This is a genomic window from Prevotella sp. 20925_1_30, from assembly GCF_041433025.1.
GTDB lineage: Bacteria > Bacteroidota > Bacteroidia > Bacteroidales > Bacteroidaceae > Prevotella > Prevotella vespertina.
This window is the reverse complement of the sequence record NZ_JAPWAR010000004.1, coordinates 57,672-115,342: the sequence shown is the minus strand read 5'-3', so window position 1 is coordinate 115,342 and position 57,671 is coordinate 57,672. Positions and strand designations below refer to the sequence as shown.

At 41.4% G+C, this 57,671-nt stretch carries 49 protein-coding genes (2 of these 49 cut by a window edge); 22 read left to right on the top strand and 27 right to left on the bottom strand.

From position 1 onward, the window contains the following. Both O3603_RS03160 and nspC read right to left on the bottom strand, forming a co-directional pair. Positions 1 to 16, bottom strand: the 5' end (the start) of a protein-coding gene (locus O3603_RS03160; RefSeq protein WP_155715744.1) for a DnaJ domain-containing protein. Its footprint begins 680 nt before the window's first position; only the first 16 of its 696 coding nucleotides appear in the window; the start codon lies at positions 14 to 16; its stop codon lies beyond the left edge, outside the window. Between the two features lie 60 nt (positions 17 to 76). After that, positions 77 to 1,243 (bottom strand): carboxynorspermidine decarboxylase, encoded by a 1,167-nt coding sequence (nspC, locus tag O3603_RS03155; protein ID WP_371520480.1) that lies wholly within the window; start codon positions 1,241 to 1,243, stop codon positions 77 to 79. A gap of 73 nt (positions 1,244 to 1,316) precedes the next feature. Here nspC and O3603_RS03150 point away from each other — a divergent pair, with 73 nt between their 5' ends. Together O3603_RS03150 and O3603_RS03145 are read left to right on the top strand one after the other, a co-directional pair. Continuing rightward, on the top strand, positions 1,317 to 1,925 hold the full coding sequence (locus tag O3603_RS03150) for a thiamine phosphate synthase (protein WP_371520529.1): 609 nt from the start codon (positions 1,317 to 1,319) through the stop codon (positions 1,923 to 1,925). Between the two features lie 57 nt (positions 1,926 to 1,982). Beyond that, entirely contained in the window at positions 1,983 to 2,921 is a 939-nt protein-coding gene (locus O3603_RS03145) for a ribose-phosphate pyrophosphokinase (RefSeq protein ID WP_009435968.1), read from the top strand. A 456-nt stretch (positions 2,922 to 3,377) separates the two neighbouring features. Here O3603_RS03145 and O3603_RS03140 read toward each other — a convergent pair whose 3' ends face one another. Further along, entirely contained in the window at positions 3,378 to 3,557 is a 180-nt protein-coding gene (locus O3603_RS03140; protein WP_314517530.1) for a hypothetical protein, read from the bottom strand. Positions 3,558 to 3,852: 295 nt separating this feature from the next. Here O3603_RS03140 and O3603_RS03135 point away from each other — a divergent pair, with 295 nt between their 5' ends. The 3 genes from O3603_RS03135 to O3603_RS03125 all read left to right on the top strand — a co-directional run bounded on the left by O3603_RS03135 (position 3,853) and on the right by O3603_RS03125 (position 6,050). Further along, a complete protein-coding gene (locus O3603_RS03135; protein WP_155715740.1) occupies positions 3,853 to 4,446 on the top strand; it encodes a TetR/AcrR family transcriptional regulator in 594 nt (197 codons plus the stop codon). A gap of 26 nt (positions 4,447 to 4,472) precedes the next feature. Beyond that, positions 4,473 to 5,219 carry a 3-oxoacyl-[acyl-carrier-protein] reductase gene (gene fabG / locus O3603_RS03130; RefSeq protein ID WP_155715739.1) on the top strand — a complete coding sequence of 249 codons (747 nt, stop codon included), beginning with the start codon at positions 4,473 to 4,475 and terminating at the stop codon, positions 5,217 to 5,219. Between the two features lie 159 nt (positions 5,220 to 5,378). Beyond that, positions 5,379 to 6,050, top strand: a complete 672-nt coding sequence (locus O3603_RS03125; RefSeq protein ID WP_009435993.1) for an RluA family pseudouridine synthase — start codon at positions 5,379 to 5,381, stop codon at positions 6,048 to 6,050. 33 nt (positions 6,051 to 6,083) lie between these two features. On the opposite strand, the gene O3603_RS03120 is transcribed toward O3603_RS03125, so the two are convergent. Then, a complete protein-coding gene (locus O3603_RS03120) occupies positions 6,084 to 6,791 on the bottom strand; it encodes an SDR family NAD(P)-dependent oxidoreductase (RefSeq protein WP_371520476.1) in 708 nt (235 codons plus the stop codon). A gap of 151 nt (positions 6,792 to 6,942) precedes the next feature. On the opposite strand from O3603_RS03120, the gene O3603_RS03115 reads away from it, so the two are divergent. Together O3603_RS03115 and O3603_RS03110 are read left to right on the top strand one after the other, a co-directional pair. Continuing rightward, the gene (locus tag O3603_RS03115) at positions 6,943 to 8,028 is read left to right on the top strand and encodes a PCMD domain-containing protein (RefSeq protein ID WP_371520473.1); all 1,086 of its coding nucleotides are present in this window, start codon (positions 6,943 to 6,945) and stop codon (positions 8,026 to 8,028) included. A gap of 63 nt (positions 8,029 to 8,091) precedes the next feature. Beyond that, positions 8,092 to 8,871 carry a porin family protein gene (locus O3603_RS03110; RefSeq protein ID WP_155715736.1) on the top strand — a complete coding sequence of 260 codons (780 nt, stop codon included), beginning with the start codon at positions 8,092 to 8,094 and terminating at the stop codon, positions 8,869 to 8,871. Between the two features lie 256 nt (positions 8,872 to 9,127). Here the strand turns inward: O3603_RS03110 and O3603_RS03105 are convergent, their stop codons facing one another. Both O3603_RS03105 and O3603_RS03100 read right to left on the bottom strand, forming a co-directional pair. Beyond that, positions 9,128 to 11,308, bottom strand: coding sequence for a tetratricopeptide repeat protein (locus O3603_RS03105; RefSeq protein ID WP_371520470.1), 2,181 nt, complete (start codon positions 11,306 to 11,308; stop codon positions 9,128 to 9,130). Between the two features lie 37 nt (positions 11,309 to 11,345). Beyond that, on the bottom strand, positions 11,346 to 12,257 hold the full coding sequence (locus tag O3603_RS03100; protein ID WP_371520467.1) for an ABC transporter substrate-binding protein: 912 nt from the start codon (positions 12,255 to 12,257) through the stop codon (positions 11,346 to 11,348). Between the two features lie 61 nt (positions 12,258 to 12,318). Here O3603_RS03100 and radA point away from each other — a divergent pair, with 61 nt between their 5' ends. Then, positions 12,319 to 13,719 (top strand): DNA repair protein RadA, encoded by a 1,401-nt coding sequence (radA, locus tag O3603_RS03095; RefSeq protein WP_371520464.1) that lies wholly within the window; start codon positions 12,319 to 12,321, stop codon positions 13,717 to 13,719. A gap of 147 nt (positions 13,720 to 13,866) precedes the next feature. Here radA and O3603_RS03090 read toward each other — a convergent pair whose 3' ends face one another. Next, complete coding sequence (locus O3603_RS03090) at positions 13,867 to 14,574, bottom strand: GDSL-type esterase/lipase family protein (RefSeq protein WP_371520461.1); 708 nt, start codon at positions 14,572 to 14,574, stop codon at positions 13,867 to 13,869. Positions 14,575 to 14,708: 134 nt separating this feature from the next. Continuing rightward, complete coding sequence (locus tag O3603_RS03085) at positions 14,709 to 15,128, bottom strand: hypothetical protein (RefSeq protein WP_036895674.1); 420 nt, start codon at positions 15,126 to 15,128, stop codon at positions 14,709 to 14,711. Between the two features lie 627 nt (positions 15,129 to 15,755). On the opposite strand from O3603_RS03085, the gene O3603_RS03080 reads away from it, so the two are divergent. Further along, positions 15,756 to 16,547, top strand: a complete 792-nt coding sequence (locus O3603_RS03080) for a glycoside hydrolase family 25 protein (RefSeq protein ID WP_371520458.1) — start codon at positions 15,756 to 15,758, stop codon at positions 16,545 to 16,547. A 17-nt stretch (positions 16,548 to 16,564) separates the two neighbouring features. On the opposite strand, the gene O3603_RS03075 is transcribed toward O3603_RS03080, so the two are convergent. The 8 genes from O3603_RS03075 to O3603_RS03040 form a co-directional block, all read right to left on the bottom strand. Then, entirely contained in the window at positions 16,565 to 17,002 is a 438-nt protein-coding gene (locus tag O3603_RS03075; RefSeq protein ID WP_009435813.1) for a hypothetical protein, read from the bottom strand. Positions 17,003 to 17,155: 153 nt separating this feature from the next. After that, positions 17,156 to 18,823 carry a formate--tetrahydrofolate ligase gene (locus tag O3603_RS03070; RefSeq protein ID WP_371520455.1) on the bottom strand — a complete coding sequence of 556 codons (1,668 nt, stop codon included), beginning with the start codon at positions 18,821 to 18,823 and terminating at the stop codon, positions 17,156 to 17,158. 442 nt (positions 18,824 to 19,265) lie between these two features. Further along, positions 19,266 to 19,718, bottom strand: a complete 453-nt coding sequence (locus tag O3603_RS03065; protein ID WP_009435804.1) for a YqaA family protein — start codon at positions 19,716 to 19,718, stop codon at positions 19,266 to 19,268. Continuing rightward, the gene (locus tag O3603_RS03060; protein ID WP_371520452.1) at positions 19,694 to 20,635 is read right to left on the bottom strand and encodes a hypothetical protein; all 942 of its coding nucleotides are present in this window, start codon (positions 20,633 to 20,635) and stop codon (positions 19,694 to 19,696) included. Before O3603_RS03060 ends, O3603_RS03065 begins: the two co-directional genes overlap by 25 nt. Before the next feature lie 3 nt (positions 20,636 to 20,638). After that, positions 20,639 to 21,907, bottom strand: a complete 1,269-nt coding sequence (purD, locus tag O3603_RS03055) for a phosphoribosylamine--glycine ligase (RefSeq protein WP_371520449.1) — start codon at positions 21,905 to 21,907, stop codon at positions 20,639 to 20,641. A 9-nt stretch (positions 21,908 to 21,916) separates the two neighbouring features. After that, positions 21,917 to 24,121: a DPP IV N-terminal domain-containing protein gene (locus O3603_RS03050; protein WP_371520447.1), complete on the bottom strand. Its 2,205-nt coding sequence runs from the start codon at positions 24,119 to 24,121 to the stop codon at positions 21,917 to 21,919. Next, positions 24,111 to 25,598 carry a class I SAM-dependent RNA methyltransferase gene (locus O3603_RS03045; RefSeq protein WP_371520444.1) on the bottom strand — a complete coding sequence of 496 codons (1,488 nt, stop codon included), beginning with the start codon at positions 25,596 to 25,598 and terminating at the stop codon, positions 24,111 to 24,113. Before O3603_RS03045 ends, O3603_RS03050 begins: the two co-directional genes overlap by 11 nt. 50 nt (positions 25,599 to 25,648) lie before the next feature. Then, positions 25,649 to 26,593, bottom strand: a complete 945-nt coding sequence (locus O3603_RS03040; protein ID WP_371520441.1) for a serine O-acetyltransferase — start codon at positions 26,591 to 26,593, stop codon at positions 25,649 to 25,651. Between the two features lie 170 nt (positions 26,594 to 26,763). Between O3603_RS03040 and O3603_RS03035 the strand changes: the two genes are divergently transcribed. Both O3603_RS03035 and O3603_RS03030 read left to right on the top strand, forming a co-directional pair. Beyond that, complete coding sequence (locus O3603_RS03035; RefSeq protein WP_371520438.1) at positions 26,764 to 27,474, top strand: glycoside hydrolase family 25 protein; 711 nt, start codon at positions 26,764 to 26,766, stop codon at positions 27,472 to 27,474. Between the two features lie 145 nt (positions 27,475 to 27,619). After that, complete coding sequence (locus O3603_RS03030) at positions 27,620 to 28,783, top strand: penicillin-binding transpeptidase domain-containing protein (protein ID WP_371520435.1); 1,164 nt, start codon at positions 27,620 to 27,622, stop codon at positions 28,781 to 28,783. Between the two features lie 130 nt (positions 28,784 to 28,913). On the opposite strand, the gene O3603_RS03025 is transcribed toward O3603_RS03030, so the two are convergent. From O3603_RS03025 to O3603_RS03010, 4 genes are all read right to left on the bottom strand, one after another. Further along, the gene (locus O3603_RS03025; protein WP_314517545.1) at positions 28,914 to 29,762 is read right to left on the bottom strand and encodes a patatin family protein; all 849 of its coding nucleotides are present in this window, start codon (positions 29,760 to 29,762) and stop codon (positions 28,914 to 28,916) included. 236 nt (positions 29,763 to 29,998) lie between these two features. Beyond that, positions 29,999 to 31,141, bottom strand: coding sequence for a cytochrome d ubiquinol oxidase subunit II (locus O3603_RS03020; protein WP_371520431.1), 1,143 nt, complete (start codon positions 31,139 to 31,141; stop codon positions 29,999 to 30,001). Beyond that, on the bottom strand, positions 31,138 to 32,673 hold the full coding sequence (locus tag O3603_RS03015; protein WP_009435917.1) for a cytochrome ubiquinol oxidase subunit I: 1,536 nt from the start codon (positions 32,671 to 32,673) through the stop codon (positions 31,138 to 31,140). Before O3603_RS03015 ends, O3603_RS03020 begins: the two co-directional genes overlap by 4 nt. Before the next feature lie 84 nt (positions 32,674 to 32,757). After that, positions 32,758 to 32,973 (bottom strand): DUF4492 domain-containing protein, encoded by a 216-nt coding sequence (locus tag O3603_RS03010; protein ID WP_009435948.1) that lies wholly within the window; start codon positions 32,971 to 32,973, stop codon positions 32,758 to 32,760. Positions 32,974 to 33,169: 196 nt separating this feature from the next. Between O3603_RS03010 and O3603_RS03005 the strand changes: the two genes are divergently transcribed. Genes O3603_RS03005 through O3603_RS02990 form a run of 4 tightly spaced genes read left to right on the top strand, consistent with a single transcriptional unit; the run spans position 33,170 to position 38,281 of the window. Beyond that, entirely contained in the window at positions 33,170 to 34,675 is a 1,506-nt protein-coding gene (locus O3603_RS03005; RefSeq protein ID WP_371520427.1) for a TolC family protein, read from the top strand. A 47-nt stretch (positions 34,676 to 34,722) separates the two neighbouring features. Then, positions 34,723 to 35,706 (top strand): HlyD family secretion protein, encoded by a 984-nt coding sequence (locus tag O3603_RS03000; protein WP_371520425.1) that lies wholly within the window; start codon positions 34,723 to 34,725, stop codon positions 35,704 to 35,706. 23 nt (positions 35,707 to 35,729) lie between these two features. Then, positions 35,730 to 36,941, top strand: a complete 1,212-nt coding sequence (locus O3603_RS02995; RefSeq protein WP_371520422.1) for an ABC transporter permease — start codon at positions 35,730 to 35,732, stop codon at positions 36,939 to 36,941. Between the two features lie 50 nt (positions 36,942 to 36,991). Continuing rightward, positions 36,992 to 38,281, top strand: coding sequence for an ABC transporter permease (locus tag O3603_RS02990; protein ID WP_371520420.1), 1,290 nt, complete (start codon positions 36,992 to 36,994; stop codon positions 38,279 to 38,281). A gap of 215 nt (positions 38,282 to 38,496) precedes the next feature. Here the strand turns inward: O3603_RS02990 and O3603_RS02985 are convergent, their stop codons facing one another. The 3 genes from O3603_RS02985 to O3603_RS02975 form a co-directional block, all read right to left on the bottom strand. Then, a complete protein-coding gene (locus tag O3603_RS02985) occupies positions 38,497 to 39,042 on the bottom strand; it encodes a hypothetical protein (protein WP_155715718.1) in 546 nt (181 codons plus the stop codon). Positions 39,043 to 39,106: 64 nt separating this feature from the next. Beyond that, positions 39,107 to 41,716 carry a thiol protease/hemagglutinin PrtT gene (locus O3603_RS02980; RefSeq protein WP_371520417.1) on the bottom strand — a complete coding sequence of 870 codons (2,610 nt, stop codon included), beginning with the start codon at positions 41,714 to 41,716 and terminating at the stop codon, positions 39,107 to 39,109. Positions 41,717 to 42,189: 473 nt separating this feature from the next. Continuing rightward, positions 42,190 to 43,083, bottom strand: a complete 894-nt coding sequence (locus O3603_RS02975) for a helix-turn-helix domain-containing protein (RefSeq protein WP_371520414.1) — start codon at positions 43,081 to 43,083, stop codon at positions 42,190 to 42,192. Between the two features lie 858 nt (positions 43,084 to 43,941). Here O3603_RS02975 and O3603_RS02970 point away from each other — a divergent pair. Beyond that, positions 43,942 to 44,754: a hypothetical protein gene (locus tag O3603_RS02970; protein WP_371520412.1), complete on the top strand. Its 813-nt coding sequence runs from the start codon at positions 43,942 to 43,944 to the stop codon at positions 44,752 to 44,754. 781 nt (positions 44,755 to 45,535) lie between these two features. Here O3603_RS02970 and O3603_RS02965 read toward each other — a convergent pair. The 3 genes from O3603_RS02965 to O3603_RS02955 form a co-directional block, all read right to left on the bottom strand. Then, entirely contained in the window at positions 45,536 to 46,150 is a 615-nt protein-coding gene (locus O3603_RS02965; RefSeq protein ID WP_314571842.1) for a DNA alkylation repair protein, read from the bottom strand. An 850-nt stretch (positions 46,151 to 47,000) separates the two neighbouring features. Then, the gene (locus tag O3603_RS02960; protein WP_371520409.1) at positions 47,001 to 47,291 is read right to left on the bottom strand and encodes a DciA family protein; all 291 of its coding nucleotides are present in this window, start codon (positions 47,289 to 47,291) and stop codon (positions 47,001 to 47,003) included. A 4-nt stretch (positions 47,292 to 47,295) separates the two neighbouring features. Continuing rightward, entirely contained in the window at positions 47,296 to 48,402 is a 1,107-nt protein-coding gene (locus O3603_RS02955; protein WP_314517458.1) for a DNA replication and repair protein RecF, read from the bottom strand. 185 nt (positions 48,403 to 48,587) lie between these two features. On the opposite strand from O3603_RS02955, the gene O3603_RS02950 reads away from it, so the two are divergent. The 3 genes from O3603_RS02950 (at position 48,588) to O3603_RS02940 (ending at position 52,214) form a co-directional block, all read left to right on the top strand. Next, on the top strand, positions 48,588 to 49,262 hold the full coding sequence (locus O3603_RS02950; protein WP_009435904.1) for a tol-pal system YbgF family protein: 675 nt from the start codon (positions 48,588 to 48,590) through the stop codon (positions 49,260 to 49,262). Positions 49,263 to 49,271: 9 nt separating this feature from the next. Then, positions 49,272 to 49,748, top strand: coding sequence for a 6,7-dimethyl-8-ribityllumazine synthase (gene ribH / locus O3603_RS02945; RefSeq protein WP_009435971.1), 477 nt, complete (start codon positions 49,272 to 49,274; stop codon positions 49,746 to 49,748). Between the two features lie 234 nt (positions 49,749 to 49,982). Continuing rightward, positions 49,983 to 52,214, top strand: coding sequence for a GH92 family glycosyl hydrolase (locus tag O3603_RS02940; RefSeq protein WP_371520405.1), 2,232 nt, complete (start codon positions 49,983 to 49,985; stop codon positions 52,212 to 52,214). A gap of 365 nt (positions 52,215 to 52,579) precedes the next feature. Here the strand turns inward: O3603_RS02940 and hcp are convergent, their stop codons facing one another. Beyond that, positions 52,580 to 54,232, bottom strand: a complete 1,653-nt coding sequence (hcp, locus tag O3603_RS02935) for a hydroxylamine reductase (protein WP_371520402.1) — start codon at positions 54,230 to 54,232, stop codon at positions 52,580 to 52,582. 377 nt (positions 54,233 to 54,609) lie between these two features. Here hcp and O3603_RS02930 point away from each other — a divergent pair, with 377 nt between their 5' ends. The 3 genes from O3603_RS02930 to gmd all read left to right on the top strand — a co-directional run. After that, a complete protein-coding gene (locus tag O3603_RS02930) occupies positions 54,610 to 55,068 on the top strand; it encodes an AraC family transcriptional regulator (RefSeq protein WP_155715088.1) in 459 nt (152 codons plus the stop codon). 26 nt (positions 55,069 to 55,094) lie between these two features. Next, positions 55,095 to 57,200, top strand: coding sequence for a dihydrofolate reductase (locus O3603_RS02925; RefSeq protein ID WP_371520399.1), 2,106 nt, complete (start codon positions 55,095 to 55,097; stop codon positions 57,198 to 57,200). Positions 57,201 to 57,546: 346 nt separating this feature from the next. Next, positions 57,547 to 57,671, top strand: partial view of a GDP-mannose 4,6-dehydratase gene (gene gmd / locus O3603_RS02920; protein ID WP_009435766.1) — the beginning only. Its footprint extends 967 nt past the window's final position; the window shows 125 of its 1,092 coding nt (coding positions 1–125); it begins with the start codon at positions 57,547 to 57,549; the stop codon falls past the right edge of the window.

Genomic DNA, 57,671 nt, shown 5'->3' with positions numbered 1-57,671 from the left:
AATCTATAAATGCCATATCTTTGCCTCCTTATAATAGTTTATTTCATACTTAAAGATAGTAGCAAAGAGCGTGCCATCAGTCCATTCGATCCCGATAATCTTCATAGGTAAACTCTCGCAAGACCTCTAGTTCGTTGTCAGGATGGAGTAGGGCGATAGCCGGATGACTGATTCCATTGAACATATTAGTCTTCACTGTCGTGTAATGAAGCATATCTTCAAAGATGATATTCTCGCCTATCTGCAACGGATGGTCAAACCTCCATGAGCCCATCCAGTCGCCACTTAAACAGCTGTTAGCACCCAGTCGGTACGTATTCTCACCCTCTGCAGAACCGTCCTCATCAACTAATTCCGCATTGCGAACGGCTGGGTGGTAAGGCATCTCTAGGCAGTCAGGCATGTGACAGGTGAAACTTACGTTCAAGATAGCCGTTTTTATGGCATGATCCTCCACCACATCGAGCACTTGAGCGACTAGTGGTCCCGTTTGCCAAGCGAAGGCACTACCAGGTTCGAGTATCACCTTCAACCAAGGATAGCGTTTCTTAAACTCTTTCAAGGCGTGAATAAGACGTGAAACATCGTAGTCTTTGCGTGTCATTAGGTGTCCGCCGCCGAAGTTAATCCACTTTAGTTGAGGAAACCAGTTGGCGAACTTCGCCTCAATATGCTCCAATGTGCGTTCGAAAACATCGCTGCCACTCTCGCAATGGCAATGAATATGGAAGCCATCAACGCCCTCTGGTAGTGTAGCAGGGAGTTTTGAAGATGCGATACCGAACCTAGTTCCAGGCGCGCAAGGGTTATATATGAGTGTTTCTACCTCTGAATACTCTGGATTCACACGTAGTCCGCAACTCAAGCGAGCGTTTGCTAGCTTTGCCCTAACGTGGTATCGCTCAAATTGAGACAATGAGTTGAACACGAGATGAGACGAGCATCGTGCAATATCATCAATCTCATAATCCGTATAACCAGGTGAGAACGTGTGCGTGGGAGCACCAAATTCCTCAAAGCCTAGGCGTGCCTCATACAAAGAGGACGCTGTTGTGGCATGGATATACTCACGGAAAATGGGGAAGGTACGCCATAAAGCGTATGCTTTAAAGGCTAGAATAATCTCAACATCAGCCTCCTTAGCAACACTAGCGATCAATTGGAGGTTCTTTCGTAAACGCTCTTCTTCCAATATGTACATCGGTCGGGAGAGTTCGTTGTAAGTCTTTGGATTTACTTTCATGGTGCAAATATAAGGAAAAATTTGCGGTTTTCAGAAATAATATCTACCTTTGCAATACAAATAAAGTATGAGCATGAAGCTGGTTATTATGACTAAGTCCACCTTCTTTGTAGAGGAGGATAAGATAATAAGTATGCTCTTCGAGGAAGGACTTGACTGCCTACACATCTCGAAGGTTGACCCGTCTCCACTTTATTTAGAGCGCCTTTTGGCTCTTATCCCATCTCATTATCATAGCAAAATAGTTGTACATCAGCACTTTCAGATGAAGAGTGAGTATGGTCTAGGTGGTATCCACTTGGATAACCCCAGCCTTGCTACACCTCACGGATATAGAGGGCACATCAGTCGGAGCTGTGACGATGTGATGAAACTAAAGGCAATTAAGAAACAATCAGACTATGTCTTTCTGAAAAACATCCATCAGCCTCGTGAGAATACGGCTGCTACTGAACATATCTTGTCGGATATTGAATTGGAAGAAGCATGTAAACAAGGGCTCTTAGGAAAGCATGTTTATGCAATGGGAGGCATTACGATAGATGATTTCCCACGTTTGCACGACCTCGACTTTGGTGGAGTTGTGGTTCGAAACGACCTTTGGGATCAGTTTTGTATCCATAGTGAGCAGAACTTCAACCCTATTATTAAATACTTCCGTAAGCTTCGCACGATTTGTTAGGAGCTTTCGGTAGATAACAGTTGATTTATACCTTATAAATATAAACAATATAAAGAAATGAGTGAAAACAACTCTTTTTTGGTCTTCTCAGGTACTAAGACAAGATATCTTGCTGAGAAAATCTGTGCTAGTTTAGGCTGTCCTCTTGGCAACTTAGTGATGACTCGCTTTTCTGATGGTGAGTTTGTTGTTTCTTATGAGCAGAGTATTCGTGGCAAGGATGTCTATCTTGTACAGAGCACATTCCCAAACTCTGATAACCTCATGGAGCTTCTCTTGATGATTGATGCAGCCAAGCGTGCTTCTGCACGACAGATTATTGCTGTTATGCCTTACTTTGGTTGGGCTCGTCAAGACCGTAAGGATAAACCTCGTGTCAGCATTGGTGCAAAGTTAATAGCCGACTTGTTGAGTGTTGCTGGTATCGATCGTTTGATGACCATGGACCTTCATGCAGATCAGATTCAAGGTTTCTTCAATGTTCCTGTTGACCACCTCTATGCTAGCGGTGTTCTTCTTCCTTATGTGCAGAGCCTTCACTTGAAGGATTTAGTTATTGCTAGTCCTGATGTTGGCGGCTCTAAACGTGCCAACACATACGCTAAGTATTTGGGTTGTCCGCTCGTTCTTTGCAATAAGACACGTGCTCGTGCAAATGTTGTAGATACAATGCAGATTATTGGTGATGTAAAGGATAAGAACGTAATCATCGTTGATGATATGGTTGATACAGCTGGTACCATTACGAAAGCAGCAGACATTATGAAGGAGGCAGGGGCAAAGAGTGTTCGTGCAATTGCTTCTCATTGCGTCATGAGTGGTCCTGCAACCGAACGTGTAGAGGCTTCTGCGTTGGAAGAGATGGTCTTCACAGATTCTATTCCATACACTGCTCGCTGTTCAAAGGTTAAGCAGATCTCTGTTGCCGATATGTTTGCTGAGACGATTAAGCGTGTTTTGAATAATGAAAGTATCTCAAGTCAATACCTTATCTAATTGATTAATTAAATAGGTAAAAACTTGTGATTAAACATATAATGAGGGGTAGAACGAAAAGTTCTGCCCCTTTTTTAGACTTTTATAGTCATTTTCGTTGATATAAGTCAATAAATGATGTGTGATGCAAAAAATAGTCTGCTAAAGTTTTGTTGTGTGCGGAAACAGCCTTACCTTTGCATTGTCAAAAGACAAATAGATTGTTTAGGTTAGTAGTAATAGATTTAGGTTTTTAGTTATTTAGTTTAAGGTAGAACAAAAGAGATTGTTCAGGTTTCAATTAAATAGGTTTAGTTTAGGTAATAAGTAAGATTGATTAAGGGATAACAATGACGCAAGATGATTGGGTGTACGCCGTGAGGCGATAACCCAAAAGTCAAGCTCAATCGTTCACAGAGATGTGAATTGACAAAGGGTACAGCACTTGATGCTGTACCCTTTGTCAATTCTATGGTCTTAATTAATTGTTGTCAGATAGATAGAGTTGAGCTCGAACTCTTCGTGATGATGATGAATATTGGTGGAGTTAATGCTCCGCACCACTGCTAATACATTCTCTGACTGAGGTTGAAAGGCTAAGAGGCTATACAAACGATATATAGAGGTGGATCGGAGGGAGAATAATTTTGCAGTCATTGCTATCATTATTTGGTAGGTTCTAAGTTGTTTTTAATTAGCGAGTTAATCAAATTGTTCAAAATGACAGCAACTTGTTCTTTAAATGAACTATGGTTTAAGAGACTTTTTAGTAAGCCAAAGTAGTGTTTGTTAAGGTAATAAGTAAAAACTTTCCTTATGCGTTTTTTCTATCGAGTTAATCGTCTAATCATGAAGTTTTATAGCTCTAAATTTGCTAATGTGGGATATAATATATACTTTTGCACATAAGATTTGCAACGTGCAAATCAGTGATTAGAGGAATAACGAACGAATGTCAATATCAAAAACTAGGCAGAAGCTTGTTGATGTAGCACGCCAACTCTTTGCAAAGAATGGCATTGCTAATACAACGATGAACGACATTGCGAAATCATCTGGTAAAGGAAGACGGACGCTCTACACCTATTTTAAGAGTAAAGATGATGTATATTATGCAGTGATAGAGTCAGAGTTGGAACGTCTATCGGATAAGTTAGATGAGGTGGCAGCAAAGCGTATTAAACCTCAAGATAAGATTATCGAACTGATTTACACCCACCTAAGTATGATAAAGGAAACGGTTATGCGTAATGGAAACTTGCGTGCAGAGTTCTTTAGAAATATATGGATGGTTGAGAAAGTACGCAAGAACTTTGATGAAGACGAGATTGAACTCTTTCGCAAGGTATACGCTGAAGCGAAAGAAGATGGCGAGTTTGATATTGACAATGTAGAGCTAGTTGCAGACATCACACATTATTGTATTAAAGGGTTAGAGGTACCATTTATCTATGGTCGATTAGGTCATGGATTAACTGAAGAGTCATCTCGTCCGTTAGTAGCAAAGGTGGTTTATGGTGCACTGGGTAAGGGTATTATAAAGTAATAACTAACAATATAAACTAAAACAATATGAAATTATTGGAAGGTAAGACAGCCCTCATCACAGGAGCTGCACGTGGTATTGGTAAAGCTATAGCATTGAAATTTGCAGAGGAAGGCGCTAACATCGCATTCACTGACCTTGTTATTGATGAAAATGGTAAGGCTACTGAGGCAGAGATAGCTGCTAAGGGTGTTAAAGCTAAGGGTTACGCTAGTAACGCAGCAGACTTTGCACAAACTGCAGAGGTCGTTGCTAAGGTTAAAGAAGAGTTTGGTTCTATTGATATCCTAGTTAACAATGCAGGTATAACAAAGGATGGTCTTATGCTCCGAATGACCGAACAGCAGTGGGATGCTGTTATAGCTGTTAACTTGAAGAGTGCCTTCAACTTCATCCATGCGTGCGTACCTGTCATGATGCGTCAGCGTGGTGGTAGCATTATCAACATGGCTAGTGTTGTTGGTGTACATGGTAACGCAGGTCAGTCTAACTATGCTGCTTCAAAGGCAGGACTTATCGCTTTAGCAAAGAGTGTGGCTCAGGAAATGGGGCCAAAGGGTATCCGTGCTAATGCAATTGCACCTGGTTTCATTGATACAGCGATGACTCAAGCCCTTTCACCAGAGATTCGCAAGGAGTGGACAGATAAGATTCCTCTTCGTCGTGGTGGTACTGTTGAGGATATTGCAAACACTGCAGTTTATCTTGGTTCAGACCTTTCTAGCTATGTATCTGGTCAGGTTATCCAGGTAGATGGTGGTATGAATATGTAATTAAAAGCCTCCCTATTCCCCAAAAAGGGATAGGGAGGCATTCTTGCTAAGGCTTCAAACTTGCGTTAGCAATACTCTTGAAAATCATAAATCACTAAAAGGAAATATACACCGAACCACAAGCACTCTTTTAGATGAGGCTTGGAAAAACTATATACTATGCAAGTACTTTACGAAGATAACCATGTCATAATTGTCTATAAAGAGGCTGGTGAGATTGTGCAAGGCGATAAGTCGGGCGATATACCATTGTCAGAGATTGTCAAACAATGGTTGAAAGAAAAATATCAAAAGCCTGGTAATGTCTTTCTAGGGGTTGTTCACAGACTTGACAGACCTGTTTCTGGTTTAGTTATCTTTGCTAAGACGTCCAAAGCACTTACTCGTTTGAATAACATGTTCCGCAATGGTGAGGTGCATAAGACCTATTGGGCAATTGTTACTCGACCTCCTTTTGAATCTGAAGCGACGTTAACTGATTGGCTTGTACGTAATGAGAAGCAGAATAAGAGTTACGCTTATAATCATCAAGTACCTACTTCCAAGAAGTCAATCTTACACTATAAGGTAATCAATCAGACAGACCATTACACGCTTTTAGAGGTTAATTTGATGACAGGAAGGCATCATCAAATACGTTGCCAGTTGTCTAATATGGATTGTCCTATTAAGGGTGACTTAAAGTATGGGGCTCCTCGTTCTAATCCAGATGGCGGTATCTGTTTGTTAAGCCATCGTGTGGAATTTATCCACCCAGTATCTAAGGAACTCATAAAAGTAGAGTCTCCTCTACCTAACGATAACCTTTGGCAAGCGATTGGAAGGTTCTAGTATTGTTTAACCCTCCAATCACCTTATTTATTATTAGCGTCCTTCATCAACAATAGGGTAGAGTTCTATGAACTCACCTTGATGTCTCTTACCATCGTTAATGACTGCTGCTATCTTCTCACTAACAACATCCACAGAGTGAGAACCAGGTCCTGTATAATGGTTATTCAGGTCAGTTGTGGTTGCACCAGGGTGTATGTCGAAGATATCAATAGGTAGATTGTTCTTATCAAACTCCATTGCTATGATACTAGTCATCGCATTTTGAGCTGCTTTACTAGCCACATAAGCCATCGGATGCCAGTAGGGACTCACCTCAGAAGGCACAGTTATATTGACAATTCGCCCCTTATTCACTTCCAACAAAGGGATAAGTGCCTTCGTCAAAGCAAATGTTCCAACATAATTTATCTGTATCGTTTCCAGTACGTCACGAATCTCTGACTTGTAACTAGGCACCTCCATGTCACCAGGTATACCCGCATTGTTTACAAGCAAAGCCAAATCAGGATACTTCTCCTTAATCTCCTTTGCCGTAACTAGCAGTGAGTCGTTATTGGAAAGGTCAACGTGTTGCCAACCAATAACGTCTACCCCTTCCTGTCTTAATGCTTTGATAGCAGCTTCGGCGCGCTCTTTATCTCTTGCACCAACAATCACTTGCCATCCACTCAAGCCCAAATATTTGCAAATGCCATAGCCTATACCCTTATTTGCACCTGTTACTAATACTTTTGCCATATCCTTGTTTTGATTAATCAGTAAGTTATTTCTTATCCACAAAGGTACGATTTTTTACTAAATGAGCAATCCCAATCTTTGTAATATACATCTTTTTCCCTACCTTTGTCACATCATTAAGTTATTAAGTACACATTATTAATAGTTAAAGATGAGATTGATAAGACCTTTACTCCTCACCATGTCGGCTGGAGTTGTGCTCTCTTCTTGTATTAAAGAAGAGGCTTTAAATGCAGAAGCAGATATTACCAATATCACAGTCAAGGGTACGGAACTAATCCGTAAACCGGTTATAACGAATAATGCTATCCAACTCTATGTCAATGGATGGGCTGATGTTACCCATCTCGCACCCGTATTTAACTTGACAGAAGGTGCAACGATTGAACCAAAGGATAGCACTGTTCGTGACTTCACTCAGCCTCAGCAATATGTTGTCACATCGCAGGATGGACAGTGGAAGAAGGCTTACACCGTCTCTTTCATTGCTAACAATGACATCGCAACAGCCTATCATTTCGAAACATTAAAGGTTGACAACACTGTTAGTTACGACACCTTCGTTGATAAAACACCTGATGGTGGCACCTTTGAGTGGGCGAGTGGCAATAGTGGAGTATCGTTTATTCTATCGGGAAAAGGGGCTAAGGACTATCCAACAAGCCAATCAGACGATGGCTATAAGGGCAAGTGTCTGAAGTTGACAACCATCAGTACGGGAGCTGTGGGGGCTTTGTTCGGTTCTCCAATAGCTGCTGGTAACCTGTTTACAGGCTCCTTTGAACTTGATTTTGGCGATACTGGCAAGTCAACTCACTTTGGTGTTCCCTTCCGACAGACGCCTTTAGCACTCGTTGGATACTATAAGTATAAAGTTGGTGATAAGTTTACTGATAAGAATCAAACGGAGATTAAGGATAGAAAAGACGACTTCGCACTCTATGCCGTATTGTTTGAAACTGGTGATGGAGTAGAGTATCTCGATGGTCATAATTCGCTGACTAGTGATCGGATAGTACTTAAAGCGATGCTAGAAGATCGTAAGGAAACAAACGAATGGACACGTTTCAGCATTCCTTTTAAGGCTGTTGACGGAAGGACAATAGATGCTGAAAAGTTGAAAGAGGGCAAATATAGTCTGGCAATCATTATGTCATCTAGTAAGGACGGAGCCAATTTTGAAGGTGCAGTGGGGAGTACACTCTATGTTGATGAACTAGAGTTATTCACTAAATAAGCTGTCATTTAAATACTTACAAAGTGATACTAAAGAATAAACTTAATAGTGTTTTGCATTAAAATGAATATACGAGTTATAGTACTTGCAGTCGTTAGTTTGAGTTGTTCCATGAGTCTCTTCGCACAAACCGACCGCACAGAAGCATTAGAATCAGCCGATCAGAACGGGTGGGAATATGAGTTGAAAGCAGGTGTAAACATCGGTGGTTCGTCTCCACTTCCTATCCCTGTTGAGATAAGAAAGATAACTAGTTATAACCCACGATTCAATGGAACGATTGAAGGAACAGCCACGAAGTGGTTGGGAGAAGACCGCCAATGGGGTGTATCAGTAGGTTTGAAGTTGGAAGAAAAGGGCATGATTACTGGTGCAAGAGTAAAGAATTACAGGACAGAGATTGTTGATGAGGGTAGTCATATAGCCGGTTATTGGACAGGCGATGTGCAGACTGACTATCATTCAACGCTCCTCACCATCCCAGTTATGGGCAATTACCGCATCAATGACAGGTGGAAAGTGCGTGCCGGGGTCTATTCTTCTATCAAACTAGATGGTAATTTCTCTGGACATGTTAGTAACGGATACCTCAGAGAAGGTACTCCAGTGGGGCAGAAACTGACCTTTAATGATGGACAAACAGCCTTTTACGATTTCTCTTCATCACTTCGCTCCCTTCATTGGGGTGCTCAAGCAGGTGCAACGTGGCGTGCCTTTAATCATTTTACCATCAATGCCGATATGACATGGGCAGCAAATGGTATCTTCAAGAAAGACTTTAAGACGATTAGTTTCAAGCTATATCCAATCTATCTAAACATCGGTTTTGGCTATCGTTTCTAGGTGTGCTTAGGAGAGAACAACATAAGACATAATATTCAATGAGGGCGTTTCTTCCTATCGAAGAAACGCCCTCTTCATAGCAAGGAAACGCCCTTCTCAAATGGAGAAAGGCGTTTCCTTGTTTTCGTTCCTGCTGCTTCTATTAATGAAGCATAGCCTCGTTACACACCGCCCCTCCCTCTCTTCCGCTTATCCTAACTAGCTTCCGTTAGGTTCTCCTCCCTTTTCAGGGAGGCAGGGTGGGGCTATCTTTTCCCTAAAGTGGCTTTGCCAATGTTAGCATTAACAGCCAATCGGTCTCTTGGATGTTGTATAGATTCAGAATCTCTGCGTCACTCTTAAACTCATCCAATAGCTGGTCGCGATTCTTATTACCCTTAGTTATCCAATTACCGAACAATTCGGCAGCACGTTGAGCGTCCCCTTTAGCCCATTGACAATAGCCTGCATTGAGGTAATCTTCCGTTGTTGGCAATGTATTCAGGAGTGTATCATAAAGCTGAGTGGCTTTGTCAAGACTCTTTTCCATGAGCATTGCCCATGCAAATACACGTTTCACATTCATGTCGTCAGGGTTCTGATAATCTAAGCGGAACAACTCTTCACGTACTTCAGATGATTTCCCTAATTTCAATAGAGCAATACAACGATTCAAAGCATAGTCCTTATTCTCTGCATCCAGTTGTAATAACTGTTCGTAAGTGTGCTCTGCTGTCTCGTAATCTTCGCAATCTAGCGCCGCACGAGCTTGTCCTTTTAGTGCCCACTCATTGTTAGGTTCCTTCTCTAAAGCCTTTAAGAAGAAGTCATAAGCACTATCAGGTCTACCGATATGGATGTTTGTGTAACCCATAAGAATGCTGTATCTCGGGTCGTCACTATAGAATGTACTGAGCAGTTCTATCAGTTTCTTGTATTGGTGTCGCTTATATAAATGCAGTGCTAAACGCAACTTCATGTCATCAAGTCCAGTGTTCATAAACGACTTATAGATAAAGAAGAAGATGTCTGCAACGAAGTCTCCTTTGCCATTATCTTCGAATGGGTTGATGAAATCCTGTGCTGTTCTATAGAGTCGGAAGAAGCGATATAAATCCTGAATGTACGCTCGACGGATGTTTGCAACACCTTCTTTCTCATCGAAAGAACCGAGTGGACCGAAGGCAGAGTCAGTCCCTATCATCTCTTTAATGTTACTTGGCAACTGGTTGATTACTTGCTCCATAGCAATCGCAAGGGAGTACTTATCCGAGTCACAAAGTGCCCCTCTCTCTACGAGAACATTGAGAAACTTCGAATCACCTAGCGCCCTTAAGGTGGGTCGAAGAGCAGGGTTTTCGATATAGAATGGTGTGAACCAATTCACTACATCACTAAAGAATGGGAAGCGTTTCATCTGTCGGAACCCACCGAAATAGATGTCCGAACCTTGCTTCTGCATATCCATCATCTTCTTAACCTGTTCCTCCATCTGCTCCATGCGTTTGTCTTCTGCATCTTGATGGAGTATGTTTTCAAGTTGATCCTCCTCCTTTTCAACAATGCCGATACGCCCAACAGTGAGGTTGGAATTGCGCATGATGTCTGGCATAATATCCCTTTGAATCTTGTCGTTGTCCTTTTCTGTGTCTAAACTATAGAAGAGTTGGATTTGTAAAGAGAGCAATTCGCGTGTCACACTAGCATCAGCACAAAGTTCTTTGATGATAGAATCTTGTTCAGGAAATATATCCATTCCCTCAAAGACAGATAGTACCCAACCCACGAGAGCACGCTGGCGAACATGGATGTCGGTTGTTTTCTGATAGATAGAAGTGAGTGTTTTGAACTTATAGATATCGAATTGGTTCATTGCACTCAATGTGATTGCACTGACGAGAATCTGCTGATCATTGGATATGACAGTAGGTGATGTCAATAGTTGGGAATAGAATTGATAGTCCTCTTCTGTCCATTGGCAAGATGTAAACAAGGCGTTGAACAGACGATTAATGAACAACTGATGACGATCGTAGAGTTCGCTTTCTTTCTCCTTTTGGGCTGTCTCTTGTTGTAGAGATAACATAGCTAAATCAGTGACAAAAGACTCTAAGACAGTGCGAACAAAGTCATGGCTAGTGTTGAGATGGTCGCTTATTTTAAAGGCATCAATGTATGCTGGTACATGTTTGCAACGCCAACTAATCTCTAAGTTGGCGGTCACACGATAAAGACGTTGTAGCAATGAGGCATAAAGAGAGGCGCGTTGCTGATCGATAAGTCCCCTCCCCATGTAGTCAACCATCAGTTGATAATCACGCTTGACAGCCTCAAATTCATCGTTACCCATCAGTGAAGGACGTTGTAAGAAGAGCTGATTTAATACTTCAATAGCATTATCCAATCGCTTATCCATCAGTTCACTTATAGTCTTACTAAGTATATCTTCTACGTTCACTGCGCTATTCTTTAAAGTTACTAATTATGTATCTATCTTACTTATTGTGGTTAAGAAAATCCCTAGCCATTATTAGGTCGGCTCTGCGAGGTGCTCCCACCTTTGTGTATTTGATGTCAGGTAAAGCCCGAACTGTGGCATCATCTGCCTGCATATACTTCTTTATCAAAGCCGCATAATACTTAACACCATGTTTATTAATCAAGTCGACAGCCTTGTCGTAAGCCTTTGCAAACTCCTCATCTTCCGATGGTCTGCGGTGCTTATCCATAATTGCAACGACCCCTAGATGTACACCTGCATCCACCGAATTAAATAGAGAGTTGTTGTCACCTTGCAGTGCCTTCGTAGTCTGTGGATCGGTAAACCAATAGGCATCTATCTCATGGTTCTGTAGCATCTTGAGCCTAACTAACACGTCATTGACCTGCACTTGGAACACTTGATACTTCGGTTTTGCCTTCTTAATGACCATGTTACTCAACAAGTCAGTGCCTGAGAAGCGTGTTTTGGCTATAATCTTATCACTTAAATCGGATAGTTTCTTTAGTTTAGAGGACCTATCGGCTATGAGCTGCCAGTTGAGGTTTGTGTCCGTTAGATAGTGCATTAACACTTTCTGTCTGTGCTTTAAACGCTCCGTCCGAACCAAATCGCTGAAGGCTGCCTGTACGCTTCCTCCAGCCATCGCAGTGTCACAATCCATCTGAGCATTGTATTGTTTTAGTCGGATATCTACTTTAGTTGTATCGTATAATACGCTATCTTTCAATAGATAAGCAGGTAGACAATCAAGCGTTGGCATTACTGCAACCTTGTAAGCTCGCTGATATCTCTCTTTCTCCGCCTGCTCTTGTGCCTTCTTTTCGACCTGTTGTTCCTTTGCAGACTTCCCACAACCAACGATCAAGAATATCGATAGTATGAATATGTAATAAGTACGTTTCATGTTGTGCAAAATTAATAATTAATTTTGTAACTAGGCAAATTCTTAGTACTTTTGTCCCACTATGTCAAAGGATAAAATAGCTTATGTCTGCAGCAACTGTGGGCAGGAAAGTGCAAAGTGGATAGGTAAGTGTCCTAATTGCGGGCAGTGGAATACATTCAAGGAGATACGTATTGCCGCTGATACTGGTACGCATGCTGCACGCCAAGCAGCAACTTCTTTGCGTCATACGAATGCTGGTGAAGTTGTCTCGGGATTGGCTAACAAGCCTCAAAGACTGCGTGATGTCTCTGCGAAGGATGAGCCTCGTATGGATATGCACGACGATGAGTTGAATCGTGTGTTGGGTGGTGGTCTGGTGCCAGGGAGCATTGTTTTGTTAGGAGGAGAGCCTGGTATCGGTAAGAGTACATTGACCTTGCAGACTATTCTACACCTATCTCAACGCATCTTATATGTTAGTGGTGAAGAGAGTCCGCATCAGATTCGTATGCGTGCGGAACGCATTACTAAGGATATACCAGAGAATATCATCATCTTATCGGAGACGTCTCTTGAACACATATTCGAGCATATCAAGGATGTAAAACCCGAACTCGTTGTGGTCGATTCGATACAGACTATATCCACAGAGGACGTTGACAGCAGTCCTGGAAGCGTCACTCAAGTGCGTGAATGCGCCTCTGCTCTATTGCGATTTGCGAAGACTAGCGGCGTACCAGTGGTTCTTATCGGTCATATAAACAAGGAGGGAAGCATCGCCGGACCGAAGATTCTAGAGCACATAGTCGATACTGTGATTCAATTTGAGGGTGATCAACATTATATGTATCGCATTCTTCGGAGCATAAAGAACCGCTTTGGCTCCACATCAGAGCTGGGTATCTATGAGATGGAACAGCAAGGTCTGCGACAGGTAAGCAATCCGTCGGAGTTACTACTTACTGAAGACCATGACGGACTATCAGGAGTTGCGATCTCAAGTACCATCGAAGGCGTTCGACCCTTCCTCGTTGAGACACAAGCACTGGTATCTTCTGCAGCCTACGGAACGCCTCAACGTTCAGCAACTGGCTTTGATCAGCGTCGCTTAAACATGTTACTTGCAGTGTTGGAGAAGCGTGTTGGCTTTAAACTCATGCAGAAGGATGTGTTCTTGAACATAGCTGGTGGACTGCGAGTAACCGATATGGCGATGGACTTGAGTGTGATTGCTGCAGTGTTATCATCCAATGTTGACACCCCAATCGAGGCTGGTTGGTGCATGTGCGGAGAGGTTGGCTTGAGCGGTGAAGTGCGCCCCGTCAGTCGTATCGAACAACGTATTGCCGAAGCAGAGAAGCTCGGTTTCAGTCATATTATCATCCCGAAGTATAATATGTCAGGGCTTACTGGCAAGTATGCAATACAACTTCACCCTGTAAGGAAGGTTGAAGAGGCTTTGAGGATATTGTTTGGATAACCCATCCTTATATATGAATATTGGCAGAAACAAGCGTTATTACTGTTTCTGCCAATATTCTTTTTATATACAAAATGCAGTATATTAGGTGATTATAAAATATCTCTAAAGTTAAAGATAATGCCTAATTAGCTTTCAATTAAAGCTTTACTTATAGATATAAGGGCGTATAATCTTTGCCCAAACATCATACCCTTTCTCGGTTAAGTGCAATCCGTCACGACAATATTCAGCCTTCATTGTTTGCGGTTTAGTACCAAGAAGCGGCGTGTAAAGGTCGATGTAAGTGAGAGCGTGGCTCGCACAATACTGCTTCAGTTTGTTGTTTAGTTGGATAATCAGGTCATCCTTCCCTTTAAGATACTTCCACGTACCCACTTCCTCATTAAGTGGTAGAAGGCTCTGAACGTATAGTTCCGTCTTAGGACACTGCTTTCTTATTGTTGTCAACACGTTAGTAATTCCTTGGAAGACCCGTTCAACACTCCAGCCATGGCTTAGATCATTCGCACCACACTCGAAGAAGATCTTTTTGGGATGGTAAGGAAGCACCAAGTCAAGCCTGTTGTACATCCCCTTGCTATCGTCTCCAATGATTCCCCGATTGATGATCTTGCCTGCACCAGGGAAGTGTCTGTTCCAATCGCCACCATATTCTGAATGGCTATCACCATACATTACGATGACATTGGAGGGCAGTTTGCCCTCTTCTTTGAACTGTTTCACCTTTATACTATAGTGTTTTGCCCCATGATAAACAGGGTGTTGAGTTTGCGCAGAGAGGCTCCCTAGCGATAGAAGAAATAGTGAAGTAAGGAAGAAGCTCCTTATGTTTAATAGTCTATGATGTGCCATTTTGATGTGTTAAACTACCTACAAAAGTAAGGAAAAAGATGGAGAATAAAGAGAAAAAGTCTGGTTATCTGTCCTAGAGGTAGTAGATAACCAGACTTTTTAAAAAGGGATTTCTTAAATCTTCTGTATGCCTGTTAGCGCATAAGTTTCAATACTCTTGTAAGGTACTTTTGGGTCTTTGCCACATCATACTTTATACCACCACTCCATAAGCGGATGGCTTTCTCAATGTTATTAAGCGGATTGTGGAAGGATTGGATGATAACAAACATCTCCTTAGACTTCGTTGCGTTAAATCGATCAGATAGTGTGTAACGCTTTGAACTGCCTCTACTTTTAAGGATGTTATTACATTCCTTGACTAGAATAGGGGATATTTGAAGAACTCCAACATACGACCCATTAACCGCTAAAGCATTCCCCTTGCTTTCAAGTTGGATGATTGCGTCCATTACAGGACCCCAGTTAAACTTGCTACTTTGAGCATTTGCTTCAACAGATGAAGCCAAAATCATTAAGAAACTAACAATTACTACTTTAAAAAATCTCATCATTTAAAACTTTCCGGAACCTTAGATAAGTTGCTCAAGAGAGTTACCTTCTATGGTGCGTTCCTATGTGAGAATGAGTTACCACCGCACCTTAGTTCCATATTAACGCTTGCAAAGATACAAAAAATATTGCTGATAACCAAATAATTAGCATTTGTTTCAAATAGAGTTACTCGAATGGGAAGGGGCGTGATAAAGCCCCACTCAGCCCTTCCGAAGGGGGAGGAGTACCTCACGGGATGGGTATTTGTTTGGCTGTTGGAGGTTGGTTAGTGTGTTGCGAGGCTGTGCCTTGTTTATAAGAATCAAAGGGGCACTAAGAAGGAAAGGCTCTTCTCCATTCAAAGCGGGCGTTTCTTTGCTATGAAGAAGGCGTTTCCTTGTATCAAGGAAGTGCCTTCGTCAATTAGAAAGGATTATCTCAAACTAGTGTCAGACAAGGGGGCTATCCCTACTTTGAGGCACTCTAATCAATGGAGCAAATAACTTGTCCACTTACAACTTGTGTACTCGTCAACTCTACCTAACCACAATTTGTGACATTCAAAAAGATTAATTACCTTTGTGCATATATTCTTTTAGAATCGTTATAGGGCATTTATCCAATTATATTCCTGGTTTATTCTTAGCATGGTAAGACGTAGAAGGAGGCGCAGTAAGCGTAAAAACAATAATAGAAAACTATGGATATGGGGCTGTGTGGCTCTGTTTACACTTGCTGTTATCCTTGTGGTCGACCTTAAACCATGGCGTCACAAGCATGCAACTGTTAGTGATGAATGGCCTTACCATGACCTAACAAAGGGAGAATATACCAAAGATTTCGATGGTTTAGACCTATCTCGTCATCAAGGAAAGATACACTGGGACGAGCTAGTTGATGAGAACCCGCAACTCAAGTTTGTGTATCTTAAGGCTACGGAAGGCAGTTCTGTGGTTGATCCCTATTATCAGAAGAACCTCAAGGAGGCTAAGAAACGAAACCTACTAGTGGGTTCGTATCATTTTCTCACACGTCGTACTTCAATGGAAAGGCAGGTTGATAACTTCCTTTCTAACATCGACCTACAGCAACAGGACTTGCTTCTTCTGGTCGACATAGAGGATGATGGAACAAGAGGATGGGATAGTCAACTAATAAAGAAGAACTTATCACGGTTCATTCAATTAGTTAAAGAGCGCACAGGACACGCCCCAATGATCTATACCAATGAGTCTTATTACCATTTACATCTCTATCCAGACTTCAATCATTATCGCTTGTTTATAGCTAATTATAACCTCCCTCCAGTCTTAGGAACAGCCAAGTATGATATCTGGCAATCGAGTAAGAAGGGCAGAGTAAAGGGTATTTGGACCCATGTAGACATAGACCAATTACGTGAAGGAGTCAGTGTTGACGACTTTAAAATGATGAAGTAAAGCTAACAAAACAGTCTTTATTGACAGTCACCAGCAATCTTATTCATAATGCGAATAGACTCATCTGCCTTATAAACATCCTTTCCCAGTTGGCTAAAGTCTATGATGCTTCGATAGACACTAGTAAAGGCTACGAGCTTCTTACCCCTTACGAACAAGAGAGTACACATGTTATCATACATGGTGTTATCGATGATAACATCTCTATCTCCACCATATCCCATGTCGATACTCTCGTTAGTTGCAGTGATACTATTGTATGGTTTGACCACAACCATCATGTCCCAATCTTTGTCCTTATAGAGTGAATGAACCGAGATACAGGTATTTTGCTTTTGTATCGTTTGTAGGTTATCAGTGATATTGACCTCTTTGTAAGGGATTCTAATACACAGAATGATAGCCACGAAGAGGATGATTGTTGAAATAGTTAGTAGTATAGTCTTCCGTTTCATATTGTTTTTTCATTGTAAAGGTTAGTGTTGTAAACTTATAATTGGTGCTGCTTGCAAGTGCTGTTAACACTTACCTCGGTAAGAGCCCTTCGATAGATCACCTATCTAATAAGTCTCTTGCAAGCAACACACAACAATCAAGTGGGACAGAGGTTAGGCTAGTCCTTCTATCTGTCCACGCACAATATCAATCTTCTCTGCCTGTGGCACCTTTGGTAAACCAGGCATTCTCATCATGTCACCAGCGATAGCAACAATCATTTCAGAGCCACCATTGATAACAAAGTCACGAATAGTAATATCGAAGTTCTTCGCTACTCCCACCTGTTTAGGGTCTTCGCTGAATGAGAATTGGGTCTTGGCAATACAGATAGGGTAGTGCCCCATGCCCCATGCTTGTACACGTTGCATCTTCTTCAAAGCGATTGGCTTGAAGATAACAGATCGTGCACCATAAACGTTCTTAGCCACCTTCTCAACCTTGACTTCTATACTATCTTCATCAGAGTAGGTCATGTTGATAGCCTTTGCACCTTGCTTATCTATCGTCTCAACAACGAGCTTTGCCAAGTCTTCTGCACCTTCACCGCCTTTCATAAACACGTTATTTTCAGCGAAGCCAACACCTACTTGCTTACAATGGTCAGCCAACAACGCTACTTCCTCATCGCTATCATCACCATATCTATTGAGTGTTACGATGACTGGTTGACCAAAGTTTTGCATGTTCTGAACGTGCTTGTCAAGATTAGCAAAACCTTCGATAAGTGCTTGTCTACCCTGTTCTTGAGTACTACCATCCGTGAGTCCGCCATGTAACTTCAAGCCTCGTAAGGTTGCAACAAGCACTGTGACGCGTGGATGAATCTCTCCCTTGCGGCATTTGATATTGAGGAACTTCTCTGCACCAAGGTCTGCTCCGAACCCTGCCTCGGTAACTGCATAATCACTCAAGGACATTGCCATCTTCGTTGCTAACAAACTATTGCAACCATGAGCGATGTTTGCAAAGGGTCCACCATGCACCAATGCGGGTGTAGCCTCAAGTGTTTGGACAAGGTTCGGTTTGATTGCATCCATCAACAAAACGGTGATTGCACCTGCAATACCTAGGTCTTTCACTTTGAATGGTTTGTCATCAAAGGTAATACCAAGCACCATGTTCTCTATACGACGGCGTAGATCGCTTTCACTAGAGGCTAAACATAGAGCCGCCATAATCTCACTTGCAGGTGTAATATCAAACCCCGATTGGGTCGGCAAACCATCAGTTGTTGCGCCCAAACCCGTTACGATGTTGCGAAGACTGCGGTCGTTCACATCAAGAACACGCCTCCATAGAATCTGCTTGAGCGTGAATCCCTGGTTACGGTGCTGATAGATGTAGTTATCCAATAGTGCTGCAATCATGTTGTGTGCGCTTGTTATGGCATGAAAGTCGCCTGTGAAGTGCAGATTTATCTTCTCCATCGGTACCACTTGGGCGTATCCACCACCGGCAGCACCACCTTTCATTCCGAAACAAGGGCCTAAACTCGGCTCTCGCAAAGCCAATACAGAACGTTTCTCCATGCGATTAAGAGCCATAGAAAGCCCTATGCTCACGGTTGTTTTACCAATACCTGCACGGGTAGGGGATATCGAACTAACAAGGATTAAATGGTTTTTAGCAACGCGTTCTTCGTCTATTAAGGTGAGAGGAACCTTAGCCATATACTTCCCATAGTGCTCTAACTCGTCTGCAGGAATACCTATTGTCGCTGCAACTTCTTCTATTCGCTTCATCTTACATGAGCGTGCGATCTCAATATCCGATTTCATAGTTTCAATATTTAAAATTTAGTTATGTAGGCAAAGATAGGAATATTTTCTGAATCTACTAGCCTATTCGTAATAAAGTTTTAACCTATCGTTACGTTTTTACGAATAGATGTCTTATTAGCTAAAATACATGATTTACTATTCAAGGTTATGGTCGCTTCTTGTGCTGTAAAGTTCCATTTTTGAAACAAAAGACAATCTCCTGATTCGCTTCTGTTAGGCACTCTTCCCCTAAGTAGATGTTGAGCTGGTTTTAAAGAGAGCCTTTCTTGCCATTGAAGAGGGGCTTTCTTCGATAAGAAGAAACGCCCTCTTCGATGTGAAGAAGGCGTTTCCTTTTATGCGTTTGCTTGTTGGTTGCTAATGATGCTATGCTACATAAGACTAAACCTCACCCTTTTCTGTGCGACTAGCTAGCCTTTATTGGTTATTTTCGGAGGTTTTACATGAACAGATTTGCCCCCCAGATGAGCAAGGCGTAACGTATCACTTTACCCAAGGTAATGCTGAATACTGACAAAGGAAGGTTCGCACGTGTAAGTCCAAGAACCACAGTTATGGCACTACCCAGTATCGGGAGGAAGGCAAAAAAGCCCATCCATGCTCCATGCCCACCCATGAATTTATAGGCACGATCTATGGAGCTCTGTTTGAGATGGAAGTATTTTTTAAGCCATTCGAGCTTTCCCAATCGTCCTAACCCATAGTTGACCATACCCCCCATGACGTTTCCTATGCTGCCATAGATGAGTAGTGGCACAGGATCAACGCCTGCTGCAAGAAGTCCAAGCATAACAGCTTCGCTACTAAAAGGCAATACACTACCAGCAAGGAAGGCTGAAAGAAACATGCCCCAATAGCCGTAGTCGATTAGAAAGTGGGTGATAGCGTCCATAAATTGATGATAGTTATGATGAGTGCAGCAGCCGACAAGAGGATAAACACCCAGTTAGTTATACGTGTGTGAGTTAATGCAAAGAAGTGAGCAATGAGTGGTGATGTGGTCACAATGAGCACACTTAGCAATGCTTCGAAGTGTTGCGGTTGCAAGAAAAGGAATACGATTGTTGCAATATCAATGGTGATAAAGACTTGAAAGAACAATCGTATGCGTATGCTGTCATTGCGTTTTTGATTTGAAAAGTGTATGATTCCAATGATAGCACATAATAGAACATAAGCCAAGACGGCTATGTTACTTGTGGTTAAGGACGTGAAATCGAGTGGTTTCTCAAATACACCTAATTGTAAGAAATGCTTAACTAGCAAAGAGATCTCGCCCTTTGCTGCAAGATAAGGCGCATAGAACCAATAGGGGAGAGTGATACCAAGCAGAGACGCAACGAAACTTTTTCCGCTTAAAGAGAGTAGGTTGGTGCGTGAGATAACCCAAAGTATGGGCAAGAAGTAGAGTACCTGCGCCCATACCACGCTTACCATACCAATACAGAAGTACGCATAAAAGGTCCATCCAGGCGCATTTGTGTCTTGATAACAGCGGAAAGACAGGCTGTAAAAGCCCACTATTCCTAGCATGACAATCGATGAACGGATTGATGGAAACATAAAGACAGCCATCGTCGCAAGCACGATGAATGAGCAAGACACCATTCTGCTATAGATGCGAATGAGTGCATTTGCATTGTTAAGTTCCATCATTAAATAGGTAGCTAGTAGCAAACAAACACCTGACGCAACCACTGTTAAGCTATGTAAACCAGCCACTATCCATACAAGCATAGCCGCTGAAACCACCCACGCTTGGGTCCAGCGGCTCTCTGCTATTCGGTTTTGAATACGCTTCTTCTGCATAGGTTACAAGTCCTGTCCTATATCTCTTCTAAAGTATTTATCCTTAAATTCAATCTTATTAGCCTCTTCGAAGCTCTTTTGTAACGCCTCTTCCTTGTTCTTACCATACGATGATACAGCAATCACGCGTCCTCCGTTCGTTACAATCTGTCCGTCTTTGAGGGCTGTTCCACTATGGAATACAACGGAATCAGCCACTTGGTCGAGTCCAGTAATTGGATAACCCTTCACGTACTCTTCGGGGTATCCACCGCTAACAAGCATTACACAGACAGCAGAACGGCTGTCGAACTCCACCTTGTATTGGTCAAGATTCCCCTTGGCAACGCCTTTGAAGAGGTCGACAATATCTGTCTTCAATCGTAGCATGACGCTTTCTGTCTCTGGATCACCCATTCGGCAGTTGTATTCAATTACCATTGGTTCACCATCAACATTGATAAGTCCGAAGAAGATAAAGCCCTTGTAATCTATATTTTCAGCCTTCAAGCCCTCAACAGTGGGGCGAATAATACGCTTCTCAACCTTTTCCATCCACTCTTTCGTTGCGAAAGGAACAGGCGTAACACTGCCCATACCACCCGTATTGAGCCCTGTGTCATGTTCACCAATACGTTTGTAGTCCTTCGCTTCAGGTAGTATTTGATAGTGAGAACCATCTGTTAAGACAAATACAGAGCATTCGATACCAGAGAGGAACTCCTCAATAACAACCTTAGCAGAGGCATTTCCGAACATACCATCAAGCATTTTGCGCAGTTCCTCCTTTGCTTCTGCAAGCGTAGGAACGATCAGTACGCCTTTACCAGCAGCCAATCCGTCAGCTTTCAGGACGTAAGGTGGCTTGAGCGTATCGAGGAATTGCAATCCTTCCTCAATGCTTGTACCATCGAAGGTGGCGTAAGCTGCGGTTGGAATGTTGTGCCGCTTCATGAAAGCCTTTGCAAAGTCTTTAGAGCCTTCAAGCACTGCACCAGCCTTTGAAGGACCGATGACAGGGATGTGAGCAGTACGTTTATCATCTTTGAAAGCGTCATATATGCCATTAACCAGTGGGTCTTCAGGTCCTACAACGACCATATCAACCTTCTGTTCGATGGTAAACTCCTTGAGACGTTCAAAGTCGTTTACACCGATAGAGACGTTTTCTCCAACTGCGCCAGTGCCTGCGTTGCCTGGAGCAATAAATAGTTTGCTACATTGTTTGCTTTGTGCAATCTTCCAAGCTAAGGCGTGTTCACGCCCTCCACTACCTAATAGTAATATTCTCATAAAGCCTTGTTACTTTTGCTTGAGGTTATCCTCAAAGTATTGTGTAATACGTTCGTGTAAGTGTACACTTTGATGTCCACGCATATTGTGAGGCTCTCCTGGATAGACAAAGAAGTCTGGTTGAGTGCCTGCAGCGATACATGCTTTCAAGAAAGAATATGCGTGTTGAGGGACTACGACAGGGTCATTTAGACCGATGATGATCTGTAGTTTGCCCTTGAGATCCTTAGCTTTCTGCAGGAGAGAAGTTTGTGCGTAACCCTCTGGGTTGGTCTGTGGTGTGTCCATATAACGCTCTCCGTACATCACTTCATACCATTTCCAATCAATGACAGGACCACCAGCAACACCCACTTTAAACACCTCTGGATAGTTAGTAATTAGTGATATCGTCATGAAACCACCGAATGACCAACCATGAACTCCTATGCGGTTCTTATCGACATAAGGTAATGATTGAAGATACTTAACACCCTCCATTTGGTCTTTCATCTCTTCTTGACCAAGGTGACGGAATGTTGCTTGCTCGAAGTCTTTGCCTCGGTGCTCACTACCACGATTGTCTAATATAAAGAGGAGATAGCCCTTTTGAGCCATGTAAGTCTCCCATCCACGTGAACCCCAGTTCCATGAAGCATCCACGTTGTGTGCATGTGGACCTCCATAGACGTATATCACGGTTGGATATTGCTTATTAGGATCAAAGTTAACAGGCTTTACCATGCGCCAATAGAGGTCTGTCTTGCCATCCGCCGCTTTGATAGTTCCATTGGAGTATTCCGGTACATTGTATCCCTTCCAGGGGTTAGGTGCGGTGAAATAATTGGTTCGCTGTGGGTTAGCACCTACTGCGATAATGTCATACTTACGTGGGACTGTTGGCTCACTATAGTTATCCAGCAACATACCACCATCTTTGCTTAATGTTGCGAAGTGGTAACCACGACCATTGTCAAGCAGTGTTCGTTTGCCAGTAGATACGTTCACAAGCCACGTATTACGCTGAATTGGGTTGCACTCGTTGGATACATAGACGATACTCTTTTGTTTCGTATTAAAGCCGAGCACGTCTATTACAACCCACTTACCGCTTGTGAGCTGCTTAATCTGCTGTCCCTCCTTATTAAATAGGTATATGTGGTTGTATCCATCCTTTTGACTTTGAAGGATGAACTCATTGTCGTTCCAAGGCAAGAAGACGATAGGGTGCGTTGGTTCTACGTACTTTGCATCTGTCTCTCGATACAGTTCTTTGAGCTTCTTACCCGTTGTTGCGTCATAAGAAACAAGTCGACAATCATTCTGATCACGATTGACTTCAAACATATAGATGGTTTTCTCGTCAGGACTCCATGCTATATTGGTAAAGTAACGATCGGTTGGATCACCTGCTTGAAGGTACAGAACCTTGCCAGTAGAGGCGTCATAGACACCGACAGTCACCTTATGTGAGGTCTCACCAGCCATAGGGTATCTAATAGGTGCAGCCTTTGCAGCACGTGACTCACCCTTTTCTGGTGTCCAATCAAGCTCTGGAATGTCAACAAGAGGATATGCACTAACCATGCTCTGATCCATGCGATAGAAGGCTAGACGATTACCTTTTGGACTCCAGAAGAGTCCCCCGTTGATACCAAACTCATCTCTGTGAACACTCTGACCATATACTATATCGCTTGAACCATCAGTCGTTAACTGATGCTCCTTACCATCCTTCTCGGTAACAAACAACTGATGATTACGCACGAAAGCGGTCATATCTTGTTCGTTCCGATCGCTTGCCTGTGTGTTAGAAGGGCGTGTGATTCGCTTTTCAAGTTTATGAGTCTTGAAGTTAACAAATAGGTCTTCTGTTCCATTCTTAACCATCACAACAGGACGATCAGGGTATGGAAATTCAGCTGAATAGAGGTGTCGTACAACCTCATTCGACTTCTCCAAGCCTGCCCAATGATTGATGTCATCGAGGCTGAAAAGGCTTGTCTCCTTACCAGTCTTACTATCAACAAGAGAGCAAGAGTTGAGGTCTTGTCTTACTAACTTGCCTCCCCACCACGTTAGATAACGTGCTTCTGGGCGCATGTTACGATAATTGGTACCACCGAAGTTAAGGTCTTCTAAGGTGAACTGACGCTGTGCCATACTTGGAGTAGGACGTAAAAGTCCCGTAAGAGCAACGAGCCCCACGAGACTAAGTAATGATTTAATCTTCATGTTTATACGTGTTTTTGCCACGGTAACCACCGCGCTTGTTAGATTTATCAAAGCGTTTCCCGCCAAACTTCCGATCGTCTTCCTGTCTGAAAGGACGTTTCCTATTGCGGTCTTCACCATCGAACTTAGGACGGCGAGTTGGGCGTTCGTCGCGGAACTTGCCACCACCAAATCTACCCTTGTCAAGGCTGTGGAATGTGAAAGAACGTATGTCCGCCTCAGCGTTCTCATCGTTCTCTTCAAGTCTCTTCTTAAACTCTCGCTCCTTTTTGAAGCGGTGTTTCTGTGCCATCTCACGCTTTTCTTCTTCGGTTTTGATGATTCCTCCGTCATGACGGAAGGTGCTCATCTTACCATCAAAGAGCTGATAACGACGGAACTCACACTCCAACGAGCCATTATATACAGGTATCTTAATACTTGGTTTGAGCCCTATTTGACGGAAGCACTCCTCTCTGTAAGACAATATCCACGCCTCATTACCCATAAACTGGTGCTTGAGTCGCTCTCCAATCATCTTATATGTGCCTAAAAGATTAGGTGTTGATATGCGTTCGCCATACGGGGGATTCATCACAATAATGCTCTTCTCCTTTGGTTGAGAGAAGTCCTTAAAGTCTTGCTGTTCGATAGTTATATCACGAGAGAAGCCTGCAGCAGCTACATTCATGCGTGCCGTATTGACCGCCTTCATGTCTGTATCATATCCAAAGATGTGATGTTTGAACTCACGTTCTTGTGAGTCATCGTTGTAAATCATATCGAATAGCTCCTGATCAAAGTCTGGCCACTTCTCAAAGGCGAACTCTTTTCGGAATACACCAGGCGATATGTTGCGTGCAATTAACGCTGCCTCGATAGGCAAAGTGCCTGATCCACACATTGGATCAATAAAGTCTGTCTCGCCTTGCCAACCAGTCATTAGAATCATACCAGCGGCTAACACCTCATTTAAAGGAGCCTCAACGCTCTCTTGACGATAGCCACGGCGGTGTAGAGACTCACCACTAGAATCGAGCGAAAGAGTGGCATTGTCTTCTGCAACATGTATATTCAATCGAATGTCTGGATTGCTTACTGAGATGTTAGGACGTGTACCCGTTCGCTCTCTAAACTGGTCTACGATGGCATCTTTCACCTTATAAGTAACAAAGCGAGAATTGGTGAACTCTTCGGAATAAACTACTGAATCGACAGAGAAAGTCTTACCTTCTTGGATGTATTGACTCCAATCGATCTTACGCACCTCATCGTACATGTCCTCTGCACTACGCGCCTTGAAATGTGCGATAGGCTTAAGTATTCGGATGGCAGTGTGCAACTGGAAGTTGGCACGATACATAGTTTCTTTATTGCCCGTAAACGCTACCATGCGTCGACCAATTTGTACATTGTTAGCCCCGAGATCGGTTAACTCCTGTGCTAACACTTGTTCCAAGCCCATGAAGGTCTTAGCGATAAGTTCAAATTCTTGCATTATGTGTGATATAAATTATATACAATTAAAGTGCTGATAAGGGTTCTCTCTTATATTCCTCCACCATTATCAAAGTCGGTGTTAAGGATGTCTACTTTTGTTTGTTTATACTTCTTCGACTTCGGGCGCATATCTCTAGTCACCCAAACGTTGGCTCCTATGACGCAATCTCGCCCTATTGTAATACGTCCAAGGACGGTTGCATTGGCATAGACAACCACATTATCTCCGAGTATTGGATGTCTGGGAATACCCTTGATAGGCTTTCCATCCTTATCAAGAGGGAAACTTTTGGCTCCAAGTGTCACTCCCTGATACAGTTTAACATGGTTTCCAATGATACAAGTAGCCCCTATCACTACACCAGTTCCATGATCTATTGTGAAGTGAGAACCAATGCTTGCAGCAGGATGGATGTCTATTCCCGTCTCAGAATGCGCCATTTCTGTAATCATACGTGGGATGAGTGGAACGTTCTCAAGTACTAGCTCGTGTGCTAATCGATAGTTGATAATAGCTTTAACGGCTGGGTAACAAGAGATCACCTCGCCTTGGTTGCTTGCAGCAGGGTCTCCATCGAAAGCCGCCTGAATGTCTGTTGAAAGCGTCTTACGTAATGTTGGAAACTTCTCAATGATTCTTTCTGCTATCTTGTCAGCCTCCTCCTTCATACATACTCGCTTATCGGCGGCATTGGGGCAATGGCAATCTTCATTAAAGCAAAGCCCTGCCATGACCTGACGACTTAGTAGTTTATGCAGTTTCTCAACGCTCACTCCAATTTGATACTTTATAGTATCTGTGTTCACTGAAGACCTCCCGAAGAATCCTGGAAAGAGTATGGATCGAGCCAAACTGATAATTTCTTCCAGTTCAGAAGCCGATGGCAAGGGGTCACCATCACGATGTTCGTGGAAGAGACCTTGCAGGGCTTGAGGTTTCGAGAGCTCATTTATGGTGAGAATGAGCTGTTGGGTGATGTCCTGACTACTCATTTAACTGATGTATCAATATGTATTTACGTTGCAAAGATAGTCATTATTCTCGGATTTTTATGTGTTTGTTCGGGAAAAATATGGTAATTTTGCAGTTAGTATTAGTTGTTATTTAGGATAAAACTAACGTATTTTTAGAGCAAGGATAATTCTTTTTTAGATTACATTCAATGGTTAAGTTATCTTATATTAGACCTTTCGGTATCGTCTGCTTATTGTTTTCTTTGTTGCTGGTGAGTGTTCAGACTATTACTGCTAAGTCTTCCAAAGAGCCGAAACGTCACTTCGATGGCATCGATGTATCGCATCATCAGGGTAAAATTAACTGGTCGGAAGTTGCAAAGAACCGCCAGATTCAATTCGTATATATCAAAGCAACGCAGGGAACCACTATAAAGGATGAGTATTACGAACGCAATATTCGTGAGGCACGTAAGCATGGGTTGCGGTGCGGCTCCTACCATTATCTATCCTCAAAGACACCTATTCGTCAGCAATTTCGCCATTTCTATCGAATGATTAAGCGCTATTCTCAGGATCTCATACCGATGATTGACGTTGAACGAGAGGGTGTTCGAGGGTGGACACGCAAGCAAGTTCAAGACAGTGTAGCCGTCTTTTCGTGGTTAATAAAGAAGCATTACGGGAAGAGACCATTGATTTACTCGCAAGCAAACTTCTATAATTCGCACCTTGCGCCACGCTTTAATCAGAACTTCCTGTTCCTTGGTAAGTATAGTGCGGAGCGTCCTTCGATTAAGGGAGTAGGCCGACATAACATCTGGCAGTTTAGTGAACGGGGTAGAGTAAACGGCATCCGAGGCTTCGTCGACCTAGATCGTTTCATGTCAGGAACGTCACTTAGCAATATTCGCCTTTAGTTTGATTGACATTTATTGAGCGCTTTCTAAATAAATTATAAACTATCCGAAGGTTGCTAATGGGCTTCATTTTTATTTGTAATTTTGCCCTCCAATATGATAGATAAGTATAAGAATAATAGTTTAAGATAAAATTTAATAGTAGATGTATAAGTCATTTAGTAACAAGATAATTGCTTCTTTCAAGATAGCAATACTATCATTACCATTCCTAAGTATCGGTAGCTTGCATGCACAAGAGTTTCATGAGCAAACTCCCCTCACATTCCGTCCATTGCTGCAAGAGCTTGGAACGAATCTGATGAAGGGTAAGAAAGGGAGTATCGTGGCACTTGATCCAGCCACAGGAGAGGTCCTTTGCATGGTAACCAATTCTCCCGATGGTCCTAATGACGGCTTAGCTATAGCCACAGCTTACCCTCCTGGCTCCACAATTAAGCCTGCTCAAGCCTTGATTTACTTATCGGAAGGATTGGTAAAGAGCGATACCAAGATTGCTTGTCACGATGGTTTCCGTGACGGAAACATAAAGGTGAAGTGTCATCACCATTACTCCCCAGAGCCTTTAATAGGTGCTTTAGCGGTCTCATGTAACACTTGGTTCCTCAAGTCCTACCTCTCCATGATAGGCAACACACAGAAGTATGGCTCTAAAGATGAGGCTGTTACGGTGTGGCGCGATTACTTAGTTAGTATGGGATTAGGCGGTCCTTTGGGTATAGATATGCCTGGCGAACGAGGCGGACTGGTAGCGAATGTGAACTACCTAACGCGTCGTTACAAGACAGGTTGGACTCCCAAGACCATCATGTGGGCTGGTATGGGGCAAGGAGACATCACTGTTACGCCTCTTCAACTGTGTAACCTCGCAGCCACAATAGCCAATCGTGGGTTCTTCTTCACCCCTCATATTCACAAAAACACGGATTATGTGCCCCTTCCTTCACGCTTCCTGACACCGCACCAAACTAAAGTTTCGGCTGCTGCTTACGGTCCTGTGATAGAAGGAATGCGTCAGGCTGTGACGAAGGGAACGGCTACAATATTGAATGGAACAACCTATCCTGTCTGTGGAAAGACAGGTACTGCGGAGAACGCAGGCAAAGATCACTCTGCATTCATTGGTTTTGCACCGATGAATCATCCGAAGATTGCCATCGCCGTGTACGTTGAGCATGGTGGTTTCGGTGCTGATGTGGCTGCTCCGATAGCTGGTCTTATCATGGAGAAGTACCTTAAAGGGAAACTTAGTCCTAAGTCATTAGCACTCGCAAAGAGGGTAGAGAAGATACAAACTATCACTCAGTAAGAGACTGAAGAATAGGTGGTTATGTGCCTATTCATCCTCCTCTCAAAACAAAGAGGGCGTTCCGTCATAGTAAGGAAAGGCTCTCTTCACGATGAAGAAACGCCCTTCTCACATGGAGAAGGGCGTTTCTTTATTCGCTAAAGAAAGCTTTTATTTCTTCTAAATGCTTTGTTGCAACCTTTCTGCCATGCTCGTATGTGGCTTGCATATCGTCTGGGTTGTGTGAAAGATGCCCTATGGTTAGGGCTGCCTCGGGGCGTAAAACGAGTGTGTTGGACTTCTTTTCCTCTTGACGAACATACTCTAACTGGTTGTTATACATGATATGTCGCTGTTCTAAAGCACGTATGATACGAGGGTGGCGACGCAACCAAAGGCGCATAAGAGGCATGAGTTTGTTAGGTTCCTTCACGTAGTTAGCTGGTTGAGTGAGCACAACTAGGTTGCGATCGTAGCCTTGCTCTTGGAAAAAACGCAATGGGATGGAGTCGGCAATACCACCATCTAAGAGTTTCTTGCCCTCTACTGTAACGATACGAGCGGCTATCGGCATCGAAGCAGACGCCCGAATGTATTCGAGACAGTTGTTATCCACTTCCATCAAACGCTTATATACCGCCTTGCCAGTGCCTACGTTCGTGCAAACTGCCCAAAACTCCATAGGGTTATTATTGAATGTCTCAACATCAAAATAATCTAGATGACGAGGCATATAATGGTAAGCATACTCGCCACCAAAGTAGTCTCCGGTGGTTAGAAGCGAACGGAAGGAGGCGTAACGCCAGTCATGTGCTAACTTCTTATTATACCTTATGACGCGTCCAGGCTGTTTCGACTTAATGTTACAACCAAAGGCTGCACCAGCAGAAACACCTATAACGCCATCTGGTAATAGGTTGTTTTCCATGAGAATATCTATTACACCAGCGGAGAAAAGCCCACGCATGGCTCCTCCTTCAAGTACTAGTCCCTTCTTCATTGCCATTATCTTTAGTTGATCTTATAACTTATAAGGTTGCTCCTCAACGATACCTTATAAAGGTAGAGAGCCTTGCAAAGGTATATAAAAATAGACTAATAACAGGCAAGGGAAACCTTAATAATGCTTTTTTAGTTGGTTTTAAAGGACAAAGAGAAAGGTGAGAGAAGAACCTACAGATAGGTTGCAACTCTCACCTTTGATGGTTTTCTATGTTTGAAATATGCGCTTACAAATTAATAAGCATGGTCATCCTCTGTTATTTCTTGTCTATCGATAGCCTTCTTATCAATGGCTCTCCAAGCATAAACAATGTATGCCAAGACGAATGGAACGAGGAAACTTACGTAGAACATAGCCTTGAGTGTGAACTCACTTGATGAGCTGTTTTGAATGGTCAAAGAACTCTGTAAGTCGGCAGTAGAGGGATAGTAAGCTGTGTTGTTCCATCCTGCAATGAGGAAGAGAACCAATACCACACATACAACTCCTATACCTGCAGGCCATATACCACGCACATAATTGGGTTTAAGGATGGTCTTGATGATTCCAAAAAGAAGTAGGATAACACCCACGAGAAGGATAATAGCCAATGGCCACATCGTTAGTAGGTTATTAAAATACTTCATTGGTTCCATGACGATAGTACCTGCTTCATTTACCGCATAGCCCTCGCTGAACAAAGTAACAATGAGGAAAGGTAAGAAGAAGAGCAAGAATAGAATGGTATTAACCAATAACTGCTTGCGAACACGGGTACGGATTGTATCGTCGTTCACATTATTATTAATGTAGAGCGTACCCAGGATGCGTGCTAAGAACACCACCGCAATACCAAAGATGACTACCCAAGGATTGAGCAAGACGTCAAGTCCACGTGAACCATTAGCCCAATGAGAGATAACGGGTTGCATACTATTGGTGATGTTAGCCTTTTCAACGATGAAGTTAGAGCCTGTGAAGAAGGTTGCAACAGCTCCGCCTAAGAGCAACGGACCAAGAATACCATTGATGATAAGGCATGTTTGGAATGTACGAACACCAAAGATGTTACCCGCCTTGTTCTGAAATTCATAGCTAATAGCCTGTATGATGAATGTAAACAGGATTAGTAACCATATCCAATAAGCACTTCCAAAGCTCGTACTATAGAACAATGGGAATGAAGCAAAGAATGCCCCGCCGAATGTAACAAGTGTTGTAAAGGTGAACTCCCACTTACGTCCAGTGGAGTTAATCAACATTCTGCGGTCGTCAGGAGTCTTTCCTAACTGGAAGATCATCGAGTTAGCGCCTTGTACGAATAGTAAGAATACAAGCAACGCACCCAATAGTGAGATGATAAACCACCAATAGTTTTGTAGGAAATAATATGTCATAGAGCTGGTCCTTTCTTTATTTGCTTACACATAATACTAATCTCTACGGTTAACATAGCCGTAAATAACACAAGAAAGAGGAAGAAGGTGAAGGCGATACCACCACTTGACAGGTCACTAACAGCAGCCCAAGTAGGTAGCATATCTTGTATTGTCCAAGGTTGACGACCAAACTCGGCAACAAGCCAACCACTCTCACTTGCAATGTAAGCGAGCGGTATCAATGCTAGTCCCAGATATTGTAACCAACGTGGACGAGTAATGTCTTTCCTATAAAGAATGAATAACATTAGAGCAAAGACAAGGATGAATAAACAGCCAAGACCTACCATTGTGCGGAATGCCCAGAAGTTAATTGGGATGTAAGGTACCAGTTGATTAGCATCTTTGATATAGCCATAACCAAAGTATTTCATATCACTATCAAGGATCTTCTTATTGGTCTCCTTGTTCTTTCCTGCACGATAGTCTTTGAGTGCTTGAATGGCTCTCTTGCCTCTTTCTTGCTTCTCTTTCAAGGATGGTTCTTTGGTTCCATCTGCCTTAGTATAGCCCTTGATAATGTCTCGAACACCAGGTACATAGCCAGTAGTAGACTTAGTTGCGAGGATTGATAACATATTGGGAACTGCCACACGCATAGGTGGTTCAGACTCATTCATATAGTCTGGTTGGCTAAAAGGATTGACCATTGCAATACCAGTAAGGCTCTGGCTATTGCCTCCCTCATACAATGCTTCCATTGCAGCGAGCTTCATTGGCTGTGTTTGAGCTACCATGTAAGCAGACTCATGACCTGTAGATGCTGCTAAGAGAGAGGCTACTAAACCAACAATAGAACCTATCTTGATACTTTGCTTAGCGAGTTCCACGTGGCGTTTACGCAATAGATACCAGCAACTTACACCGACTGTGAAGGCTGCACCAAGTACCCAAGCAGAGGTGACTGTATGGGTGAACTTATCTATAGCAAACGGACTCAAGGCTACGTCCAAGAATGAGGTCATCTCGTTACGCATCGTCTCTGGGTTGAAAGTACAGCCTATTGGATATTGCATCCAAGCGTTGGCAACAAGAATCCACCATGCTGATAACGTTGCACCTAAGCCTGTTAACCATGTCGAAGCGAGGTGAAAACCAGCAGAGACCTTCGACCATCCGAAGAACATAACAGCAACGAATGTGGACTCCATAAAGAACGCTAAGATTCCTTCTATTGCTAGTGGAGCACCGAAGATGTCGCCAACAAACCAAGAGTAATTACTCCAGTTAGTACCAAACTCGAACTCTAGTATGATACCAGTAGCCACTCCCATGGCAAAGTTAATACCAAAGAGTCGCTGCCAAAACTGGGCTGCTGAGCGCCAAAACTCCTTACGCGTACGGTAATAACAGGTCTCCATAATACCCATAATGACAGCTAATCCTAGTGTCAAAGGGACGAATAACCAGTGATAGATGGCTGTCAGTGCGAACTGCGCACGCGACCAGTCAACTGTTCCTGGGTCAATGGTTAAGAGTAGGTTTTCCATTGTTTCTCTGTTAATTATTAATTGTTTTGAATTGAAATAAATGTCATTTGGGTTAAAAACAAGCTACTTGAATAGTCGTTGTAACTAACGTTTCAAAAGCTGTTGCTCAACAAAGTCACCTTCTTTACCAGGCTTTGTTCTTTGTTTTAAGTAGTTTGGAAAGAAGAAAACTTTAAGCACTAAGAAGATAATGACTAGCTTAACTATAATCACCATCCATAATGTCTTGCCTAAAGTCATGTGCTTGAAGCCATCATAATAGAGGTCATATGCACGATAAAAAAAGCTCTTCTTTGTCACGATGAAATGTTTTCTTACTTTGTATTTAATACAGATAATGGTTGCAAAGATAGTTATTTATTTCTAAAGTTGTCCTATACTTCCTTAAAAATAGGTGTTTTTTTTTTATTTAAGGATTAACATACTCTATTTGACAAGTAAGTCATTTAAAAAGGTTATATTTGCATTCTCCAATTTAAAAGTGTAACAATTATAAATGAGAAGACTATTTACTTGTGTACTAGTACTCTGTACTTTCCACAGCACCTATGCGCAGAATGTGTTGTCATTAGCCCAATGTAGAGAGTTAGCTTTGCAGAACAATCGACAGTTGAAGATATCTAAGATGACTGCAGATGTTGCTGAGAACACACATAAAGCGGCTAAAACTAAATACCTTCCAAGAGTAGATGGGCTTGCAGGATATCAACATTTCTCACGCGAAGTGTCGATTTTGAATGGTAAACAGAAGTCTGCTCTTACCAACATCGGAACTAATTCTGTAGGGCAGTTGGGTAATCAACTAGGTCAGAGCTTAAGTTCTCTTGCACAGCAGGGGATTATTAGTCAACAGACAGCACAACAGTTAGGTCAGGTACTGAATAGCATTGCTTCTCCATTAACGCAGGCTGCCAATAATATTGGAACAACCGTCACTGACGCTTTCCGAACCAATACTAGGAATGTTTATGCAGGTGGTGTTATTGTCAGTCAACCTATTTATATGGGTGGAGCCATTAAAGCCGCTAATGACATGGCAGCCCTTGGTGAGCAGGTAGCACAGAACAATATCGAATTGAAAAGACAGCTTGTTCTATATGGTGTTGATAATGCTTACTGGCTGGCAGTATCGCTCAAGAAGAAGCAAACACTTGCTCTTCAATATCGCAACTTAGCACAGAAACTGGATGATGATGTCAAGAAGATGATTAACGAAGGGGTAGCTACAAGGGCTGATGGATTGAAAGTTGACGTTGTAGTTAACACTGCCGACTTACAGTTAGCACGTATTCAAAGCGGTGTATCACTTGCTAAGATGGCATTGTGTGAACTATGTGGTATTGGTCTAGATGGGGATATTCTATTAGCTGATGAAGGAGATGCTGATATTCTAGCAACGCCTTCCTCTCAACTTGATAATCGTTTAAATGCAGCCTCAGATAGTGCCACTATCACTAAAGCACGCCCCGAACTGCGTTTATTACAGAATGCTGTTGACATCAGTAAGCAGAACACCAAACTCGTAACAGCGCTCTATCTCCCTCACATCTTACTAACAGGTGGATACTCAGTGATGAATCCTAACGTCTTTAATGGGTTTCAGAATCGTTTTTCGGGAGTATGGAATATTGGTGTAACAGTGCAGATGCCGCTATGGACATGGGGTGCGAATCGGTATAAGATATGTGCTAGTAAGACGGCAACGAGTATAGCACAAATGGAATTAAATGACGCTCATAAGAAGATAGAACTTGATATTGAACAGAGTCGTCTACGGCTCAGAGATGCCAATAAGGAGCTTGCCACAGCACGAAAGAATATGTCTGCAGCAGATGAGAATCTACGTTGTGCGAATGTTGGTTTTCGAGAAGGTGTGATGACAGTAACTGATGTTATGACGGCTCAAACAGCCTGGCAGATAGCCCGCACAGCGATAATTGATGCAGAGATAGCTGTTAAGTTAGCACAAACGAGTGTTCAGAAAGCTATCGGAGAGCTATAATATATAGAGGTGAAAATAGGTTCTTTAAAATTAAAACAACAATATTTATGTCAGCAAAATCACAACATAATAATATCCTTCTAGCTGTTTTAGGCTTTGTTAGTGTGGTTATCATCGTTGCAGTGATTGGTTATTTCACGATTGATCGCAGCCCCGAAATTATCCAGGGAGAGGTTGAAGTGAGTGAATATCGTGTAGCTTGTAAGCTACCAGGACGTGTAACTGAACTCTTAGTAAAGGAAGGTGACCATGTTCATAAGGGTGATATCCTAGCAAAACTGGCTATTCCTGAAGCCAACGCACAGGAGAAAGTGGCTGAAGCAACCGCTGGTGCGACCGATGCCTTGAGTGCTTTAGCCGAGGCTCCAACACGTCGTGAGGCTGTTGAAAGTGCTTATCAGGTTTATCAACAGGCTATTGCTGCGAACGGAATAGCCGAAAAGACCTATGGACGTATGCAACGACTCTTCGACGAGGGAGTAATGAGTGCACAGAAGCGTGACGAGGCGAAGGCTGCCTTTGAAGCAACTCAAGCAGGTGTACAAGTCGCTAAGTCGCAATGGGAACTAGCCAAGAGTGGGGCACGAGAGGAGGCAAAGTTGGCTGCAAAGAAGCAGGCTCAGGCAGCTCGCTCGGCTGTTGATGTGGTTCGTTCAGTACTCAAAGAGACTGTTCAACGTGCAACAGCTGATGGCGAAGTAGAGACCATCTATCCTAAAGTGGGCGAACTCGTTGGATTTGGCAGTCCTATCATGAGCATCTCAATGGTCAATGATATATGGGGTACCTTCAATGTTCGTGAGGATCAATTAAAGGACATGAAGGTTGGAACTAAGTTCAAGGTGTTTGTCCCAGCACTTGATAGACAGATAGAAATGCAGGTTACCTCACTCAAAGACCAAGGTTCTTACGCTGTGTGGAAAGCTACGAAGAGCAGTGGACAATACGACTTAAAGACCTTCCAAGTAAAGGCTCGTCCAGTGCAGAAAGTCGATGGTTTAAAACCTGGTATGTCGTTGATTATTAAATAAGGAAGAGTTTTTTTCTTTTTATAATGAAGTTATCATTCAACATAAAATCGTTTTTCAATTCTCTTGGTAAGGGTGTGCAAAGACTTCTCGCACTCTCTTCTCGGGAAGTGGGATTGATGGTTCATAACCCAATCTACATCTGTTGTATGGTTGTTTTCCCATTAGTTACCATCATCTTCTTCACTTCCTTAATGCATGAAGGGCAACCCGAAAAGTTGCCATGTGGCGTTGTTGACAATGATAACACATCCACCACACGTGCCTTAATACGTCAGTTAGATGCCTTCCAAAGTACACATGTAGTTGCTCATTACAATAGCGTTGCCGAGGCGAGACAAGCTATTCAACGCAACGAGATATATGGTTTCCTTTATATTCCAGCAGGAACTACAGCCGAACTCATCGCTCAACGCCAGCCACATGTATCTCTTTATTATAGTAATGTGACGCTTGTTGCAGGTGGAATGTTATACAAGGATATGAAGACAGTGACCGCTCTTGGGTCGGCAGCAATGGGTGCGGCAAAGCTCCAAATGCTTGGTAAAACACCTAAAGAGATTAAGGAGTTCATACAGCCGATAGCCTTAGATGTTCACATGATAGGCAACCCGTGGATGAGTTATAACATATATTTAACGAGTATCATGGTACCTGGTATCCTCGTGTTATTTATGTTACTCATCACCGTCTATTCGATAGGAACAGAGTTAAAGTTTGGTAGGGCGCACCAATGGATGCAGCTAGCTAATAACAACATCATGCTTGCTGTCACAGGAAAACTTCTCCCTCAAACGTTGATATTCTTAACTATCTTCCTCGGATATGAGTGGTATGTCTATGGCTACCTGGACTTCCCTCACCCTGGAGGATTGCACATGATCATCCTAATGGCAGTGCTTACTGTCCTCTCATCGCAGGGCTTTGGCGTCTTTGTCTTTGGTCTTATCCCTTCCTTACGCATGTCTATGAGCGTTTGTTCATTGTGGGCTGTCGTTGGTTTCTCAGCCTGTGGAGCTACCTTCCCACTCTTTGCTATGGATGGAATGATAGAGTCTCTGGCACAGATCATACCACTTCGTCATTACTATATGGTTTATCAGCTTTGCGTCTTCAATGGCTTCCCTCTTGTCGAGGCGTGGGTTAATGTGATGGCTCTAGTAGCCTTTGCGGTCTCTCCCATACTTGTTCTATGGAACTTGAAACGTGCTATGCTGGAATATGTTTATATACCATAACTGATTGAACATATCCTTTGCTTGAAAGGAATAAATGCTGATAATTATCTATGTCGAATAATAATAAAACAAGATTCACACTGAGAGAAGTACTCAAGCAACCACTTGACTTCCTTTCATCTATCTGTTATATCTGGTGGTTGGAATTGAAGAGTACGGTGAAAGATGAGGGTGTGTTAATATTCTTCTTACTAGTTCCTCTTGCTTATCCGCTGCTTTATTCGTGGATTTATAACAATGAGGTGGTGCGTGATGTGCCTGTCGCTATTGTCGACTTATCGCACACTGCCTCTTCAAGGGAGTTCATTCGTGACTTCGATGCAGCCCCTGATGTGAAGGCTGCATACTATTGTAATAGTCTAGATGAGGCTAAGAACCTTGTTGGTAAGCAGGCAGTTCACGGCGTATTATACTTTCCTTCTAACTTTGATGAGACCTTGAATAGGGGGGAACAAGCACATGTTGGGGTCTATTGTGATATGAGTTTGATGTTAACCTATAAGGCTATCTATCAAACCGCACAAGCTGTTGCACTCGAGATGGGGGCTAACAAAGTGAAAACTCACTCTTTCTCATTCACAAAAAGGGATGAGGAGTTGACTACGGAACCCATGATTGTTGACGCAGAACCCATCTTTAACACTACAGGTGGCTATGGTAACGCTATCTTACCAGGCGTTTTAATCCTCATCTTACAGCAGACTTTGCTCTTAGGAATAGGCTTATCGGCTGGTACAGCACGTGAGAACAATCGCTTCCAGGACCTTGTTCCAATCGGAAAGCACTATGATGGAATCCTAAAAATAGTCTTCGGCAAGTCGTTCTGTTACTTTATGGTCTATTGCGTGATGGCTGCTTACGTCACAATGGCAGTCCCGCACTTCTTCAGCTTTACGATGTTAGCACGCCCAACTGACCTCTTTTGGCTCTTAATACCCTACTTGCTTGCTGTGATCTTCTTTGGTATGACCCTCTCATGTCTTGTTCGCTATCGTGAAAACGTCATGCTCCTTGTGGTCTTTACGTCCATTCCTTTCCTATTCTTAACAGGTGCTTCTTGGCCTCAAAGTAGTATTCCAGGGATATGGCAGGGCTTCAGTTGGATCATTCCGTCCACCTTTGGCGTTCGTGGCTATCTACGAATAGCATCAATGGGAGGCACTATTAATGACATTCTCCCTGAAGTGAGAGCGTTGTGGATACAGGCTACTATCTATTTCTTCACTACTTGTTTCGTTTATAGATATCAGATTATCAGTGCTCGTAAGCACGCTATTTCGCATTATCAGATGATACAAGATAAGATTAAGAAAGAGCGTCAGAAGAAAGGTCAGAATTAATCTTCTGTATAGGAGTAAACAATGGTTTGTTTCCTATACTATCATTTTTTAAAAGACAGGAGATTGCTTCCTGCTATCAAGAAGAGCCTTTCCTTGCTAGAAGGAAAGGCTCTTTTCATTACGAAGAAACGCCTTCTTTCATTTGAAGAAGGCGTTTCCTTTATTCCAAAGTCATGGTTACTTGCTCTTCTGAAGAGCGTGTGGAGGCTTTCAACTTATAATTTCGTCATGTGATAGCCCATGGTCTTTAATTGCATAGCTGCGCCCATGGTGTAAAGTTGATGGAGTGCTGCTACATAAGAGTGGAAAGCCTCTGGACTACCAGGAGCTAATCCTAAATGATGAAGGAGACTATTTGTTCGTGCGGCACATTCGCCTACAACACTTGCTAACCGTTGATGATCTTCGGCTGAGAGAAGTAGGACTTTCTCACAAATATAGTCGTCCATGTGGTCATAATCAATGCGGTCACGAAGATAAGTATAGAGGTTTTCCACCTTATTATATAGTTCCCAATCTTCATCCCAATACTTGGCAACAGCCATACCAACATACATCATCCAGCCTAAGGAGACTGTGGGATAAGCTGAAAACTCCCTTGTTCCGTCTGGTAAATACGCCTGGGCAATCTCCAGCCATTTCCCTTCAATATCAATAGCATCTGGTAACATCTCATCCACAAGACCATGTTCTTGCAGATAGCTTACCAAGTTATTCTTAAACTTCTCTTCGTTAGGATATTGTAATTCTGTCGTTTCCATTATGCTTATTGTTTGATATGCAAAGTTACTAAATAGCTTTGAGACATTGGTTGGGAATCATTAATTAATGGCAAATTAACTTCTTCGTGAAATCTCCTTTATCGGTAGTCACCTTTATAATATAGGCTGATGGAGCTAGTGGAATGGCAACTCTATCTCCCTCATTAATCGTTTGATGGAGAAGAAGTTGCCCATTAATCGTATAGATATCAACGTGTTTTAAACCACTATGTGTTACCTCTAACAGTCCATTGAAATAGCTGATTTGCTCTTTAGAATGTAATTCGTCAATGCCATTAGGCGTTGGAATGTAAGATCCATTGACGATAGAGACGAGTAGGGGAGAAGCCTTTCTTGGCCATAAATCTAGCTCCTTACCATCTATATTAGCGATGAGGGCTAATCGATATTGCCGATGATTGATGAGCTTTAAGTCCTTGTCTTTCAGCCATCCACTCATGATGGTAACACCATCCGAGGCGTTCGCTAGATTGATACTATTCGGGTAAGTCGATAGCGGAATATGCTCTTTAGTTTCGTTATCTATAAGAGTTAATATGACAGAACCATTGTAATTCGCATCCTCCTTGGCGTAAATAAGGCATCCAACTTTGATGAGTCCTTCTCGACGAACATCTATATTAGAACTCTCGATGGACTCTTGTGCATTGTTCTGAACAAATCCAAACGCATTAGAAAGGAGTTCCTGAGAGCGGTCAACCTTTATGACATCAATGTAACAAGGCTCTATTTGATTCACATCACCTACTATACAAGTCTCATCACTATAGTCGCTTGTTATGGTTGCACGCAGTCGGTAATGCCCTGGGAGGAGGTTATCTGGAAGTGAAAGAAGTAGGTTTAAACGGGTTGTTGCAAAGTCATCAAAGTCGACACTCTTAGTAGTATGCGTATAAACTGATTGGTCTTTATCGTTTAAGAAGTCTAGTTGTATCTTACCATCGAAAGGCTTAGCACATAACTTACGAATGGCAAGATGAAGTCTAAAGTCGCTGCCCGCTTGCACCTCCCCATCGGTTGTTGGCAATGAAGCAAACTGGAAGGAAGCATCTAAAGAAGGCTTTTCACGATAAGTGATATTAGCCCCTTTAACCTCGAAAACATAGCGTGGAGCCTTCTTTATCATCACCCATTCGCCCCATTCTCCATTGTCTTTTCGGGCACAGACAATAGGTGAGAGAGAGTAGACACCATCGTGAAGTCTACTTAAATCAATCGTGAAGGTGACATCTTGAAAGACGAGTCCTCCAGATACAATCTTACCTTCATTCATCTTAAAATACTCCTGAGTATAACCACCTTTGCTATGACTATCTGATGGAAAAACAGCTATTGTCTGTCCTTGTTCATCATAGATACCAACTCCAAAGTCGCCTTGGAAAGGTATAGAACTTTGATTTGTAAAGTTCTTATAGGCTATTTCCTTCTGTTCTAAAGTGGTTGGTTCACCGCCTATAAAGTGCAGATCAGCTTCGTTATTAAAGGCAATGTTAGGTGCTTCCTCACGCAATTTGTAATCAATCTTAGCCACTCCTGCTTTATTCGGATGGGCTAGGATGATGATTAATTGCTTCCCGAAACTCAACGCATTACCATTAAATTCCTTGCCAGAAGAGCTTATGTTTAAGGCTCTTAACGAATAATAGCCATCCGCCTGACCACCCCAACCAAAGTTCATGTGTATCAAGTCATTACGATCAAAGCCGTCGGCTACCCACGCATGACCGCTTCTGCCACCTCCAGGATTGCCTGATATATAAAGAGGAAAACCATTGCGTAACTCATTCTTAATTATCTCGGTGAATTGTGCAATGCCCTCATCTCCCTTGGCAATCATTGTTGCGTCATAATTAAAATACGTACGAAGTGCATTCAAAGCACTACCATTTTGAGCACTACTTCCACTATTGGAATATTGCATATTAACCGCTACACCAACATCACTCATTAGGTGAGCAACGGCATTGGCTTGCGCTTCGTTGTAGTGTCCATAACGATAGTCATTGTCCATTAAGTCCCACTGATAGACTGATTTAGAGAAGTCCGCAGAATGTTGCTGTTGGTCAATTGTCGTTGTATAGGTATGTTGTCCTCTACCAACAATAGGCCATTGATGATAGAACATCAGCTGTGACATGGCGGTTGCAACGCATCCCGTGTAATAGCCAGTGTACTTATTATAAGGTGATTCTTGGCTCCAATGAGAGTGGAGGAGAGGCTTGATTTCATCTTGTGAACTAGTTGTCTGGGATGAATATGCAGCCGTAGAAAGCTTTGAATTATTATTAAGTTCTTTGTAAACCTGGCGGTATTCGTGGAGAAGATAGGCTACTTCTGGATTCAACCGAGTTGTATCCAGGTTTGCTTCATGGCTATATGCTAATACTTGCCCCATGGCATCGTTGCCTGCAACAATTACGAATCCTTTGCCCTTGGAGTCGTTATATATATAATAAGGTGTACTTGCTTGTTTATATGGTAGACTTGAGGTGACGGCTGAAGAGCTTCGTGTAAGAATCTTACGCTGGGTCTTTTTGTCTATAGTGACATAACGCCTTGCGATGTTAAGAGCCTCTGTAGGGGTAATGTTATCAGCATACAAGTTTGAAGAAAACGATAACATCATGCAAAGACAAGTAGTAATCATTCTCATTGCTAAGCATCTTTTCTTATTTGTCGAACTGTTAACCTGTATCCAGGATATCAATTTCTTCGTTTCTAAAAGGCTAATTATTTCCTTTTGAAAATTAATCTTCTTGATTTGTGAAAACGTTTTCGTCATATTTTTAAATACATCATCTTTCTTTGATAAATGCCTTTTTTATACTTAATGAAGGTTTCATTTCCTTTCGATAAATGGCTTCTTTATACTTTATGAAGGTCTCATCTTTCTTCGATAAGTACTTTCTTAATACTTTGGGTAAGTATTATCTTCTTCAGAGAAAAATATCATTTTAAACTGATAGTATCATTAAGTTATCTACAAAGTTACACTTTCTTTTTCACATAACAGCCTTTCTTCATCAACAATGACAACCTTAAAGCACAAAAGGAGAGCCTTCTTTTACTCTATTTATCATAACTGCCATTATTCTTAAAAAGCATCTTCTTGAATAATGAGAGGTATTACTTCTTGTTACGATATTCGTTTGGTGTAAGTCCAGTTCTACGTTTAAAGAACTTACAAAAGGCACTGCTTGAAGAGAAATTGAATGAGGATGCAAGTTGTTTAAGCGTTTTATTTGAATTTCTAAGGGCTACTTGCATAGAGACAGTGAGTGAATTTTCAATCCATTCACGGGCAGTTTCTCCTGTTTCCGATTTGATAATAACACCGAGATAATGCGGAGTTACACATAAATTATCCGCATAGAACATAATTTCATGTTCCTTCTTTGAATACTTACTAATAAGGTGTACGAATGCTTCTGTAAGTCGCTTGGTTCGCGGCTTATACTTCATTTCAGCCTCTTGATAGTACTTGTAGAAATGATAAACAAATTGCATTAACGATAGAAAGAGTGCATCAATTACCTTCGTATCCAATGCTTCACAAGAAGACAACTCATGTAACAATACAAAATAACTATGCCAAATGTTGAAGTTGAGCTTTGTTAATTGCCAAACAAAGATTTCTCCAGGTGATAAGAACAGCTTAGGTAAAGAGGCAGAAAAGACTGCTTTAAGGTAATCCTTGCGTATGGCAATTCTTTCCAAGACGATATCTTCAGAGGAAGAAACATTTACCATGACTGCTCCCCAGTTCACAAACAAGAGGTCACCAGCATTACAAACGTATTCATTGTTGTTTAACTGTATTTTAAATGATCCTTGCCTCACAACGTCAATATGTGTAAACTGAGATGGAAGTGGCGGGGTTCTACCTTCCATTGAAAGGAATGGTGATTTGTGCAAAACTGATATTGAGAACTTTGCACCAGCCTTATCAAGACCAATCCTCGTTACTGTGTCACATTCTAAAGGGTCTTTAAAATTATTGTTAGGGTATATATTTATCATGCTTTTAGTTTCAGTTTAAAGCTTTTAAAAGTTTTGTTTTAAAGGTACAAATAAGTATTTAAACAATAAGGATAATTAATGATAATTAACCAAAAAGACCTTTGTAAGCTATGTGGAGAGCTTTTTATTCTTAGTTTAAGCATATATGGTTGCCTTAGAGAAAGTATTAAGAAATTATCTAACAATTAATGACTTATATAACGCTAAAATCTCCCCTCTTTTATATCCAATATACAGGGGTAACGAAAGAAAGGTTTAAGAAAGAGTAAAATTACGCTTATTTTAATAGTAAATACTTGTTTATATGAATGATGATGATTATCTTTGCAGCCAGTTCAAAGGTTACATTACTTCGGAATTATGTGTACGAATGAATGATATAAACTGATAAAAGAAAGATAAATAAGGATAAATTCAATTGTAACAGATATAAGGACAACGTTAGTCCGTCTGTTTAATTGTGATATAAACAAAGGCTGTGTAGTAGCAAGAAAAGCGCAAGTAGTTATTGCTAATCACGCTTTAAGATATACAGGTTAGTTTTTTTAAAGGTAAAGGATAACACACTTGTTCTGGTTTTATGACTATTAATAAAATATTACCAGAAGCTTACAGCGCATCCTGATTCCACGTGAGTGGAATCAGGATTTTTGCTTTCTTCCTCTCTCCTATCCCTCTTCTCATTTTTCTTCTTTGCTTACAAGCAATGAAATAGTATATACTTTTTTATATTGGAGATGTTTTTTTTTCGTGAAAAGTTTGGAGATTTACGTTTAAGTCTATACTTTTGCAATCCGTCTGAAGGGCTTTTATCCATACAGATATGCCAAAAAAACAAATTGATAGAGTAACATATATATGAAGCGACAAGGACAATCATTATCATTAAAGAATCTTACGAAGAGTAATGTTTGGGACATTCAGGAAAGCGATGTCTTCCGCCTTTGGGCGCAAGCAGAGCGTGATGCAGACTTAAAGGATAACGAGCATCACTATATTGACGTGCTTAAAAGCGCCTTCATTATAGAAGAGGTAAAGGTAGATAAGCCTGAAGTTATAAAGAAGTATGAGGCTCGTGGCTGTCAAGTAGGTACGATAAGACTTGATGAAGGTACTGTTGTGAAGTGGGCATTGAAGAAGAAACCAATCCTTCGAATCACTGATTTGACATGGGAGAACATACATCATATATCTGCCCAAAAGCTCATTGAGGTGTTAGAACGTAATTTTGGTGGTGGTTGGGAAAGTCTCCCTCAAAGTGTACAAGACATAATTCAAAGTGGATTTGATATTAGTACAACTACCCTTCCTACTGATCGTTTAAAGAAGCCAGGAGGTCTGTATGATAAAAAGACTGCTGATGGTTTTGAAGTATTGGAAATCTCAAAGGGGTCATGGACTGAGGCTATCTTTGCAAAAGAAAAGCCAATGGCAGCTGTTAATCACATTAAGTTCTCTCAAGCAGACGAACTAGAAAGTGATGAGGAGGAATTTGATAATTATGATGAAGATGAGGACTTGTCAAAGGATATAAAATCATCAGATGAAGAGGATGATGACGACTTTGATGATGATAAATTGACGGAAGAAAGTTATCGCACAACATTCGATACGAATCCTGAAGAGCTGGAAATACAAGCAGAAGAAGTCGGAGAAGAAGATGACTTTTAAGTTCTCTCCACCTTATTTATATAATGATAAAACAAAAGAAGACCTTATTGAAGCAAATTCAATAAGGTCTTCTTTCATTCTGTTTGTAATATTCTACCTTAATCTTGTTGGCAATTACATTAACTTCAAACCTGCTTCTGTAATGCCCAAAGCACATGTCTAGACTCTATTAGCTACGTTTAATCTTACGAGCAAGAGCCTCACGACGTGCATTTTGAATCTGTAGGAAACGAGCATCCATGCTGCTATCGAATTCCTTGTTCATTGCAATAAGCTTGTCCATAATCTATTTGTTATCTTAAACACAACGTGCTGCAAAGATACACTCTTTCAATCAATTAGCAATAAACAAACCTCATTTTTTATCGACTAAGATTATATTTTTGATGGTTGTCAATCATCTTGATTAAAATCAATAATGCTGGATTAAATCTATAAATCAAGTAATATTATACCAATATGTAGGCTAATTGTCGTACCTTTGCAATGAATTTCGAGTTAAAATAAGTAATAACAGCAGAGCCAAAGGGGCTTCTGCACAAAGAAGAAAGGAAAATATTATGTTAACATTTGGTATTGTAACAATCGTTGCAGCACTACTTGCTGAGGTTTTAATTGTCTCTAAGAAGATTAATCTTGACTAGCAAGAGTATAGGAGGAAGAAATCAAGTAAATAGTCATATACCGCTACATTATAGTGAGCTGGTTGATGATAATAAGTTTAAGAGCCGATACATTAATTAATGTGTCGGCTCTCTTTTTATTAAAGTTATATGAAATATCAAAGAATATCAAGGTCAGCTAGTGCCTTCTTTGCTATCATCTCCATCTCATTACCTAATTCACAGAAACTTAAAACACAATTAAATGCAGCGTGCTTCAGTGCTATGTTTTCTCCAGCAAGAGTTGTATGAGCTTGATCGAGGAACTCATTAATACCTCTTTCATTTGGTTCCATGCCCTTTGCAAATAGTCTTGCTAATAATTGATAACCACAGAGTTGATACATATCCTTGTCTGATGCAATCCATTGATAAGCCAAAGCTGGAGCAAAGTTGAGGTGTTGAAGAAGGTTGAAAGCCAATAGTTCTGCCATTTCTTGTGTTCGTAAGCGCTCCATCCACACGTCTACCAAATCTTCCGACATACGTTCTGCAGGCATAATTAGCGTTGCCAGTACTTGACACTCACGTATTTCTTCTTTCCAAAGTTCAATAGCAAGGTCATAATCCTTACCATATTCCAGAGCCATCTTTTGTAGTTCCGGTACTGGTACGCCCCAGTTTATTTTATATGATAGTCCTTTCTCACGCATTGATTGTGATGCTACACCATTCATCAATAGGCGGAAGGATTGTTTAATTTGCATTAGTTTCTCGTGTGTCTGATCAGTCATCATTGTCTTATTATATAATATGTATCGGATTAAACTTTTGTTCACTTCATTGGACATAGATATCCTATCTCAAATTAAAGCTCTACAAATTTACAAGAAAAAAAGCAATTATTAATTATTTCTTCTTCGTTTTTCTCATAGTAGATTCAGTTCCTATTGTTCTCTAAAAAGCCCAATATAGTTTTAAAAGTGGTTGTTGTCACTTTTAATATATGTAACAATTGTTTTATAATCAACACCTTATGAATGTAAATAGTGTGACAGGGATGACAGCAAAAATAAAGCTCTTAATTTGCACTCAACGTTTATTTCTATTTATCTAGTCCTAGATTGAGCATATTCATGTTACTTTATCGCACTTGTGTTTATGCCTAGCACCATACGTGTTTACCATCAACACGATCTCATTGAATGCTCTTCTCAATCGTAAGTATAGGTAAAGGGTGTAACAAATAATTGTTACACCCTTTACCTACTCACCTTTCAATGAGTGATTGAGCTTGACTCTTGGGTTGTCGCCTCACGGCGTCACCCAATCATCTTGCGTCGTTGTTATCCTTTAATCAATCTTATTTATTACCTTAACTAAACCTATCAACTATAATCCTGAACAATCTCTTTTGCTCTACCTTAATACTAAATAACTAAAAACCTAAATCTATTATTACTAACCTAAACAATCTATTCTATTTCTTTTGACGATGCAAAGGTACAATTGTTTGCGTACACAACAAAATAAATCGGCGTTTTTTCTTTAAGAACTTGTATTTATTGATATGAATCAATAGGTTTTACATGAATATTAAAGAATGATGCTTTGAAAGCAACAAATATCCATTTCCCATGAAGACTAGTAGAACCTCACTTCTGTAATAATCATAGAACCAACTGCTGCGTTGAGTTTCTTCACCAGTTCTGACTGCATCATACTAAGATCAGCACGTAAGGCTGGGTTGATAATCTTCACGAATAAGGTTTGATTGCGTATGAATTTCTCTTGTGTATAACGTGCGACAGTCTTACCCACAACCTCCTCCCATGCATCGATAAGGCGTTTTTGTAAGAGAGGAGCTTCGAGTCCTTCCTTCCTTAAGACCTGATTAAGTAAGGTGTCCAAAGTCTGTACTTTCCGTCTGAACATAGCTTTATTCCTTCTTCTCTTTTATTTCTCCCCCTTCAACGGAGAATAATTTATAACTAAAACTACTTCCATGAAGAATCTTATCAAGGTGGTCACGATTAGTATCAGTTATGAATATCTGACCGAAATCATCGCCTGAAACCAAGCGAACAATTTGCTCCACCCTACTGCTGTCGAGCTTATCAAAGATGTCATCAAGCAATAATAAAGGTGTATTATTTCCTGATGTACGACGTAAGAAGTCAAATTGTGCCAGTTTTAAAGCTAACACATAAGTCTTATTCTGCCCTTGACTACCCTCTCTGCGAATAGGATAATCCCCTAACTTCATTACCAAATCATCCTTATGCACACCATGTAGTGAATAGCCCATAATGCGATCCTTTGCTCGATCACGCTGTATAACATCTAATAATGAGCCACGTTGGCAATGCGAAACGTACTCTAATGACACCTTTTCTCGGTTCTCACATATCGTTTGATAAATGCGTTGAAATACAGGAGTAAGCTCTTCCACAAATGCAGCTCGCTTCTTATAAATAGCTTCCCCATACTCTGCCATTTGCATTTCAAGCAATTCCATGAGTGTTGCATCAGGCTCCTCCTCTTGTTTTAAGAGTTTGTTACGTTGTTGTAAAGCTTTATTGTATCTGTTAAGGTCTTCTATGTAAGGTGTATCATATTGAGAGATAACAACATCCATAAGCCTTCTTCGTTCTTCACTTCCACCATCTATTAAGGTTGCATCAGCTGGTGAAACGAATATAAGAGGAACCAAACCGATGTGCATCGAGAGACGTTTATATTCCTTTTTATTACGTTTGAAATGCTTCTTCGAGCCACGTTTCATACCACAATAAACCTGTTCTTTGTCTTCATTATCAGTGGTGTAATCACCTTCCAATACGAAGTAATCGGCCTCATGACGCATCACTTCAGAGTCCTTCGGATTAAAGGCACTCCTGCAAAAGGATAAGTAATAAACAGCATCCAATAGGTTGGTTTTACCCTCACCATTATGCCCTATGAAACAATTAAGCTTTGCCGACAAGTTTAAGGTGGCTGCTTCTATATTCTTATAGTTTATGATAGAAAGTTTGTTTAATTGCATCTTCTTTGTCTTTAATCACACTCTTCTTTCCTCTTATCAATCATCTGCAAAGTTACCCCTTTTCGTATCAATAAAAGAAAAAAGTCGTTGATAAATTTCAATATATCCGACTTTTTCCGTACTTTTGCGACGCTATTATGCACACATATAATATATAAGAAAGAAACAAAACATCATAACTTAAAATGGCAAACAACAAAGAACAGGGTACTTATGAAAATACCCTTAACAATTCTGAAGCCGCATTCTTGAAGTATAAGAAGCAGATTGCTATTGCAGTCATCGCTATTATTGTAATCATTGCGGGTGTTATCCTTTACAAGAATTACATCTCTGCTCCACGCGAGGCAGAGGCTAGTACTGAGCTTGCAAAGAGTCAGACATTCTTCAATGCACAGCAGTATGACAAGGCATTAACTGGCTTTCAGAAGGTACAAAGCGACTACAGTAACACTGATGCAGGTAATCTTGCTAACCTTTATGTGGCTCTTTGCTATGCACATCAGGCTCAACCAAACTGGGCAAAGGCTTTGGAAAATGCAGAGAAGTTTGATACTTCTAATGATGAGATGATTAGCCCAGCCTCACAGATGGCTCTAGGAGACATCTATGCAAACAATAATCAGCTTGACAAAGCTGTTGATTGTTTCAAGAAAGCAGCTGACATGGCTAATGCTCAGGCTGAAGACAACATCAACCTTACCATTGCTCCACTAGCACTCCGTAAGGCTGGTATCCTATTGGAAAGCCAAGGTAAGAAGGCAGAAGCACTTGATATCTATAAGAACATCAAGAAGACTTATGTCAACTCTCCTATCTTCCAGGATATTGACAAGTACATTGAACGTGCTTCTAATTAATCTGTAGCCATGTCAACAGAACTTCATCATCTATCAGACTACAACGAGCAGAATGTTCCAGACGCTAGTAATATGTGCTTTGGAGTTGTCGTTGCAGAGTGGAATCCAGAGATTACTGGAGCATTGCTTGATGGTACTGTACGTACGTTGGAGAAGCATGGTGCTATCCCAGAGAACATTCACATCAAGACAGTCCCTGGTAGTTTTGAGCTTATCTATGGTGCACAACAGATGACAAAGAACGATGGCTTTGATGCTATCATTATCCTCGGAAGTGTCATCAAGGGTGAGACTCCTCACTTCGATTACATCTGTCAGGGGGTTACTTATGGTATTGCACGTTTGAATGCATCGCAGAATATTCCTGTTATCTATGGTCTTCTCACCACAAACGACTTACAACAAGCAAAGGACAGAAGTGGCGGTAGGCTTGGCAATAAGGGTGACGAATGTGCTATTGATGCTATTAAAATGGCTAAGTTCTAGGTATTTTAGTTAATAAGAAATATTGGTTTAAAGGCAACGGAATGTGGGATTACACCACTATCTGTTGCCTTTTTTATTTGTGTTGAGGTCTACTCATTATATTCTCATTGCTCTTTTTGTGGGGAGTGAGATATTTTTTTTGTATATTTGTAATCGATATTCACTCTTGTTGATTACCGACTTTTTATTTCTAAATAGCGTATAATTCTAATTACCCCAATTAAAAACCTATATATGAAAAAGCTGTTGTTTATTACGCTTGCAGTGCTATCTTGCATTACGAATATCAATGCTCTGGTCGTAAAGAATCCCGTTGATTATGTTAATCCATTGGTAGGCACTGCCTCAAAAAGCGAATTATCAACGGGCAACACCTATCCCGCTATAGCATTACCATGGGCTATGAACTTTTGGACAGCACAAACAGGAAAGATGGGGGACGGCTGGACTTACGTTTACAGAGCCGACAAGATACGTGGTATTAAGCAAACACACCAACCTAGTCCATGGATAAATGACTATGGGCAGTTCGCTTTCATGCCCATAACAGGCAGGAAAGTGTTCGACGAGGAAGGGCGAGCTAGCTGGTTCTCACATAAGGCGGAGACTGCTACACCTTATTATTATAAGGTCTATCTAGCCGATTATGACGCAACGGTAGAGCTTTCTCCGACTAGCAGAGCAGCCTCTGTTCGAATCACCTACCCCACTACTAGCGAGGCTTACTTCCTTGTCGATGCTTTCGATAAGGGCTCTTCTGTGACGATACTACCTGACAAACGCACCATAGTGGGCTATACGACAAAGAACAGTGGTGGTGTTCCTGATAACTTTAAGAACTACTTTGTTCTTCGTTTCGACCATGATTTCGTTTATAAAGGATGCCTTTCTGATGGTAAACTAATCGATAATCAGCTTTCTGCAAGATGCAATCATGCGATGGCTGTAGTAGGTTTCCAGACCAAGAAAGGCGAACAGGTAAATGTGCAAGTAGCCTCTTCTTTCATCAGTGAAGAGCAAGCCTTTCGTAACTTAAAGGAGGTAGAAGGAAAGTCTTTCGAGCAAGTAAAGGCTGAAGGAAAGGCTGAATGGAACAAGGTATTAGGGCGCATTGAGGTGGAAGACGATAATGTGGATCACCTCCGCACATTCTATAGTTGTCTTTATCGTTCCGTACTTTTCCCTCGTTCTTTCTATGAGTTTGATGCCGACGGAAAGCCCATTCATTATAGTCCTTATAATGGAAAAGTACTCGAAGGATACCTCTTCACCGATACAGGATATTGGGATACTTTCCGTTCATTGTTCCCCTTGCTCAACCTTATCTACCCTTCTATGAATGAGAAGATGCAGGCAGGTTTAGTCAATGCTTATCGAGAGAGTGGATTCTTACCAGAGTGGGCTAGCCCTGGACATCGTGACTGTATGGTCGGGAATAATTCTGCTTCTGTGGTGGCAGATGCCTATATCAAGGGACTTCGGGGTTATGACATTGAAACGTTATGGAAGGCGGTTGTGCATGGAGCTAACGCCGTTCACCCCACTATCAGTTCGACAGGGCGTAAAGGATTTGAGTATTATAATCGATTGGGATATGTGCCTTATAATGTGGGTATTAACGAAAGTGTAGCACGCACCTTGGAGTATGCTTATGACGATTGGTGTATCTATCAGTTCGGATTAAAGCTAGGGAAGAGTGCCAAGGTACTGCAACCTTTCAAGGAGCGAGCCATGAACTATAAGAATGTATTTGATAAAGAGACTTGCTTAATGCGTGGTCGTAATGCGGACGGGAGCTTTCAGAAGCCCTTTAACCCATATAAGTGGGGAGATGCATTCACGGAAGGTAATAGTTGGCACTACACCTGGAGCGTGTTTCATGACCCGTCTGGTTTGGCACAACTGATGGGTGGTTACGATAAGTTCAACACGATGTTGGACAGCGTATTTAACCTACCGCCTATATTCGACGATACCTATTATGGCTTCACTATTCATGAGATTCGTGAGATGCAGATAATGCACATGGGCAACTATGCACATGGTAATCAACCTATCCAACACATGATTTACTTGTATGATTATAGCGGTCAACCATGGAAGACACAGTACTGGATTCGTGAGGTTATGAACCGATTATATACTGCACAGCCTGATGGTTATTGCGGTGATGAAGACAATGGTCAGACTTCTGCCTGGTATGTTTTCTCGGCCTTAGGATTCTATCCAGTATGCCCTGGAAGTACGCAGTATATGATAGGAACACCCTATTTTCACAAGGCAAAAATACATCTAGAAAATGGTAAAATAATCACCATCAATACGGATAAAAACGATGATAATAATCGCTTCATACAGCGTATAATGATGAATGGACAGCCTTATCAGCATTATTATTTGGAGCACAATAAACTAAAAGATGGTGTTTCCATCGATTTCATGATGGGTGATAAACCTTGTAAGTAATGTGCTGGTGATAGTAAGACTCTAACTACATTCAAAAGACAAGAGCCTCCTTTGTATAGCAAGGGAGGCTCTTCTTGTATCAAGGAGAGCCTTGCTTCACAGCAAGGAAACGCCCTCTTTGTTTCAGATAAAAGTCTAATTCCATTGTGACAGATAGATTTATGCAGAGGCTGATACCCTTGTTTGTTCGCTCATACAGCCCTACTTCTTAACCAAATTCTTGTTTCTCTGAAGTTTTGTAGCTGTCCGCATATTTGTAAAACTAGTGTGTTTCTTTATCATTATAAACCTTTTCTTATAAACAAAAAAGCCTTCCCCAATATTAGGGAAGGCTTCTGATTCTTTACTTAAATTAGATGATTAATTTATCCAACCATGCTCTTGAGATCCTCATCAACAGTTGTGATACCACCGAGTCCGAAGTTCTCAACAAGTACATTTAGTACGTTTGGAGATACAAAAGCAGGGAGCGTAGGCCCGATATGGATGTTCTTAATGCCAAGATAAAGTAGTGCCAAGAGAACGATAACAGCCTTCTGCTCATACCATGCGATGTTAAACTCGATAGGAAGATCATTGATGTCGTTAGCACCAAAGATCTCTTTTAGCTTCATAGCTACCACTGCCCATGAGTATGAGTCATTACATTGACCAGCATCCAATACACGTGGTATACCATTGATATCACCAAGGTTTAGTTTGTTATACTTGAATTTTGCGCAACCACTTGTTAGTATAACTGTATCCTTCGGGAGGCGACTTGCAAAGTCACGATAGTAGTCACGACTCTTCATTCTACCATCACAACCACTCATCACAACGAACTTACGGATAGCACCAGACTTTACTGCATCAACGACCTTATCGGCAAGTGCGAATACTTGTGCATGTGCGAATCCACCAATAATCTCGCCTTGCTCGATAGCAGTTGGTGCTTTGCAGGTCTTAGCAATCTCAATTACTTCAGAGAAGTCTTTGTGTCCGTTTGCATCAGCTGTAATGTGTTTCCATCCTGGGAAACCTGTTGCATTAGTGGTGAATACACGATCCTTGTAGCTTGCCTTTGGTGAAGGAGGTACGATACAGTTGGTAGTAAATACGATAGGACCATTGAATGTCTCGAACTCTTCCTTCTGTTTCCACCATGCATTACCATAGTTTCCAACAAGGTGCTTATACTTCTTTAATTGTGGATAGTAGTGTGCTGGTAACATTTCACCATGGGTATATACATCTATACCAGTACCTTCTGTCTGCTCCAATAATTGCTCAATATCCTTGAGATCATGACCTGAGATAAGGATTCCTGGGCGATTACCTACACCGATGTTAACCTTTGTCAGCTCTGGATTACCATATGTTGTTGTGTTTGCTTTATCGAGTAGTGCCATTGCATCAACACCATACTTTCCAGTCTCCATAACGGTTGCAAGTAGGGTTTCCATATTAGCATTAGGATTAGAGATAGTCGCTAAGGCCTTCTCTATAAAAGCGATGATTTCATCTTTGCGTTCGTTTAATCGAGATGCATGCTCATAATATGCTGCCATTCCTTTCAAGCCTAGAATGGTTAATTCCTTTAGTGAACGTAGATCTTCATTCTCGGTTCGTAGCACGCCTTCTCGGTTACCTTCTGCCTCGTAATCAGCCTTTTCTCCACCCCATTTAACCTCTGGGTAGTCAGGAAGATTGATGTTTTTTGATGCTGCAAGTTCGAGAAGCTCTCGTTTTAATTGTACTCCTTTATCTACTTTTGCCAATATAGCTTGATCATCAAAGTTAGCATTGGTGATAGTCACGAAGAGAGAGTCAACAATGTAATCACCCACCTCCTGGCTTGTTTCTATACCTGAATTACGAAGCGAATCAGCGATAGTTCCAATGCCACGAGTCACTGCTAGTAATAAATCTTGCCAACGACTTGTGTCTGCCTTCTTGCCACATACACCTTGAATAGTACATCCTGTACCCTTTGCTGTTTCCTGACATTGGAAACAAAACATCTTGTTCTCTGCCATTTTAAATTATTCCTTTGTAATGTTTTAATTTCGTTTTCGACGGCAAAATTATAGACTAATTCATAGCTATTAGGTAACATTTGTGACTTTACAAGGTTAAAGTATATTAAATATTAATCGTTCCTAATATCCCGTATAAGACTTTTTAAGTGTAAAGAAGTACAATGAATGAAATAAAGGGGAACTCCCTATCACACAAAGATATGAGTTATTATCATGTAAATATTTTATTCCTAAGCATTGAAGAAAGTCGTATAATAGTCAGAAAATGAACAACTAAGAGATATTAAAAATTATACTTTGCACTTGACAATATTAATTAAATATACTATATTTGCATTGTAATAACATATTTGGTAACTAAAAATCCACGGATTATGGCTAAGTACAACTTAACTGAAAAAAAGGAGAAGATGGCCGCGTACCGTAGTTTGGTAAGTCCGCAATTGATGGATGAACTTAAGGAGAAAATTCTGAATATCATTCTAATCCAGCAGCGTTATAAAGACAAGAATTATTCTGCGAAACAGCTTGCTGAGGACTTAGGAACTAATACACGCTACATTTCTGCAGTAGTGAATGTAAGGTTTCACATGAACTATACATCGTTCGTTAACAAATTCAGAATAGAGGAAGCTATGGCTTTACTGGTTGACAAACGATATCAGGATCTCAACATGGAAGATATAAGTGACATGGTAGGATTTTCTAATAGACAGTCTTTCTATGCCTCGTTCTATCGTATTAATGGTGTTACTCCTCGTGACTACAAGATGCGTCATCTAGCCCAGCACCCCTCTGAAGAGATGCGATTAAAGAAGCCGCTAAAGAAGTAAAAGGCGGTAAGTATATAATTAAGTCTATGATAGAAGCAGTTGAAGAAGAATTTAATTATCTAGATGAACGTTTTGCCGATATACAAATGTTAAGGTATCGGCTACCCGAGTTTAGCAAGCTGACACTTGATCAGAAGCAACTCATATATTGCCTTTCTAAGGCGACATTATATGGACGTGACATAACGTTTGACCAATTTGGAAAGTATAATCTCCGCATTAGAAAAATGTTGGAGACTATTTACGTATATGTTCAAAAGGATAGATTCTCTGATCAGAAAATCCTTTTTTCTGACCAGAGAGGTAATAATAATAGTCAAAGAAACAAACTTGAGGATGAGTATAATGGCTTAGAACAATATTTAAAGCAGGTTTGGTTTGCAAGCGGAATATATCATCATTATGCTTGTGACAAGTTTGCTCCTTTGTTCTCAGAGACTTTTTTGCGTGAAGTAACAATGAAGATTGATCCGAAGTTACTTCCACTTAAAGAAGGAGAAAGTGTTGAAGCAATGCTTGATGAGCTTTGCCCGATTATCTTCAACCCAACAATTCTACCCAAACGTGTTAATAAGTCGGATGGTATTGACATCGTTCGTGAGTCTGCATGTAACTTCTATGATGGTGTAGAACAGCACGAAGTTGAGGCTTTCTATGCCCAGATGAAGCTGGATGATGTTAATAAGAAGCTGTCTGTTAGTGATAGTTCGTCAGTTGAACAGACTCCAATACAGCCATATGGTGCACCCTCTTATGGGCTAAATTCAACCCTAATAAAAGAGAATGGTATTATTCGTGAAGACGTTTGGAGGCTCAATGGCAAGTATGGTGCAGCCATAGAGAAGATTGTCTATTGGTTAGAGCAAGCAAAGAAATATGCTGAAAACGACCAACAACGTCATGTGATTAGCCTGCTTATAAAGTATTATACCTCAGGAGACCTGCGTGACTTTGATGTTTATTCGATAGAGTGGCTTAAGGAGCAAGATGCTCGCATTGATTTTATCAATGGTTTCATAGAAGTCTATGGAGACCCCATGGGATTAAAAGGATCATGGGAAGGCATTGTTGAATACAAGGATCTCGATGCGACGCATCGTACACAAACAATTTCAACTAACGCCCAATGGTTTGAAGATCACTCTCCCGTCAATCCTATGTTTCGCAAGGAAAAGGTGAAGGGAGTCACTGCAAATGTTATTTGTGCAGCCATGCTTGGTGGCGATGAATACCCTGCTTCGGCTATTGGTATCAATCTTCCTAATGCCGATTGGATACGTGCAGAGTATGGATCTAAGAGTGTCACGATCTCTAATCTGACGCATGCTTATGACATGGCAGCGAAGGGTAACGGCTTTAGAGAAGAGTTTGTTATCGATAAAGATACGTGCCTATTGATGGATAAATATGCTGATATAACAGACAACTTACATACAGACTTGCACGAATGTCTTGGTCATGGAAGCGGTAGATTACTCCCTGGAACCGATCCTGATGCGCTGAAGAACTATGGAAATACCATTGAAGAAGCCCGTGCCGACCTCTTTGGTCTTTATTATATAGCTGATGATAAGCTTCTTGAACTTGGTTTGCTCGCTGACAAGGAGGCGTACAAAGCCCAATATTATGGCTATATGATGAATGGATTACTCACTCAGCAGGTACGTATCAAGCCTAGTAAACAAATCGAAGAGTCCCACATGCAGAACCGAGCTCTTATTGCTCAATGGGCAATGGAACTAGGTAAAGAGGACAAGGTTGTCGAACTCATTAAGCGTATGGATACTACAACTGGCAAGGAGAAAACCTATGTTCGTATTAATGACTATGCTGCCTTGCGTCGTATCTTTGCACAAGAACTAGCGGAGATACAGCGTATCAAGAGCGAAGGCGACTTTGAGTCAGCACGAAAACTGGTAGAACGTTATGCCATCCAATTGGATCCTAATATCCATGAAGAGGTTCTTTGTCGTTACAATCGCTTAAATATTGCTCCTTACAAAGGCTTTGTCAACCCCGTTTTGAAGCCTGTTTATAATGGGAAAGGAGATGTTGTTGATATAATAGTAGATTATTCTGAGACTTATACAGAGCAAATGCTCCGTTATTCAAGAGAATATCAAACATTATAAAAAACGTGAGGGATGAAAACAAATGATGTTTTCATCCCTTTTTTGTAGACAATATTTTCTATATAATTTATGGATAGTACTCTTAAAAGAAATGCTATCCTCTATTTGACAAGGGCGTTTCTTTGAGATAAGGAAAGGCTCTTCTCCCTATCAAGAGAGGCTCTCCTTGATGGAAGAAGAGCCTCTCCTTAATAGCTGCAGTAACTTAATTCTAAAACTGCTAACGCTTAATTATAAAGAATATGTGCCTTAATACGTTGATTATTAATAATAATTTGTATCTTTGTACATTCGTATGTGATGACATAACGACTTATAACAAAATAACAGATAAAAACTAGAAACAATGCAGAAAACAGCTCTTATCACTGGTATCACGGGGCAAGATGGTTCCTATTTGGCTGAGTTATTACTCGAGAAAGGATATGATGTTCATGGTACTATACGCCGTTCATCAGTAGACTTCCGTGA

Excerpts from the sequence above, each read along its gene's own strand:
- hcp (WP_371520402.1), bottom strand. The coding sequence starts at position 54,232 with ATGGCAGAGAACAAGATGTTTTGTTTCCAATGTCAGGAAACAGCAAAG.
- O3603_RS03040 (WP_371520441.1), bottom strand. The coding sequence starts at position 26,593 with ATGAGTAGTCAGGACATCACCCAACAGCTCATTCTCACCATAAATGAG.
- O3603_RS03020 (WP_371520431.1), bottom strand. The coding sequence starts at position 31,141 with ATGACATATTATTTCCTACAAAACTATTGGTGGTTTATCATCTCACTA.
- O3603_RS02990 (WP_371520420.1), top strand. The coding sequence starts at position 36,992 with ATGTCGAATAATAATAAAACAAGATTCACACTGAGAGAAGTACTCAAG.
- O3603_RS03110 (WP_155715736.1), top strand. The coding sequence starts at position 8,092 with ATGAATATACGAGTTATAGTACTTGCAGTCGTTAGTTTGAGTTGTTCC.
- O3603_RS03015 (WP_009435917.1), bottom strand. The coding sequence starts at position 32,673 with ATGGAAAACCTACTCTTAACCATTGACCCAGGAACAGTTGACTGGTCG.
- O3603_RS03090 (WP_371520461.1), bottom strand. The coding sequence starts at position 14,574 with ATGGCACATCATAGACTATTAAACATAAGGAGCTTCTTCCTTACTTCA.
- O3603_RS02960 (WP_371520409.1), bottom strand. The coding sequence starts at position 47,291 with ATGTTCAGACGGAAAGTACAGACTTTGGACACCTTACTTAATCAGGTC.
- O3603_RS02985 (WP_155715718.1), bottom strand. The coding sequence starts at position 39,042 with ATGGAAACGACAGAATTACAATATCCTAACGAAGAGAAGTTTAAGAAT.
- purD (WP_371520449.1), bottom strand. The coding sequence starts at position 21,907 with ATGAGAATATTACTATTAGGTAGTGGAGGGCGTGAACACGCCTTAGCT.
- O3603_RS03070 (WP_371520455.1), bottom strand. The coding sequence starts at position 18,823 with ATGAAATCGGATATTGAGATCGCACGCTCATGTAAGATGAAGCGAATA.
- O3603_RS02955 (WP_314517458.1), bottom strand. The coding sequence starts at position 48,402 with ATGCAATTAAACAAACTTTCTATCATAAACTATAAGAATATAGAAGCA.
- O3603_RS02975 (WP_371520414.1), bottom strand. The coding sequence starts at position 43,083 with ATGATAAATATATACCCTAACAATAATTTTAAAGACCCTTTAGAATGT.
- O3603_RS03150 (WP_371520529.1), top strand. The coding sequence starts at position 1,317 with ATGAAGCTGGTTATTATGACTAAGTCCACCTTCTTTGTAGAGGAGGAT.
- O3603_RS03075 (WP_009435813.1), bottom strand. The coding sequence starts at position 17,002 with ATGAAACGGAAGACTATACTACTAACTATTTCAACAATCATCCTCTTC.
- O3603_RS03000 (WP_371520425.1), top strand. The coding sequence starts at position 34,723 with ATGTCAGCAAAATCACAACATAATAATATCCTTCTAGCTGTTTTAGGC.
- O3603_RS03140 (WP_314517530.1), bottom strand. The coding sequence starts at position 3,557 with ATGACTGCAAAATTATTCTCCCTCCGATCCACCTCTATATATCGTTTG.
- O3603_RS03025 (WP_314517545.1), bottom strand. The coding sequence starts at position 29,762 with ATGAAGAAGGGACTAGTACTTGAAGGAGGAGCCATGCGTGGGCTTTTC.
- O3603_RS03115 (WP_371520473.1), top strand. The coding sequence starts at position 6,943 with ATGAGATTGATAAGACCTTTACTCCTCACCATGTCGGCTGGAGTTGTG.
- O3603_RS03005 (WP_371520427.1), top strand. The coding sequence starts at position 33,170 with ATGAGAAGACTATTTACTTGTGTACTAGTACTCTGTACTTTCCACAGC.
- O3603_RS02970 (WP_371520412.1), top strand. The coding sequence starts at position 43,942 with ATGAAGCGACAAGGACAATCATTATCATTAAAGAATCTTACGAAGAGT.
- O3603_RS02950 (WP_009435904.1), top strand. The coding sequence starts at position 48,588 with ATGGCAAACAACAAAGAACAGGGTACTTATGAAAATACCCTTAACAAT.
- fabG (WP_155715739.1), top strand. The coding sequence starts at position 4,473 with ATGAAATTATTGGAAGGTAAGACAGCCCTCATCACAGGAGCTGCACGT.
- O3603_RS03100 (WP_371520467.1), bottom strand. The coding sequence starts at position 12,257 with ATGAAACGTACTTATTACATATTCATACTATCGATATTCTTGATCGTT.
- O3603_RS02925 (WP_371520399.1), top strand. The coding sequence starts at position 55,095 with ATGATAGAAGCAGTTGAAGAAGAATTTAATTATCTAGATGAACGTTTT.
- O3603_RS02980 (WP_371520417.1), bottom strand. The coding sequence starts at position 41,716 with ATGAGAATGATTACTACTTGTCTTTGCATGATGTTATCGTTTTCTTCA.
- O3603_RS03080 (WP_371520458.1), top strand. The coding sequence starts at position 15,756 with ATGGTAAGACGTAGAAGGAGGCGCAGTAAGCGTAAAAACAATAATAGA.
- O3603_RS02995 (WP_371520422.1), top strand. The coding sequence starts at position 35,730 with ATGAAGTTATCATTCAACATAAAATCGTTTTTCAATTCTCTTGGTAAG.
- O3603_RS03125 (WP_009435993.1), top strand. The coding sequence starts at position 5,379 with ATGCAAGTACTTTACGAAGATAACCATGTCATAATTGTCTATAAAGAG.
- O3603_RS03145 (WP_009435968.1), top strand. The coding sequence starts at position 1,983 with ATGAGTGAAAACAACTCTTTTTTGGTCTTCTCAGGTACTAAGACAAGA.
- nspC (WP_371520480.1), bottom strand. The coding sequence starts at position 1,243 with ATGAAAGTAAATCCAAAGACTTACAACGAACTCTCCCGACCGATGTAC.
- ribH (WP_009435971.1), top strand. The coding sequence starts at position 49,272 with ATGTCAACAGAACTTCATCATCTATCAGACTACAACGAGCAGAATGTT.
- O3603_RS03035 (WP_371520438.1), top strand. The coding sequence starts at position 26,764 with ATGGTTAAGTTATCTTATATTAGACCTTTCGGTATCGTCTGCTTATTG.
- O3603_RS03050 (WP_371520447.1), bottom strand. The coding sequence starts at position 24,121 with ATGAAGATTAAATCATTACTTAGTCTCGTGGGGCTCGTTGCTCTTACG.
- O3603_RS03135 (WP_155715740.1), top strand. The coding sequence starts at position 3,853 with ATGTCAATATCAAAAACTAGGCAGAAGCTTGTTGATGTAGCACGCCAA.
- O3603_RS02940 (WP_371520405.1), top strand. The coding sequence starts at position 49,983 with ATGAAAAAGCTGTTGTTTATTACGCTTGCAGTGCTATCTTGCATTACG.
- radA (WP_371520464.1), top strand. The coding sequence starts at position 12,319 with ATGTCAAAGGATAAAATAGCTTATGTCTGCAGCAACTGTGGGCAGGAA.
- O3603_RS03030 (WP_371520435.1), top strand. The coding sequence starts at position 27,620 with ATGTATAAGTCATTTAGTAACAAGATAATTGCTTCTTTCAAGATAGCA.
- O3603_RS02930 (WP_155715088.1), top strand. The coding sequence starts at position 54,610 with ATGGCTAAGTACAACTTAACTGAAAAAAAGGAGAAGATGGCCGCGTAC.
- O3603_RS03060 (WP_371520452.1), bottom strand. The coding sequence starts at position 20,635 with ATGCAGAAGAAGCGTATTCAAAACCGAATAGCAGAGAGCCGCTGGACC.
- O3603_RS03065 (WP_009435804.1), bottom strand. The coding sequence starts at position 19,718 with ATGGACGCTATCACCCACTTTCTAATCGACTACGGCTATTGGGGCATG.
- O3603_RS03045 (WP_371520444.1), bottom strand. The coding sequence starts at position 25,598 with ATGCAAGAATTTGAACTTATCGCTAAGACCTTCATGGGCTTGGAACAA.
- O3603_RS03120 (WP_371520476.1), bottom strand. The coding sequence starts at position 6,791 with ATGGCAAAAGTATTAGTAACAGGTGCAAATAAGGGTATAGGCTATGGC.
- O3603_RS03085 (WP_036895674.1), bottom strand. The coding sequence starts at position 15,128 with ATGATGAGATTTTTTAAAGTAGTAATTGTTAGTTTCTTAATGATTTTG.
- O3603_RS02965 (WP_314571842.1), bottom strand. The coding sequence starts at position 46,150 with ATGACTGATCAGACACACGAGAAACTAATGCAAATTAAACAATCCTTC.